Here is a 53920-nt window from a genome sequence, read left to right on the forward strand (position 1 = left end):
AAATGCGGTACGGCGGGGGAGAGGGGGACGGTGATGTCCGTGCGAGGTGGAGTTAGAGAAGACTGCGAATTTGAGACAGGATATCGTAAAGGCGTCTTTGATCTTTTTCAGAAAGGCTGGAGAAGAGCTCATAGGCCCGCAAGGGATAGTTTTCTGCAGAAGGCATGGGATTGGAAAGAACATCGTCAAAGACAGAGGAAATGGGGATACCCAGGGCGGTGGTGATTTTTGCCAGAGTTTCTACGGTGATGTTTTTCTCCCCACGCTCCACTTGGCCAATGTACGTGGGATGGAGCCCGGCGCGGTCTGCCAGGGTTTCCTGGCTGTAGCCTTTTTTCTGTCGGAACTGCCGCAATTTACGGCCGATGGTCTGCGTCATCATAGAAAGATCCCTCCGAGAAAAGACTATAAGTATTATCTCCCAGAGTGAACAGACTATTGATATTTTTATGGAGCTGATATATACTATAAGTATTGTTTGGACCAAAACCGATTTTTAGTATAAAGGATGACGTGATATGTTGCAAAAGCTTGGCGGAGGGACACCCAAGGGACGGGTGATGCTTCTGGCCTTTTACAATACCAAGGCGTTGGGGGTGCGGTATCTGGAAGGGGCGCTGGAGCGGGCTGGGTATCAGGTGCAGGTGGTTTTTTATAAGGAGTTTAACAGCCATTGCCCTGGGCAGACCAGCCGTCGAGAATTGGAGCTTCTCTGTGAGGAGGTGCGGCGGGCAGAGCCTGTCTTTATCGGTTTGTCTGTGATGAGCTCCATGTATTTGGATACAGTGGAGCAGGTGATGAAGACCTTGCGTGCGCGGTACGCCATTCCGCTGGTTTGCGGCGGCGCGTTTGCCAGTTTGTATCCAGATTACTTCTTGGACCGGGGAGCAGCGTATGTGATCCGGGGAGACGGGGAAATTCCTATGGTTAACTTGGCGGACCGTTTGATGTGTGGGGAGAGTGGAGAGGACCTCGCCTCTCTTTGCTGCCGGCGCCATGGGGAGACAGTGGTTCAGCCCATTGGCGGGGTATTGAAGGAGATTGATGGGTATGGGATTCCTGTGGTGAGCAGCCCACGGGCCTGTTTGATTGAGAGGGATCGACTGCGGCGGGGGGACCCGCAGCGGCATACGCTGCGGTATGAGGTCATTGCCTCCCGGGGGTGTCCGTTTACCTGTACCTATTGCTCTTGTGCACCCCTTCACCGCCTTATGCCGCGGGGGATCGCCACGGTACGAACCCGGTCGGTAGAGAGTGTCATGGAGGAGCTTCGGGAGGCCAAGCGGGCCTGTCCCCGCATGATGATGGTGCATTTTTATGATGAAATTTTTCCCAATCTTCCAGGATGGGTGGATGAATTTGTGGCGGCTTATCAGCGGGAGATTCACCTTCCCTTTACCATCTGGTCCCATCCCAAGGCGGCCAAACAAGAGGTGCTGGAAAAGCTGGTCCGTGTGGGATTGACGGAGGTCATTATGGGAATCCAGTCTGGATCGGACCGCGTCCGGCGGGAGGTATTTCACCGGTATGAGACCCGGGAGGAGATCCTCCGGGCGGCAGGGTTCTTTCAGGCGGCGGGGGTGCCGTGGGTCAGCTATGACTTTATGCTGCAGCATCCGTTTGAATCGTTAGAGGATTTGAAAGAGACCTATTTCCTGGTAAAAGAGCTTCCGGGGCGCTATGTCCTGCAGCTCCACGGGCTGAATTTTCTGCCGGGAACGGATATCGTTTCCATGGCGGTGGAGCAGGGGCTGTTTACCCAAGCGGAGTTGGACCGTATTATGTTCGCCCCTATGGAGGAACAGTTTGGTGCCTATTGGAAACAGGAGACCTCGCTGGAGAGCCAGCTGTGGTATGCGCTGATCTTCCTATGGCAGTGGGAGGCCATGCGAGAGAGATGTCTGGTCTATGAACAGGACCCTGTGGAGTATAAGCAGGAAATTTTTAAGGCATATCGTCAGGCGCAGGGGCTGTCCCGGCGCAGGGAATGGCGTAAAAAATTGGATATGGCGGCCCGACGATTTGGGCTGCGGTAAGAAAAAACCTCCGGCCGAAGCCGGAGGTTTTTCAAAAGCAAAGCAGAGGAGCCAATTAGTTGGCGCCCTTGGGATTCATGGGATCGGTACGATCCTCGATCCAATACTTGCCGATGGGATCCTGAGAAGCGTCCTTGTTGACGTTGTGGGCAATCATCAGGGTCTGGTTGCGGTTCTCAACCTGCAGGGCGTTGTCGAAGCCAGAAGCGTCGACGTTGGCACGCATAGCCTCCTTGGTCAGACGGACAGCCATGGGGTCCTTGGCGGCGATGACGCGGGCCAGCTCCAGGCCAGCGGGAACCAGGTCCTTGCGCTCGTCAACAACCTTGGACACCAGGCCCAGGTTCCAAGCTTCATCAGCGTTGATGAAGTTACCGGTCAGCATCATCTCATAAGCACGGCCGGTGCCGATCAGACGAGGCAGGAAGTAGGAGGAGGACATGTCGCAGCCGCCGATGCCCACGTTGGCATAGAAGCAGGAGAAACGAGCGGTCTTGGTGCAGACACGAATGTCAGAGCACATAGCCAGAGAGAAGCCACCGCCAGCGGAGACGTTGTCGATCAGGGTGATCCAGGGCTGAGGAGTCTTAGCAATGAACCACTCCAGCTCGCCCAGCTTAATCTGATAGTGATAGAAGCCGGGAACGGTCTGCTCGTAGTCGGTCAGGCCCTGCTTGACATCCAGGCCGGCGCAGAAGCCCTTGCCCTCGTCGCCGCCATACAGCAGGACAACGCGGATGTTGTAGTACTCGTCAACCAGCCACTGGGAGAGCTCGGTCAGCTCACGCACCAGGTCGTGGGACAGGGCGTTGTAAGCCTTGGGTCTGTTCAGGGTGACCTTCAGGATGTTGGGCTCGACCATCTCGAGCAGCAGGTTCTCATAAGTGGGCAACGCTCTGGCTGCGGGATAAACAGGTTTCATGATAAAATCCTCCATCATCAATATTTGGCCTTTAAGAGGGGCCATGGGACCTACTTACCTACGCCAACCGGCCCACAAGGGGCCGGCTGACGGAAGTTACGAACAATCAGCGGAAAACCAAGGATTAGTTGGTGTTTCCGTTGGCAGCGACATACATGCCGTGGATCAGGTACTGGATGTCGCCGGAGCCCTCGATGTTGGGGGCGACAGCGGCGTCTCTCAGGAAGCGCTCTGCCTGATACTCGTCGCAGACACCGTAAGCGCCCATGGCGTTGACGGCCATGGTGGCAACCTTGGTGGCAGTCTCAGCGGCATAGCCCTTGGCCTGTGCGGTACGGGCCTGAACAGCACGCATGGTGGGGATATCATCGCCAGCGAAGTGGTTGTGGTCGCAGTAGTCAGCGGCCTCCAGCAGCAGCAGCTCGGCGGTGTGTGCGTAGGTCAGCATGGTGGACAGACGCAGCTGGGTGGTGGGGAACTTGGTGATGGACTTGCCGCGGTGCAGCTTCTCCTGGCAGTACTTCAGCGCGATGTCAGCAGCGCCCAGAGCGGTGCCCACGAACACGGCGGTGAAGCCCAGCTTACCATAAGCGGTGGTGCCCAGCAGCTGGGTGAAGCCGTCGCCGGGCTTGCCCAGGATCTGGTCCTCGGTGACCTTCACGTCATCCAGGAAGATGTCATAGACCTCGGAGCCGCGATAGCCGATCTTCTCCCAGGGGGAGGAGATGGAGTAGCCCTCGCAGAACTTGTCGATCACCAGGCCGGTGACCAGGTCCTTGCCGGACTCTTCGTCCTTCTGCAGGGCGAACAGCACGCAGGGGCCGTCATAACCAGCGTTGGAGATGAAGCGCTTCACGCCGTTGAGCTTGTAGGTGCCGTCGGCCTGCTTCTCCAGGCGGGTCTTCAGCATCTTGGGGTCGGAACCGGTCTCGGGCTCAGTGAAAGCGAAGGAGACGGTCTGCTCACCGGAGCAGCAGGGAGCCAGATACTTCATCTTCTGCTCATGGTTGGCATACAGGTCCAGAGCCTCCAGACCCAGGATGTACACGTCCAGGCACTTGCCCACAGAGGGGGAAACGCGGCTGAGCTCCTTGATGACAATGGCCTGCTCCACGTGGCCCATGCCCATGCCGTTGTACTCCTCGGGGAAGCTGATGCCGATGAAGCCGCACTCAGCCAGCTGCTGATGAATGTCGTGGGGCAGCTGAGGATGCTTCTGGCCGTTGCTGACCTCGGTCATCTCGCCGGCCTCGATCTCGTCGATCCGGGGCTGCAGGACAGATTCCGCAAAGTCCTTGGCCAGGTCGTGGATCATCTGCTGGTCTTCGTTCAGTTTGAATTCCATGATAAAATTCCTCCTGTATAATGATTTCTTACGTAACAGGCATTAAAACAATTGCCTGGGCATGAGAAGAATGCCCACGGCAACGTCTTCCAATACGGGGCAACTTCTACGGTGCTATTATATCATAAGAATTGGGGAGGCGCATGCCATATATTAATTATTTTTAGCGGGTGCAATACTTAATTAGCACTAAGAGAGAAAAGAAAAGTGGAAAGAGATGTGGTTATAACAACCAAAAAACGGGAGAGAAAACTGAACAAAATATACAAAACGTAGGAAAAGGAGGAAAAAGATGTTTGCACAATAAAGCGTATGAGAGAGGAGAAATCTGCCTTCCTTCCGTGGAAAACGCCATGGAACTGGGAAGGGGAGAAAGAAAAAATTGTGAAAATGTCAACAGCAGACCTTGACGAAGCCGGGTTCTTCCTGTAAGATAGGACAAACACAAGCTGAAAATGGCGGGGTTTTTCCCTTCGGTCTGGAGGGGAAGGAAAAAGGCCCCGGTTTCTTTATGATTAAAAAGGCATTTCCGGGCAATCCGGCAAGGCTGATTATTAGATACCCCATCGGGAAATTATCAATGTATTTAAGGAGTTGCAGAAACATGGAAGTTAAGACTGTTGGCGTGTATGGCGCAGGCCTTATGGGCAGAGGCATCGCCCAGGTCGCTCTGGAGGGCGGCTATGACGTGGTCCTGTACAACCACAGAACCCCCACCCTGGAGAAGGGCGTGGCCGGGATCAAAAAGGGCTTTGAGAAAAAGGTGGCCAAGGGCAAGATCACCCAGGAGCAGGCCGACGGCTGGCTGGGCCACCTGAAGGCCACCATCGAGCTGGAGGACCTGAAGGACGTGGACATCGTCTTTGAGGCCATGGTGGAGAACATGGCGCTGAAGAAGGAAGCCTTCGCCAAAATGGCCCCCATCATCAAGCCCGAGGCGATTTTTGTCTCCAACACCTCCTCTCTGAGCATCACCGAGCTGGCCGCAGCGTCGCAGCGTCCGGAGAAGTTCCTGGGAATGCACTTCTTCAGCCCCGTGCCCGCCATGAAGCTGGTGGAGATCATCAACGCCTATGATACCTCCGAGGACACCATTGAGACCGGCAAGGCCGTGGCCAAGGGCTTTGGCAAGGAGTTTGTCACCGTCACCGATGTGCCCATGTTCATTGCCAACCGGGTGATGTGCCCCATGATGAATGAGGCCGCCATCCTGGCCGGGGAGAATGTCTGCTCCTACGAGGACATCGACAAGGCCTGCGAGCTGGGCTACAACCTGCCCATGGGCCCCCTGAAGCTGGCCGACGCCATCGGCATCGATGTGATGATCGAGGTGATGGAGTCCCTGTACCAGGAGACCGCTGACTCCAAGTACCGTCCCGCGCACCTGTACAAGGTTCTCTACCGCGCTGGCCGTCTGGGCCGGAAGAGCGGCAAGGGCTTCTATGATTACACCAAGTGAGTTTGTTCCCATAGCAGGATAAGAGCATACCGCAGGCCACCGCCGGAACCAAGGCGGTGGCCTGCTTTTTTGGGGGAAAGAGCAGGATGGCCCGCACGGGGATTTCCTGCCCTCTTTCCCATTGTCCCGGGGAGAAAAGTGTGGTATCATACAGGGGATCTTTGCATAGAATGGGAGGACCTTGTTATGCGAATTGCCAACACGGTCAACGACTCCATTGTGGACGGACATGGGTTGCGCTTTACCATTTTCACCCAGGGCTGTCCCCACCACTGCCCAGGCTGTCACAATCCGGACACCCACGATCCCGCCGGCGGCCGGGAGGTTTCCCTGGAGGAACTGATGGCGGAGATGGGGCGCAATCCCCTCATTGAGGGCGTGACCCTCTCCGGGGGGGAACCCTTTGCCCAGGCGGCGGACTGCGCGGCGCTGGCCCAAGCGGCCCATGCCCGGGGGCTGAATGTCTGGACCTATTCCGGCTACCTTTTTGAGCACCTGCGGGACAGTGGGAACCCGGACTGGACTGCCCTGCTGGCCCAGACCGACGTGCTGGTGGACGGTCCCTTTTTGGCCAAGGAGAAGTCCTATGAGCTCCATTTTCGGGGGAGCCGAAACCAGCGCCTGATTGATGTGCCCCGGAGTCTGGCCCAGGGCCGGGTGGTCCTCTGGCAGGAGGAGGACCCTTTGGCCAAGTTCACTGTGCCGGAGTCCTGAGAGGAGGAAAGGATACCATGACCATTGCGGAAATGAAGCACCACTTTACCCACCGGGAGCTGGGCATCCAGGGCGCGGTGGGAGAGTATGCCATTTTGGTCCCCTTGGCCCAGTGGGAGGGAAAACTCTGCCTCCTCTTCGAGACCCGGGCGGAGACCCTGGTGGGCCACCAGCCCGGGGAGGTCTGCTTCCCCGGGGGCCGGCGGGAGAGGGGAGAGCGTCCGGTGGAAACCGCCCTCCGGGAGACCTGGGAGGAGATCGGGATTCCCCCGGAGGAGATTGAGATTCTGGCCCCCCTGGATGTCATCCAGGATATCAGCGACCGGGTGGTGTACCCCTTTCTGGGCACCATCAGCCCCCAGGGGGTGGACCGGCTTGCGGCCAGCGCGGCAGAGGTGAAGAATGTTTTCTTTGTCCCTCTGGACTACCTGATGCACTACCCTGAGGAGGTCTATCGCTACACGGTCTCGGCCCAGGTGGACGATCAGTTCCCCTATGAGCGGATGGGCTTTCCCAAAAACTATCCCTGGCGGACGGGATTTATGGATGTGCCCATCTATGAGTATGAGGGCCATTTTATCTGGGGAATGACCGCCCGGACCGTCCGCTGGCTGCTCCGGGAGCTGCGGGCGATGGAAGGGGAAGGGTGAGCCGTGGAGTCGGTGGAATTTTTGGGCCGGTACCGGCTTACCCAATCGGACGCCTGTTTTAAGCTGGGCCGGGACAGCGTGCTGCTGGCCCGGTTTTGCACCCTGCGCCCCCGGTGGTCGGTGTGTGACCTGGGCTGTGGGGTGGGCTCCCTCCTGCTTCTGCTGTCCCAGCGGGAGGAGGCCCTGGACCGGGTGGGGGTGGAGCTGGACCCTGTCGCGGCCGGCCTGGCCCGGCGGAACCTGTCGGACAACGGCTTGGAGGGACAAGTTCTTACCGGAGACCTCCGGGACCGCGCCCTGCTGAAGGGCGACCGCTTCCAGCTGGTGATTGCCAATCCCCCCTATTTTCGGGCGGGGTCCGGCAAGTCGGGGGGACAGGCCCGGATGGACGACACCTGCCCGGTGGACGACCTGTGCCGGGCGGCAGGGCGTTTGGCCAAGACAGGGGGGCGTTTCGCGCTGGTCTACCGCCCCGAGCGGCTGGCGGAGCTTTTTGCCGCCCTTCGGGGGGCCCGGCTGGAACCCAAGCGGCTTCAGCTGCTGTCCTATGGGCCCTCCAGCCCCCCTTACGCGGTTTTGGTGGAGGCGGTGAAGGAAGGCGGGCCCGGCCTGGAGATTTTACCGGTCCACTATCAGACAGAGTCTGCACACTGAGGAGGATGCTGCCATGGCAGGAACATTATATCTGGTCGCCACCCCCATTGGCAACTTGGGGGATCTGTCTCTCCGGGCGGCGGAGACCCTGGAGCAGGTGGATTTCATCGCCGCCGAGGACACCCGGGTGACGGTGAAGCTCCTCAACCATCTGGGGCTGAAGAAGCCTATGGTGAGTTACTACCGCCACAATACCGGAACCCGGGGAGAGGAACTGATCGCCCGCCTGCTGGGGGGTGAGAGCTGCGCCCTGGTCACCGATGCCGGTACTCCCGCCATCAGTGACCCGGGAGAGGAACTGGTGGCCCAGTGCGCAGCGCAGGAGATTCCCGTGGTTCCCATCCCCGGCCCCTGTGCCTTTGTCAACGCGCTGGCGGTGTCCGGTCTGCCCACGGGACGGTTTACCTTTGAGGGCTTTTTGGCCATGAACAAGAAAAACCGCCGGGCCCATCTGGAGAGTCTCCGGGGGGAGACGCGCACCATGCTCTTCCATGAGGCCCCCCATAAGCTCCAGGCCACCTTGAGGGACCTGGCGGAGGCCTTCGGGCCGGACCGGCGAATTGCACTGTGCCGGGAGCTCACCAAGCTCCATGAGGAGGTCCGGCGGACCACGCTGGGACAGGCAGTGTCCTACTATGAGGCGCATCCCCCCAAGGGAGAATTTGTCCTGGTGGTGGAGGGGGCGCCCCCTGTGGCCGAGCAGGCGCCCACCCTGGAGGATGGGCTGGCGCTGGTGGATAAGCTCCAACTGGAGGGCTGGTCCACCAGGGACGCGGTCAAAGAGGCGGCAGCAGCCTGCCGGCTCTCCCGGAAAGTGCTCTATGACCGTGTGCTTGCCCGAAAGAAAGAATCTTAATCTGGACGACAGCGGCCGCAGCGCCTGCCGGAGGCTGCGGCCGTTTGGAAACTCCCACATAGCCCCTGGGGTTGGGGCGGCGGGAGGAACAAGGGAAAGGCCGTGTCCCCACATAGGGGACACGGCCTTGTTGGTTGGAAAGAGCGGGGTTATTTTTGTAACAGCTCCTTGAGACAGTGTGCGCAGATATTCTTGCCCTTAAAGACAGAGATATCCTTTGCACTATCGCAGAAAATGCAGGCGGGCTGATACTTCTTCAGCATGATGGAGGACCCGTCCACGTAGATTTCCAGGGAATCCTTTTCCGCGATGTTCAGCGTGCGGCGCAGTTCAATGGGGAGAACGATACGCCCTAACTCATCCACTCGGCGAACGATACCTGTTGACTTCATGGTGAAGCACATCCTTTCAGCGTCAGCTGTTTTCTCTCTCTTTTTTGCCGGTGCTACTGGGAATCCCCCAGCTGCCCTGACAAAAACAGCCAAAATAGACAAAAAACTCATGGATTTAATTTGATTATAACAAAATGTGGAAGGAAGTCAATCGAAACTTGTCGTTTCCAGGAAAAAAGAGGAAAATAAGGAAAGGAATGATTTTTCCGAAAAACACATAGGGTGGAACGAGAACAACCCGGGGCAGACGGCGGGCAGCGAGGAGGAGACACCATGGCAATGACGGTGATCTGGACAGGAATGACGGCGCTTTCCCTGCTTTGCGCCCTGGCGATGGGCAACCAAGGGGAGCTGGCGTCGGCGGCGCTGGACGGTGCGGCGTCGGCCATCGAGCTGGGGATTTCCATGGCAGGGGTCCTCTGTCTGTGGATGGGGGTGATGGAGGTCATGCAGCGGGCCGGGCTGGCGGAAAAGCTGGCCCGCCTGCTGCGGCCCATCCTCCGGCGGCTGTTTCCGGATTTTGCCGGGGATCGGGGGACCATGGACACCATCGCCGCCAATGTCTCGGCCAACCTGCTGGGACTGGGCAACGCCGCCACCCCCCTGGGGCTGGAGGCTGCCCGGCGGATGAGCCGCCGGACCCCGGGGGTGGCCAGCGACAGCTTGTGCATGCTGGTGGTGTGCAACACCGCGTCCATCCAACTGATTCCCACCACGGTGGCTGCGGTCCGCATGGCGGCGGGGAGCGCCACGCCCTTTGACATTCTGCCGGCGGTGTGGGTGACCTCCGCCTTGTCTGTGGCCACAGGGATTCTGGCGGCCAAGCTGCTGTCCAGGCTCTGGCGGTCGTAGGAAAGGAGGCGGAGCCGATGCAGTTGGTGCTGGACCTGCTGGTGCCGGGAATCATTGCGGGGGTCTCCTGCTATGGCATGGCAAAACGGGTGGATGTCTATGATGCCCTGCTCCAGGGGGCGGCCAAGGGGCTGGAGATTCTGCTGCGGATTCTGCCCGCTCTGGTCACACTGCTCACGGTGGTGGCCATGCTCCGGGCCTCGGGGGCGCTGGAACTGGCGGCGGAACTGTTGGCGCCCGCCCTGGAGTGGCTGGGTATCCCGCCAGAGACGGTGGGGCTGATGCTGGTCCGACCCATCAGCGGCAGCGCCGCCCTGGGGGTGGGGTCGGAGCTCATTACCACCTATGGCCCGGACTCCACCATTGGGCGCACGGCAGCGGTGATGCTGGGCTCCACAGAGACCACCTTTTATACCATTGCGGTGTATTTCGGCGCAGCGGGGATCAAGAAAACCCGGTATGCGGTGCCGGCGGCCCTCTGTGCCGATTTGGCGGGCTTTTTCTTTGCCTCCCTTACGGTGCGGCTGTTTTTGGGATAACAGTGGGATCGGAGATGGGCAGGGCGGGTTTGCAAGGGGTTGGTTGTGTGTTATAATGCAGGAAAGTCCGATGCGAGGAGCACGGGAGCGCGTAGGGAGAAAGCGGGGGGCTGTTGCCCTCAGGTTTACTGCTGTCCCTGGAAAGGAGGCTCCGTTATGGCGGAACGGACGCTGCACACCCCCCTGACAGACCTGCCCGGCGTGGGTCCCGCCCGGGCGCGGGCCCTGGATAAGCTGGGCCTGTCCACAGTGGCGGACCTGCTGGCCTATTTTCCCCGGGAGTATGAGGACCGCACGGTGCGGGAAGGCATTGCCTGGCTTCCGGCGGACACGCCGGTCTGCTTTGCCGCCGTAGTGGCGGAACCCTTTCGCACCAGCTATATCCGCAAGGGGATGGAGCTGACCAAGGGACGGATCGTGGATGGTACCGGCCAGGCGGCGGTTACATTTTTTAATCAGAACTATGTCCGTAAGGCCCTCCAGCCGGGACAGACTTATTTTTTTTACGGGACCCTTACGGGGGAAGGGTACCGCCGGTCTATGGTAAACCCCGCCTTTGAGCGGGAGGGGGCACATCAGCTCACAGGAGGCATTTTCCCGGTCTATCCTCTAACTGCGGGGATCACCAACCGGTTTCTCACGGGGCTGGTCCGGGCGGGGCTGGCCTGCCTGCCCCAGGTGCAGGAGACCCTGGGGGACGACCTGCGGGAGACCTATGATCTGGTCCCTGTGGAGCAGGCCTATGGGAGCATTCATTTTCCCGCTTCTTGGGAGGCCCTGACCAAGGCTCGGCGGCGGCTGATGTTTGAGGAGCTGTTCTGCCTGAACCTGGGTCTGACCCTCATTCGGGGACGGCGAGGAGAACAGCGGGCCTGTCCCTTTGTGCGGCAGGACCTGGAGGCATTTACCAGCCGGCTGCCTTTTTCCCTCACCCCGGCCCAGCTGCGGTCGGTGAAGGAAGCGGCGGCGGATTTGCGGCGGGCTGTTCCCATGAACCGCCTGCTGCAGGGGGACGTGGGCTCGGGCAAGACGGTGGTGGCCGCGGCCTGCGCCTATTTTGCCTGGCAGAACGGCTGTCAGGCGGCGCTGATGGCCCCCACGGAGCTGTTGGCCCAGCAGCATCAAAGGACCATGGAAACCCTTCTGGCGGGGACAGGCCTTCGGGTGGGGCTTCTGGTGGGCTCCATGACCGCCGCCCAGAAGCGAGACTGCCGGGCGGCCCTGGCCGCGGGGGCGCTGGACCTGATTGTGGGAACCCATGCGCTGCTCAGTGAAGGGGTATCCTTCCGGCGGCTGGGGCTGGTCATCACCGACGAGCAGCATCGGTTTGGCGTGGACCAGCGGGCGGCCCTGGCCGCCAAGAGCGGGGAGAAGGACCGGCCCCATGTGCTGGTGATGTCAGCCACCCCCATTCCCCGGACCCTGGCGCTGATGATCTATGGGGACCTGGATCTGTCTGTCATTGACCAGCTTCCCCCGGGGCGCACCCCGGTGGCTACCTATCTGATCCGGGAGGACAAGCGGGCGCGGCTGTATGCCTTTGTCCGGAAGCAGGTGGCCCAGGGCCGCCAGGTGTATATTGTCTGCCCGGCGGTGGACCAGGAGGACCCGGAGGGACTGAAGGCGGCGGAGCAGTATGGCCGCCAGCTTCAGGAAGAGGTCTTTCCCGATCTGCGGGTGGGAATTGTCCACGGAAAGCAGAAGGCACGGGACAAGCAGGGGGTCATGGCGGCCTTTGCCGCGGGGGAAGTGGATGTCCTGGTATCCACCACGGTCATTGAGGTGGGGGTGGACGTGCCCAACGCCAGCTTGATGGTTGTGGAGGACGCGGACCGGTTCGGCCTTAGCCAGCTCCACCAGCTCCGAGGCCGGGTGGGGCGGGGGGAGCACCCATCCTATTGCGTGCTTCTCTCGGACAACCGGAACGAGCTGACCCGAAAGCGGCTGAAAACCCTCGCCTCCACCACCGACGGGTTTGCCATTGCAGAGGAGGACTTGAAGCTCCGGGGCCCTGGGGATTTCTTCGGCGCCCGGCAGCATGGGCTGCCCCAGCTGAAACTGGCCAGCCTGGAAGGGGACATGCGCCTGCTTCACCAGGCCCAGGCGGCGGCTCAGGAAGTTCTGGCCCGGGACCCGAACTTGACCTGGGAGGAGCACGCCCCTCTTCGGCGGCGGGTAGAGCAGCTTTTCCGGGAGAACCGGGATATTTTCAACTGAGATTCTGATGGGTGGTTTCCTGTTCGGCCGATCCCTGGGGGGATTGCCATTTGGACGAAGGGAAAGAGAGGAGGCGCCCATAAATCAGCTTTTTATATTATTATAATGATAGGCGGCAACGGGGGATGGGGAGCGCGAACGGCAAGGCTGCTGCCATAAAAATCATTGACCGCCCTGGCCAATATGGCCAGGGCGGTGCTTTTGTTATGGAAACAAGTTGTGTGTCAGTTCCTGGGCGGCTTGCTCAGAGATGGCAACATCAAGGGAGAGACCCAGGGTGGTCAAGGTCAGGTAAGGGGCGTCCTGGTAGAGCTGGATCTGACAGAGCTCCCGGAGCTCGTCCCCGGCTTCCTTCTGCCATACTGTTTGGGTTGGCTGCTGAGTGAAGGAGAGGGTTCCGGCGGGACGCAGGCCCTGGGGAAGGTCCGCGGTGGACCAATGATCCAAATCCATGGCCAAGATCAACGCTTCGATCTGGCTCTTTTCGGTCAAGACCTGCGTGGGCGCGGTCTCCCCGGCGGGGATGACGCGGACCTCTTGCGCCTTGTCCAGGTCGGGAAGGCTGCCGGCGGCGGAATCGCCGCCCTGACAACCGCAGAGGAGGAGAAAAAGCATCAGGGGAAGGAGTCGAAACAGACGCATAGAAACCTCGCTTTTCAGAAATGAAGGGGGAAGAGAAGGACGGGAATAGACGTATAAATCAAATTGTGACAGAACCGGGATGAGAGGCCCGGCACCTATGTTGAAGAATTATACCCTGGGCAGGAAGAAAGGTCAAGCTGGCGCGGACAGAAATCCTGTGGTATGATGAGAAAAAACACGGTTGTAACCTTTTTTATGTGGAGGAGGAATCCCATGCACTATACCAGTCAGTATCCATCCCCTCTGGGAGAGCTCCTTTTGGCGGCGGACGATGACGGCCTGACAGGGGTGTGGTTTGTCGGACAAAAATACTTTGCCCGCTCCCTGGCACCGGACTCGGTGGCGCGGGAGATTCCGCTGTTTGCACAGGTGAAGCAGTGGCTTGCCCTCTACTTCGCGGGACAGGAGCCGGAACTGGAAATCCCCATCCACATGGTGGGAACCGCGTTTCAGAAGGCGGTGTGGCGCATCCTCCGCACCATTCCGTATGGGCAGACCATGACCTATGGCGCCATTGCCCGGCAGGTGGCGGAGGAGCTGGGTATCCGGCGGATGTCCCCCCAGGCGGTGGGGGGCGCAGTGGGACACAATCCAATTTCCATCCTTATCCCATGCCACCGGGTGGTGGGGACCAACGGCAGCCTGACGGGATACGCAGGCGGGCTGGACCGGAAAGTCAAATTGTTGACCTTGGAAAAAGCGGAGGTGGGTTCCCTCTTCCTGCCCAAAAGAGGAACCGCCCTGTAAAGTAAAAAGGGAAAAACTGGGAAATATGTCGTATTAAGTCGCCAAAGGCCGATACTACTTAATAACATAATATGATAAAGCCATCTGAATCAAAAGGTGGTTTTATCATGACAAAAACAGAGATGGATATTCGTTCCGTCCTTGGCCCTGCTGGCGGAAGTATTCGGCCTCTCGCGGCTGCCTCCGATCTGTTTGCCCGGCGGATGTTTGAGGAGCGAATGGATTCCGAGGACATTTTCCTGACCAAGGACATCTACCCCATTGTGGCGGTGTGGCTGCAGAAGAAACCCGGCGCCACTGGCAGAGCCATCGAGCGGCTGGCCGCCCGCTGCTGGGATTTGGGAGACCGGGGCCGGCTGAGCGAGATTGCGGGGAAAAATCTCCGGGAACCGCCGGCCCCCCGGGACATTATGATCTACTTTGCCTGGTATTCTCACAAGGGGATTCCCTATTTTGAGGCGATGAAGGGAAAACAGCCCCTTCTTTTTTGAGGGAGGCGTCTGTATTCGGGAAAAAGTGGGGGAATTTCCCCTGAAAAGCTGCCAGAAGAGGAGCGCGGAATGATATCCTGTGATATTTTAGAGTGAATGAAACAGAGCCGAGTAAACTTTGCATAAGGAGCATGGCTATGATTTATGATAATGGAATTTTTGTAAATGATCAAATTGGGATCAGTGCAACCTTCAGCTTAGTTGCTCTGGGTGTTTCTATTCTTGGCATGGTATTACAGATTTTGGCAGGTATCCTATTGTTTCGGGGGGCTGCACATATTGCGAAGCAGGAAGGACTGCGGGGATTGGCGGTTGCGTTCCGTATAGTGGGAGCCTGTTCCCTGGCCTTTGGAGGATATAGTGTGATTTCCCTGATTCCTGTGTTCCGCTATCTTTTTGTGATTTGATCTCGTTCTGGCAGGAGATACGACGAAACAAGGAGGAGAGGCGCGCAAAGAAGAGAAGAAGGACGATTTTATGGACTGCGGCTGGAGCTCCGGCTCTGCTGGTGTTTCCATGGTACGAAGGGTAGAAGAATAAAACGCTCGCCCCTGTCAAACTTTGACAGGGGCGAGATTTTTTTACGAAGATATGGATTGACTTGGCTATATTGAAAATTTTTGATTGAAATTCTAATGGAAATTTGTTAAACTAATACTAAAATAAGGGAGATGTCCCCCAAAGACGAATGAAAATACAGGAAAAGCAAGCCATAAAAAGGAAACCCTGTTGCTTGTACCCTTGTTCATGCAAAGGGAGGAGGATTGCAGTGAAAAAATTACTTTGTATATGCCTGTCTATGCTCCTGTTGTTCATTGTTGGCATTTCCGCCTATGCGTTTGGGCCAGAGCCGGAGAGCACGTGTTCTGTGGTGGAATACGATCAGACCATTTCTGGGGAAGCACAATTTAGAAGTACGGAATTCACTTGTGTGAAAGGAAACGGGGATTTTCTTTCCTATGGGTTCGACAATACGGCCGATGCCGATTGTATGGTTGAGCTCTATAAAAAAGGTCTTATCTGGGACACAAAGGTGAGTTCCATGACAGTGCGCCCGCATGATCCAGGAGGAAAAACAGAAGTTATTAGGAACCCTTCAGACAGCACATTTTACTTTGTCCTCTATGCTGCGGATGGGGGAACCATCTGTGGGCATCTGCAGGCATATCAGTGAAACCGTTAATATCCATTTGTCATCGTAAAACGCTGTCCCTACCCAAAAAAGTTGGGCAGGGACAGCGTTTTTTATGCGTTGGAAAGCAACACCCGGACGGTGCCGGCGAGGGAACCGTTGGAAGAGGAGAACGAGATCACATGAGCTCCGGGTTGGGAGTCGTCCACCAAAAAGGCGCGTGTGCTTTCAGGAGGAACGTCGAAGGTGTGCGGCGGCTGCCTCTGAGAATACCGTACTGTGATCTTGGTGCTGGTTTCATTTTCATTTTGGAGCAAAAGAAGATAGGAAGGATACTCCTTTGGTTGGTCCCATTCTACATCGCAGTCACAAAATGTACGATCCTGACAAAAAACATAGTCTTGGAGTAAGACTTTCTCTGAATAAGCGGAAGCGTCTGACAGTGTGAAATTTTGTTCGGGACGATCTCGGAAGGACAACGCACCGAAGCACCCGAAAATAAGAAGCAGAGGGATACTGACAGCAAGAACCCATTTTGACTTGCCGCCCCGGGGATGCGGGTGCGTGGTCATGGTTTGCAGTAAGGTCTGTGCCATGTGTTCAGGCGGACCAAATGCCCGTAAAAGGGCGTCGTAACTGGGACAGGGAGTTTCTTCCAACAAAGGAGACAGGGAGCGGCGGAATGCCGCCTGTACTTTAGAGCGCAGGCGAAAGCCGGAGACCGATTTTCGCAGGCGTTTTTCATAGAGAGAAAGATCAGTCCGGCGCATGGCGTTCCCCCCTTAATAAAATATCATTAACCCCTTGGAAAAATGCTTGATAGGTTTCTAACAATTTCTGGAGGTAGGCGCGGCCGGTCTCCGTAATGGCATAATACTGCCGCAGCCGTCCATCCGGGGCGGTTTTCTTTTTGGTCTCCGTCAGGTAGCCGGATTGGGTGATTCGATAGATGGCAGCGTAAGGAAAGACGATACTGAGAACGCCGTGACTGCGTTTCTCCAACAAGGGGGAGAGTTCGCCAATGTAGTGTTCTTCCTCTCCAAAGAGAAAAAGGATCAACAGTTCGGTCAAGGCTTTTTTCAGATTGTCTTCCAATCCTGAACTATAACGGTTTTTTTGCTCTGCGTCGTGGTGTTTCAAGGGTGTGCCCGCCTTTGCTATTTTCGTACTTATTTTATCATGTTTCATTGTTGACGTCTACCGGAACGGATAAGAAATATTTTTTTCAAGAAATAAAAATTTTCGTTGACAAATAAATAGAGGGGTGATAAGATTTGGATAGGTTAAAAGCAACAATAATTTCCGAAAAACAACGTAATAAATAGGGTATATTGCGAAGGAGGAAGAGTATGAAACAATGGAAACGGGTTCTTGGTATTGTCTTGGCATGGTGCGCGCTCTCTTCTGTGTGTGCGATGGGCGCGGAATCGACAGTGGAGAAGAGGGACCAGGAGAGTTGGAAAGGAACAGAAACCAAACTCATGGCAAGTCATATTGCGGTGGACACCACAGTGACAAAATATGGTGTCTCCTGGTATCAGCCGAAGGAGTATGTTTCCTACCGTATCTGGGTAGATAATACGACGAACAACAGCATGCGTGTAACCATTACGGACCCACAGGGGAGGCTCAGAACATTTTCTGTTCCAGCCCATGGAAACAAATCGTATGTTGGCAATGGTGTAGAAAGCGGGACCTATCGCTTGTCATTCAGTAGCAGCAATGGTGTATTGAGCGGAACGGTGCGGGTGCGAGTGTCTGATGTGGCGCTGTCATGAATAGCAGGTTAGCGAATGATATCAATAGGAAGGAGGGGAGTCCTATGTGGATTAAAAGTTTTTAGGCATAATTAAGAGGATTTTGTAAGAAGGTATATACTACCTTAAAGTTACTGCTAATGAAGGAGGATATCATGAAAAAAAGATTGGCGTCTTTAGTGATTGGGTTGAGTGTTGCGCTTTCGCTGGCAATCCCAGTGGGTGCAGCAGAGATGAAAACTCCTGTTACAGAATTTGAAAGTGTCACGAAAGAAGAAACGATTATCCATGATGTGGAGTTTTTGTCTGATGCGACAATCACGACGGAAGATTTAGGCAATGACACGTACGCAATTCAGTTGCGGAATCAAGAAGAACCATACATTAACTCTGAATCTGGGGAAAGTAGCAGCACAACAGCCACGATTGTTGCCTTTGGAGAGGAAGAGTTCCAGGAAATTGAACAAAGTGTTCAGGCAGCGGTTTCCAGCGCAAGCAAAAAGAAGGAGAGTGGCTGGATCTATATGGGGAACTCTGCTTATGCCGAAATAACCATCAACTATAATTACAAAAGTTCATCTCGTGGTACACTCTATAAGATGACGAGTGCAACGGTGAAAGCACTGGTAAGAGACGGAACATCACTAAAGAATCGTTCCGTGGAATTCGTGTCAATGATGGCAGATTATAATGGAGGAAGACATAAAGTGTCCGTCCCATCTGGATCATCTACATATACTGCACAGGCACCTTCTTCGTGGCCTTATGTTTCTTCTAATGGTTTGTTGTACGGAGTTTATTTCCACTTCACCGCTGTAAGACCAGGAGGAAGTAGTCAGGCGTATACTTTCTATAATGACCTTTTTGGATGAGAGCCGATCGATAGGGAAGTAAGCGTAGGTGATCTGTATGAGGGCCTTAAAACAAGATGCGAAAGAAAAGCGGTACGGAAGAATTTGTCTTCTGCTGGGTATTATATTGCTGGGAACCGTTGGTTGCTCCCATACAGTTTCAGATACTCCATCCATAGACGCTGAGATTGCCGAATTTCTACAGGTTTCGGAGTCTCAGGCGGAGTCTCTGTGGGAAGGAATCCAGACAATCGACCAGAACTCACGGGCAGAGAAGACCACGGTTCACGTCCGGCAGGCGTTCGGGAATGAACGGGAAATGTATGTCCTGTACGATGTTACGTTCTCCACGGAAATTGATTTGCAAAAAGAGAAGAACAACGGAATCCTACCTACAACGGTGACCCTGTCTGGTGTAGGGGAAGTGTCGAAAGCAGGGAAGGGAGGAAGCGTATATACCATCGGGATAAATGGTCAGACGATCACGTATCTCTCCTATTTTGAGAGCAATTTAGACCAATACCCTGAGGGAGACCTCCTCCTGACTTTGGGGCAGTTTAAGGCAGGTGGAAAAACCGAGGCGACTTCCATCGCCGACGAGGTCCACGAGTTTTCCTGGACGCCAACAACTCATGGAACCATTCTGCGAGGGGATATTGTCACGAAGGAAGGAAAGACCATTGGCAGCGTATCCGTGTCTCCCTTTTCTCTGAGGTTTGCAGCAGATTCCTCGTCCCAGACAGAGTATGTGGACTTTTTACGGTCGATTATGATTATTGATCGGAACGGTACGGCAGTACGTCCGAAAGGAGGCAGTGGGGGTGGTGCGGCAGAAGACCCTCTTGGAAAGGAGCCCTTAACCAACATTGCAGGAAGCATTGATTTTCGTGTGCTTTTGGAACTATCGGATGTAGCAGCAGTTCAAATTGACGGATATACCGTTCCACTCTCAAAGTCATAATGATCCATGACCGCCCGAATCAATATGGTTCGGGCGGTCAATTTTTTAGAGTATCAAATACAGGATTCTTTCCACAGAAACCATCTGCTCTGTTGAAAGAAGGTTAAGGGGATGATATACTGTACACAAACCCAGCATAGCATGGGGGAACCGAAAGAAGGATTGCATACAAAATATGTGAAGACTGGACCAAGAAAGGAGAAATTCACATGAAGAAGACAATCATTGCCGTGATTCTGTGCTTAGGGCTCCTTGTTGTCTTTGGAGCGGCGGCTGTGGGAGGAGAACCGGCAGAGACCGGAAAGAAAGGCGCGGCTGTGTCGTATGCGGAACAGGACAGAATCCAGGCGGGAGGCGTCACGTTGGGCCTTGACAAAGGGCAGACAATGGCCGCTTTGATTGAGACAGTGTTTGGGTATGATCTGCGCTCGTATGCGTATGTCTCCTTCGCGGAACTGTGGAATGGGGAACCGTCCACAGAGGCGCTGCGGGCCATTCGCGGGATTTTGACAGACACATGCGCGGGAATGGAGGCCGGAGAACGAATGCCGGTGGGGTATCTCTACCAGGGACAGGCTGTCTATACCATTGTTGAACAGCCGGACGGCAGTTTGAAGCTGACCAACTATGAGCTCCAGCCGGTGGACAGCGCCGGAGGGCTTGGGGAAACCATCATTCCAGACTATCAGGTGGTCAGCACGGAGCAGCGCCCGGCAGAGCCCCATGAGGTCGCTTTACTCTATCCATAATAGATCAGAAAAAACGCATTCCCCTGACCATGACGGCCAGGGGAATGCGTTTGAAAACGCGCATAGAGGAACCGGTATGGTTTCACATAGGATTGGTTCTGGATTTTGGGAGGGGAGCGCCATGAGGAAACGACCTGTTTCGATCGCTATTCTATTACTTGTCCTTGGTTTTGTGTTGCTTTACTATACCATGCAGAAACAGTACATGGAATTTCAAAATACGTGCAATCAGAAAATGGAGGAGCTGCGAAACACTGCTCTGTTATGGGAAAGCAATGGCCTGCTGGAGGACAGCTTCGTCTCAGGGACATTTTGCGCAGAAAGCGGAACTGCCCAGCTGTACATCGAAGTTTCTCCCGTGGAGAAGTCAGAAGAGCTTCAAGTGGTCCTGACGTGTCAGGGGAAGGCGTTCCCCTTGACCCGGACGGGGTCCCGGTTTATGGGTGAGTTGGAGGTCCCCGCTGACACAGTGTGCAGAATTTCTCAGGTTACGGTGACCTCTGGACAGGCGGTCCAGACCGCGTCCCTGGGCTGGGTGATCAACACGAAGGATATGATCTTTCCGCAGGTGGAGAGCACGTATTACGGCAAGGGGAAATCCGTTCCGGCAGGGGAGCCGGCCACCTTTTCCGGCACCATAGAATGTACCGTTTCCTGGCCGGGGATTCTGCGGGAAGAGATTGTTGACGCGGAACTCATCAAGAGGGTCAACGGTCAGGCGTGTGATTCCCATAGCCTTCGTGTCCGTGATATGGAGGAAGGGAGCGTGCTCAAGGGAAGGTTTACGGCGACGCCCACGGAAGAGGAACCTGTCACCTACCTTGTCCATATCACGCTGGCCAGCGGGCTGGAGCTCTATCACACGGCGCTGGACCTTCCCCAACCTGGCGTGGAGCACTTCATGTGCAACCTGAAAACAGAGGTATACAGCAGAACAGGCGTTCTGTTGGCCACGATGTAAGACATGGGGCGACCCCTTCTCACCCTGCCTTGGCCGATTTGGCCAAGGCAGGGTTTTTGTCAGGGTGTTATGATAGAGAGGAGGATACGCATTCCGTTGCAAAAGGGAGCAAGATATGGTATGATACAAAAGCCAACAAAAAAACAGAAAGGGGAAAGGGAAAATTAGAAGAATTTAACAAGCAAGTGGAACAGTAGATGGACCACCCTAAGGAGAAAGGAGAACATCTATGAAAAAACAGAGACAAAAATGGGTTTGCTTCCTGGCGGTACTGACCTTGGTCCTGGCGGTGCTGTGTGCTTGCGGCACGCAGCCGGAACAAGAAGAAGAACCGGCCCCGGTGCAGGAAACGGAACCCAAGGGGACGGAGGCATCCGCCGGGAACACGGTGGATATGGGGGACTACGTCTTGACCCTGCCCAAGGACTGCACCCAGCAGGCCCGGGAGGACGGGGGACTCTCCTTCCTCTGTGACGGCGCCCCTGTGGGCGGCGTCCAGACCCTGGACTGCCCGGGGGCGGATCAAGTGGACTGGGACGACCTGACCGGTTATAAGGAGGTTCTGCCCACCCTCTGGTCTCAGTTTTTGGAGGAGGGGGAGGGAACCCCTGACTACATCGCCTCTCCCGCCGCGGGCAGCGGAGCGGACTTGGAGGTCAGCCTGGTCACCGACCAGCGCAGCGAAAGCCACTACCTTTTTGCCGCAGGGGACCAGGTTTACGATCTCTGGTTCAGCGATCCCAACCCCTTGCCCTCCTATGATGTGAGCGGCACCGTGAGAAGCTTTGCCCTGCAATCGAAGTGAGGAGGGGCTAAAGTGACAAAAACCCGGAGAAATTTAGCAGCAAAGCCGTAAAAGTGATAAAATTTGAAAAACCGCTTGCATTTCTTTTCCGGCGGTAGCATAATAGGGTTAGCACTTAAAGGGTTAGAGTGCTAACCCTATTTGATACAGGAGGCGTTTCGATACCATGGAAAAGAAACAATTTAAGGCCGAGTCCCAGCGGCTGATGGATTTGATGATCAATTCCATTTATACCCATAAGGAAATTTTTCTGCGGGAGATCATCTCCAACGCCAGCGACGCCATTGACAAACTGGCGTATCGGGCTCTGACCGATGAGAAGGTGGGGCTGAACCGGGAGGATTTCAAGATTGTTGTGGTCCCCGACAAGGAAGCCCGGACCCTCACCGTGGCGGACAACGGCATCGGCATGACCCAGGAAGAGATGGAGAACAACCTGGGCACCATTGCCAAGAGCGGCTCGCTGCAGTTTAAGAAGGAGACCGAGAACGCCGACGACGCGGAGCTGGACATCATCGGCCAGTTCGGCGTGGGCTTCTATTCCGCCTTTATGGTGGCGGACAAGGTGACTGTGATCTCCAAGGCCTATGGCGGGGAGACCGCCTGGAAGTGGGAGTCCGAGGGGGTGGACGGCTACACCATCGAGCCCTGCCAGAAGGACACCGTGGGCACCGACGTGATCATGTCCATCAAGGCCAACACCGAGGAAGAAAATTACGACGAGTATCTGGCGCCCTATTCGCTTTCGAACCTGATTAAAAAGTATTCTGACTACATCCGGTATCCTATCCGTATGGAGATGGAGCACAGCCGTCAAAAGCCCAAGCCGGAGGACGCCGGGGAAGATTACAAGCCGGAGTATGAGCAGGTGAAGGAGTGGGAGACCATCAACTCCATGGTCCCCATCTGGCAGCGGCCCAAGAGCCAGGTGACCAAGGAGGAGTACAACGACTTCTACAAGTCCAAGTTCGGGGACTGGCAGGACCCCATTCTGTCCATCCATGTGGCCGCCGAGGGCAACTTTGAGTACAAGGCCCTGCTGTATGTGCCCGGACAGGTCCCCATGAACTACTTCTCCACGGACTTTAAGAAGGGGCTCCAGCTCTATTCCTCCGGGGTCATGATTATGGACAAGTGCCCTGACCTGCTGCCCGATCACTTCAGCTTTGTCCAGGGCATTGTGGACACCCCGGATGTCTCCCTGAACATCTCCCGGGAGATGCTCCAGCATGACCGGCAGCTGAAGGTGATTGCCAACAACATTGAAAAGAAGATTAAAAGCGAACTGGTCAAGCTCATGAAGGACGACCGGGAGAAGTATCAGCAGTTCTGGACGGCCTTCGGCATGCAGTTCAAGTACGCCCTGATGAACGCCTATGGACAGAACCGGGACACCATCCGGGACCTGCTGCTGTTCTGGTCCTCCAAGGAGAACAAGCTGACCTCCCTGAAGGAATACGTGGACCGGATGCCCGAATCCCAGGAGAAGATTTACTACGTCTGTGCCGACTCGGTGGAGCACGCCTCCAAGATGCCTCAGGCCGAGCGGGTGCTGAAAGCGGGCTATGAGGTGCTCTATCTCACCGTGGACGAGGATGAGATCGTGCTGCAAATGCTGGAGAACGCCTATGACAAGCCCTTTGTCTCCGTGGCCAGTGAGGACGCCCTGCCGGTCACCGACGCGGAGAAGGCCTCGGTGGAGCAGGCGGAAAAGGACCATAAGGCCCTGCTGGACTTCGCCCAGGAGACCTTGAAGGGAGAGGTATCCAAGGTGCGCATTTCCAAGATTCTCCAGAGCGGGGCGGTCTGCCTGACCGCCGAAGGGCCGGTTTCCCTGGAGATGGAGAAATACTTCCGTAAGATGCGCCGGGACTTCCCCATGAGTGCCCAGCGGGTGTTGGAGCTCAACCCGGACGCCCCCGCCTTCCAGGCTCTGTGCAAGGCCTATGAGGAAGACAAGGAGAAGGCGGCGGCCTATGTGGAGGTGCTCTATAACCAGGCCCTCATCATCGCGGACCTCCCCCTGCCCGACCCGGCCCGGTATGCCGAGCTGGTGTGCGGTTTGATGAAGTAATCACGCCCAATGATAAAATAACAGGTCCCGGCCGCAAAGGGAGGCCGGGACCTGTTATTCTGTGCCGAGCGCGTCAGGACGTTAATTTTTCGCGGATGTAGGTTCCCACCTGGCTGTCCTCTACCTGGAGAACAAAAGAGACTTGGTTTGCAATGAGACCCTCTGCCCGCTGAAGGAGGGTCTCATCCGAGGCGCCCAGCTTCTTGCCGGTGGCCAAGAGGGACCGCTTTCTGCGGGAGATACAGACCACCAGGCAGATCAGCTCCCGCAGATCACAGGCTTTCACAATGGTTTGAAAGCTGGCCAGGCGGGCCTTGCGGTCTTCGATCCACGGGAGGGGGTGATCTTTGACGGACAGGATCAGTTGGTCTAATTCCTCCCGGTTGGGTAACCGGGCCATTTTCTCCACCAGCGCGGGACTGCCGGTGGGAACAAAAATGGTGGAGGCCGGGTTGCTGACAGGTTTCAGGATGTAGAATTCCTTGGGTGTGCCTTTGCCGGCGGGGACGTCCAGGCGGATGTCATCCACCAGGCAGACGCCGTTGCAGGCGTAGCGGACGTATTCCCCTTTGCGGTATGGTTCTGCCATGTTGAGGTCCTCCTTCCAAATTGAGATGAGCCGCCCGGCGGCGGGCGGAAGAATAAAAAGCGACCCAACAAGCGGAGGTGCGTTGTCAGGCCACTTATTAAGTACAGTATAGCAAAAAATAGAGGGAATTTCAAAGAAAGATTTGAGGAAAAAAGCAAAAAAGTTTGCAATGAATCAAGTTGCCGCGGAAGCGGTTGTACACTATGCTGTTTTTTAGGAAAAAACTGGGCATGCCGCCTGTGAGCAGGCGGCATGCCCAGTCATGTGGAGGGGACCCTTTGTCCCATTGGAAACCATCTGCGGCCAAAGGGCCGCATGCAGGTTTACAGCGCCTGCGCCCAGGCCACCACGGCGGCTTCGTTGTCGTCCGGTTCACCGTCCACCTTCAGGGGCGGGCAGACCAGATTGGCCCCGCACTCGGTGACCTTCTTGCTGAGGATGTCCGCAGCCCAGCAGAAGTAATCCTCATAGTTTTCCTTGTCCCCCAGACCAAACACGGCCACGTTCTTTCCCTTGAGCAGGGCGGGGGTCATTCTGTTTTCATAGTAAGGGATGAAGTCGTCCTGCAGTTCGCCCAGACCCATCGTCGAGCAGCCGTACAGGACCAGGTCGGCCTCTTTCACCGCCGTGTCGTCCTTTGCATCGGTTACATAGATCACCTGTACATCATACCCGGTCATGGTCTCAGCGATTTTGTCGGCCACAATCTCGGTGTTGCCGGTGGTGCTGCCAAAAATAATCGTTGCTTTCTTCATGATGGAACACTCCTTTTTTGCTTCGAGATTAGCTTGTGCTAACCTTCTGACTTCTAAAGGTTATCATATACTAACTGCGTTGTCAAGAGAGAGTTTGAAAAAAGTGGAGGGGAGTGTGTGGGGGAACCGTCAAGCAGGGTCTGTTCCGGCGGGGCCGATGGGGGTGGAGGAAGAGAGAAAGATCACGCGATGCAGTTGACAAACTTTTTCTTGCCCCATATAATAAGGAATGGATTCCCCTGAGGGAGTCTCATTTTCGTAGATCAAGTGAGGTGAAACACAATGGACGCAGGCGGTAGTAACGGCACTTTGGCAGGCCGATGTCGAGGACGGAGGGCGGTGGCGCCGGGCAAGGCGTCCATGTGTCCTCGTTAACAAAGCTCGGCCGACCGGTGTGTCTTACTTCCTGCTAAGAAACTGGACGCCAACAGCGTCTTGAAACGAAAAAAGCTGGGAGGAGATGCCAATGGCAGAAAGAACGGTCGTAACGCTGGGAGAGACCCTGGCTGCCCTGGTGGAGGGCAAAAAATACGCCACCCTTCGGGATATTCTTGTCACCATGAACGCGGTGGATGTGGCGGGGATCTTTGAGGAGATGCCTGAGGAGAAGCTGCCCCTGCTCTTTCGGCTGCTGCCCAAGGAGCTGGCGGCGGAGACCTTCGTGGAGATGGAGCCCGAGGCTCAGGAATTGCTCATTCGGGGCTTTTCCGACCATGAATTGAAAGAGGTCGTTGACGAACTCTACGTGGACGACGCGGTGGACATCGTGGAAGAGATGCCCGCCAATGTGGTCAAGCGCATTTTAAGACAGGCCGACCCGGAAATGCGCAAGATGATCAATGAAATTTTGAAGTATCCCGACGACTGTGCCGGGAGCATCATGACCACGGAATATGTGAGCCTCCGGCCCAATATGACCGCGGGGGAGGCCATTCAGCGCATCCGCTGCACCGGGGTGGACAAGGAGACCATTTACACCTGCTATGTGACGGAGAACAACCGAAAGCTTGTGGGTATGGTGTCCCTGCGGACCCTCCTGTTCAGCGAGGACGAGGATGTGCTGGAGAACATCATGGAGAGCAATGTGATCTCGGTCAACACCCTGGAGGACCAGGAGAGCGTGGCCCAGATGTTCACCAAGTATGACTTTGCCGCCCTGCCGGTGGTGGACCAGGAAAACCGCCTGGTGGGCATCATCACCGTGGACGATGCCATCGACGTCCTCCAGGAGGAGACCACGGAGGACTTTGAAAAGATGGCCGGTATGGCTCCGTCGGATAAGCCCTACCTGCGTACGGGCGTGTTTGAGACCTGGAAGTCCCGGGTCCCCTGGCTGCTCATCCTGATGCTCTCAGCCACCTTGACCAGCATGGTGCTCACCGGGTATGAGACCTCTCTGGCCGCCTGCTCAGCCCTGATCGCCTTTATTCCCATGCTGACGGGCACCGGGGGCAACAGCGGTACCCAGGCTTCGGTGGCGGTGATCCGCGGCCTGTCTCTGGGGGAAGTGGAATTTTCCGACACCTTCCGGGTGGTCTGGAAGGAGATCCGGGTGGCGGTTCTCTGCGGCGTGACCTTGGCGGCCTGTAATTTTGTCAAGCTCATGGTGGTGGACCGATTTCTATTACACAACGAAGGCGTCACCGTGCTGGTGGCAGCGGTCATCTGTGTGACCATGGTGTTTACCGTCCTGTGTGCCAAGGCGGTGGGCTGTCTGCTCCCCCTGCTGGCCGAGCGGATTCACCTGGACCCGGCGGTGATGGCCAGCCCCTTTATCTCCACGGTGGTGGACGTGGTCACCCTGGTGCTCTACTTTCAGGTGGCCCGGGCGATTCTGCATATTTAGGGAACAAAGCCACCTGCGGCGCTGTGTGCGCCGCAGGTGGCTTTTCTTGCCAGCGGGGGGTCAGCCCCGGTAGGCTTTGCCGGTGAGGGCGACGGGGTCCAGGCGGAGCACCGCGGTTTTGTCAATCTGCTTTGCAATCATCTGGAAGCCGATCTCCTCATAGCCGGGGTGCTTCTGGGTGACAAAGGCCTCCAATGCAGCCTGCTTCTCCGCCCGGTCCTCCACGAAGACGGCCTGCCCGGTGAGAATGACGCTCTCATACGCGGCGGTGATTTTTTCGGGGATGATCCGGGTGCTGACAATGGCGGAAAAACAGCACTTGGGATTGCGCTCCAGGCACTGGATTTTATAGCCGTAGGGAGCGGAGTGAAGATAGACCTTGTCATGGACAACGATGTAGTTGACGGGGGTGGCGTAGGGGTATCCGTCGTCGCCCTGGACAGACAGGATTCCGTGGTCCCCTCTTTTCAGGAGCTCCAGGGTCTCATCCTCTGGGAGCTGGCGGCTGGCCTTGTGCATTTTGTGTTCCATGCTTGCGTCCTCCTTGCTGATTTGATAAGATGATCATAGCAAAGACAGCCGGATTTCCCTGTTGCGGCTGCATCGTTTGGACATTATTTTTTACGCCTGAGGGGGAGGTGAGGAAAGATGACTGTGGAGGAGCTCCGTGGGTGCCCTCTCTTCCGCGACATTGCGCCTGAGGATTTGCAGGCCATGCTGGGGTGCCTCAGCGCCCGGGAGGCCGCGCCCCGCCGGGGGGACTTCATCCTGCGGACCCCTGACGCGCATCCCCTGCTGGGTGTGGTCTTGGAGGGGGAGGTGGAGATGATCAGCGAGGATTCTTTCGGAAAGAAGTCCCTTCTGTCCGTGCTCCCGGTGGGGAGCATCTTTGGGGAGAGCTACACCTGTGCCAAGGCCAGGAATCGGACCATCGCCTACCAGGCCAGAACCCACAGCCGGGTGCTCCTGCTGGACTATGGGCGGATTCTCCACGCCTGCAAGCTGGTCTGCCGGTTTCACCACCGGATGATTGAAAACATGGTGGAGCTCATTGCGGAGAAGAACTTGACCCTGGTGGAAAAGCTGGAGGTGGTTTCCCGCACCACCATTCGGGAGAAGCTGCTGACCTACCTGGCCCGGCAGGCGGAGGCTGCCGGGGCGCGGACCTTTACCATTCCCATGGGACGCACCGCCTTGGCCGAGTATCTCTGCACAGACCGCTCCGCCATGACCCGGGAGCTGGCCCGGATGAGGGACGAGGGACTGATTGACTACACCAAACGGACGTTTACCCTCAGGCAATAGCGCAGCCGGCTGGCACGGAACACAAACCGCCCCGGCCTGCTTTGGGGCAGGCCGGGGCGGTAAATGGGTGTATGGGGCTGGGCTGCTTAAAAGTGGAAGTATCCCTGACCATGCCCGCCGGTGCAGTGCCGCACCAGCAGGGCGGTGGCGGCGATCAGAGCGCCCAGGAGCATCATCAAAAGGGCGGTTTCCCCGCCCTGGCTTGTGGGGCCGGTGGCCAGAAAATAAAGTGCGGAGGCGATGATCTGCCAGCGGATCACGCATTCCCGGGCATCCGCCTGAGACCGGTCCCAGGTGAGCATCACCAGCCCGACCGGCAGCGCGAAGAGGATCACCGTCAAAATCCAGAAGTACAACATGATTTGGCCTCCTTTCCAGGGTCAAAAGAAGGATACACTGCATCACGTCCGTCCAGCGGTTCCCCTGCGGGGGGCGTCTGGAGACGATGGAATCCGGACGCACGCTTTCTGTCTCTATTATATCGGAAAGAAGCGGAAATGTCCACTTAAATTTGTGCGAATTGGAATATTTTTGCCTGGAATTTCACGGCGCTTTGTGGATGAGGCCCAGAAAGCAGAGCGGAGGGTCCGCCTTTACAAATTCCTTTGGCCGTGGTAGGATAAAAGACAGATTCGCGCAAGAGAAAGGAAGATGTCCATGAAGCACGGGTTGGTCATGGAAGGGGGCGCTATGCGGGGGCTCTTCACCGCCGGCGTCATTGATGTGATGATGGAGGAGGGCATTGGCTTCGACGGGGCCATTGGGGTGTCCGCCGGGGCTGTGTTCGGCAGCAACTATAAGTCCAACCAGCCGGGGCGGGTCATCCGCTATAACCTGCGGTTTTGTCAGGACCCCAGGTACAGCAGTTTCCGCTCCCTGGCCAAGACGGGGGATCTGTTTGGGGCGGATTTCTGCTACCGGGAGATCCCCGATCACCTGGACCCCTTTGATCGGGAAGCCTACGAGAGCTCTCCTATGGATTTTTACGTGGTGGCAACAGATGTCCACACGGGAAAACCGGTTTACCACAACTGTCGGAAGGGGGACCGGGAGGACCTGGACTGGTTCCGGGCATCGGCCTCCATGCCCTTGGCGGCCCGGATTGTAGAGGTGGGGGGATACCAGCTGCTGGATGGAGGGATTTCCGACTCCATTCCCCTCAAGTATTTGGAATCCGTGGGCTATGACCGGAATGTGGTCATTTTGACCCAGCCCATGGGCTATGAGAAAAAGAAAAACAAGGCCCTTCCCCTGATGAAAGCGGCCTATTCACAGTATCCCGACCTGCTCAAGACCATGGCCCGCCGCCAGGATGTCTACAACGAGACCACGGCGTATATTCGGGAGAAAGAGCGCCGGGGGGAGGTCTTTGTGATCCGGCCGGAGGCGGCGCTGAAGATTAAGCGGGTGGAGCATGACCGGGCCAAAATCCAAGCGGTCTATGACCAGGGGCGGGCGGTGGCCCGCAAGCGCCTGCCTGCCCTGCGGGAATTTTTGCAGAAGGAGGGGAAAGCAACATGACGGAATCTGCACGGGAGGCCTGTTTGCAGGGCCTTGCCACAGAGTGGCGGACCATGACCTATACCTGGCGGGACTGCGCGCTGTATGCCCTGGCGGTGGGGGCTGGGGGAGCAGAGCCCCAGTATACCTATGAAAGGGACATGCAGGCCATCCCCACCTTTGGGGCAACGCCCTATTGGGGGACCGTGAATGTCACCCCCAAACTGCCCCGGCCCCGGTCCATCCCGGTGCTGGTGGAGGAGATTTTGAAACCAGAGCAGTCCTATGTCAACCTGGCGTATGAATTTTTGTATCACCGCCCCATCCCCCCGGTGAAGGGGAGCTTCGTATACCGGGATGTCCTCACGGACTTGTTTGACCGGGGGGAGGGCCGGGGCATGGCGGTCCGGTCCCAGGTGGAGGTGTTTGATGAGGGGGGAACCCTTCTGTGCACCAACCGGTGTACCACCTTGTTCCCTACCCTGGGGGGATATGGGGGCCGGCCGATGCCCCGGGGGGACAGCCCCATTCCGGACCGCCCGGCGGACCTGGTGGAGCGGGACCACATTGGAGCGGCGCAGAATCTGCTCTATCGCCTGACAGGGGATACCAACCTGGTCCATGTGGACCGGGCGGTGGCGGTCAGCCGCGGCCTGGACGGGCCCTTTGTCCATGATCTGTGTGCCTATGGATATGCCTGCCGCCTGGCCATTGCCGGGCTCTTCCCCGGGCAGCCGGAGCGGCTGCGCCGGATGTACGCGGCTATGAAGACGGTGCTCTATCCAGACACCCCGGTGGAGCTCCACCTGTGGAAGCTTGCCCCCGGCAGGGCGGCCTTCCGGCTGTGCCATGGAACCACCGGGAAGGCAATCCTGGACCGGGGAGAGCTGGAGTGGGACGAAGTAGTTTGAGGCAACAAAGAAAGGGATCTCCCATGGGAGATCCCTTTCTTTGTTGGAGGGGGTCAGGCATGTTCGTGGACCTTTCCGGGGTAGAGAATGAACTTCCGACCCAGGAAATTCCAAAAGAACACCAAAATACTGCTGATGAGCTTGGAGACCATAAAATAGAGCTGAAGCCGGCTGGTAAACAGATACATCAGCACCATGGTGAGCACCAAACCGCCGCCGGAGATGGCGGCGAAGACAAAGACTTCCGCGGTGGGGCCCACAGTGGGGTCCACAGACTTGAAGGCAAAGAACTTCGTGAGCAGAAAATTGCAGGAGATTCCCACCAGGAAGGAGACGGCGGACGCCGGAAGATAATACAGCCCTGCCAGCTCCAGCAGAAACAGGAGGAGAAAATCCACCAAAAAAGAGGAGGCACCGGTAATCACGTAGCGAAACAGCTGGATGATGGTGTTTTCCGTGGGCTCGGCCAAGAGCGGACGGAACCTTCCCCGCCGCAGCAGCTGCCAGAAAGCCAAGGCGTCCTGGATGGTATGATCTTGGAGCATGCGTTTTTTCATGGGTTTCATGGGAGGTCGGCGGTGTGGGCGGCTTCCTTGCGGCTCTGTTCCAGGGCCAATGCCCGGGGCGGGACATCTTCCAGGTGGAACAGGCCCATATCGTAAAAAATCTCCAGGCGGATTTCTCCCCAGGCCGGGCTGGGGTAGTTTCCCCGCATCCAAGTGTTTTTCTGGTGCACATCCCGGTTGAGAAAGTTTTCCACCAGGTCCAAGGAGGACAGATGGCCGTATTCGTGGTTGACAAATTGGCGCAGGCACTGCTGGAGAAAGGGGAGGACAGCGGGGTCCTCCCGGGTCAGCTGGGCAACCTTGTCGTCCAGATAGAGGTCGGGAAAGGGGAAGGCGCTGGCCTTGGCATAACCGTGCTCCCGGGTCCAGTCCCGGCTGTCGGGATCGGTCCGGCAGATTCCGGCAGGGCGAAAGAGTTCCATCGAGATACCTCCCTGGAGAAGATTGATTGCGGAAGCAAGTATACTCTCTTTTTTTCCAAAAGTAAAGAGAAGATAAAGAGAATGGAAAAAAAAGGAAAAGTTCCATGGGGACTCCATGGAACTTTTTTCCCAATCAGACGCCGACGCGCTCTTTTCGCGAGAGGCAGCCCGCCAGAACCAGCAGGATCGCAGAGCCCGCCAGAATGGCCAGGGGGACCCAGGCCGCAGTCTCCTCCTGGAAGGTGACCTGTGTGGCCTCTGCGGGAGCGGCGGCCTCTGCTTTCGGGACCTCCGCCAGGGTTTCCACGGCGCCGCCGCCCAGCAGGCCCATGGCCTGGGGTCCCCAGGAGAACAGCGTGTCATCGGAGAGCAGGCAGACGGTCTGGTAGGTTCCTGTGCCGACTGCGGCGGCCTGGGTCACCGCCGGGACTTGGGCGGGCAGAGAGACGGTGGGGGCCGTCTGGTCCAGACCCAGCTGCTGGGTGTCGTTCCGCCCCCAAGTCCAGAGGGAGCCGTCAGCCAGGATCACGGCGGTGTGGCTGGTGCCCGCGCTGACCGCAGTGACGGGGCCGGTGGTGGAGAGGGAAAGGGGCAGGGTCTGCAGCTGGGCGCCGGTCTGGTCGGTGGTGTTTCCCTGGCCGCCGTTGCCCAGCTGGCCGTCGATGTTGCTCCCCCACAGCCAGAGGGTACCGTCCGCCCGGAGGGCGGCGGCGTGGTAGCCGCCCATGCTGACAGCAGTCACCTGGTCCAATACTTTTGCCGGTGTGGACCGGCTCGCCCGGGTGCCGTCCCCCAGCTGACCGAAGAGGTTGTCTCCCCAGGTCCACAGGGTCTGATCGCCCAGCAGAGCGGCGGTGGACCCGGCCCCGGCGCTGACGGCGGCCGCCTGGTCCAAAACCTTTGCCGGGGCAGACCGGCTTTCCAAGGTGCCGTCTCCCAGCTGACCATAGAGGTTATCCCCCCAGGTCCACAGGGAACCGTCTGCACGGAGGGCGGCCACATGGTAGTCGCCGGCACTGACTGCGGTGACCTGGTCCAGAACACAGATGGGGAGGTCAGAGGGGGTGGTACTGCCGTTGCCCAACTGGCCGTAGTCGTTGCCGCCCCAGGCCCACAGGGTGCCGTCGGTTTTCAGAGCCACGGTGAAGTCCGCGCCGGCGCTCACCGAGGCCACGTCTTCCATGACCTGGAGCGGCCTGCTGGACAGAGGAATGACGGTTCCCTCCAAATCGGTTCCGGTCTCTTGGGTTTCGGCCCCCAGCTGCCCGGACTGGTTGCTGCCCCAAGTCCACAGGACCCCCTCCTGGTCCACAAACGCGGTGTGGGACAGGCCGGCGCTCAGACGAACGGGGGTATCTGGGGCGCCCATGTCATAGGCGCTGGCGGGGGAGGAGAGAAGAACTGGGAGTAAGAGGGCTGCGGCGATGGAAGCAAGAGTACGGAGTCTCATCCAATCGCCTCCTTTCCATAAAAACTGTGTACCATCAAAAAATGAATATTTTAATCAATATACAGGGAAAAAACCAGTTTGGCAAGGTTTTTTTGTCAAATCCCGTGTGCAATGACTGGAAACGGGCCAGGTGTCAGCCTGCCTTATCCATGGGGGGTGGGGAAGCTTCCAACGGTGTGGTGGAAGAACCATCCCCCGATGAGGGCGGGGAGCAGGGGAGAGATGGCCTGCCCGATCCACAGACCGGGATAGCCCAAGGCGAGGGGGAAGGCCAGACACCAACAGACAGGCAGGCGCAGCAGGAAGCTGTCCAAAAGGGCGTTGACCAAGGCCACCTTGGCATGGCCTAAACCAATGGCAAAGGAGTCAAGGAGGTACATGGCAGTGTAGAACAGGCTGTTGACGCCGCAGCAGATCTGAAAGTAGAGAACCCCGGCGGAGAGGACCTCCGGGCTGTCTGATCCAAACAGCTGGAGAATGGGAAGAGAAAAACGGTGTACCAGCAGCAGGAGAATCAGGGTGCTGGCCAGACCGCACCAAAGGCCCGTGCGGGTGATTTTCCGCACACGGTCCATGGCGCCCGCCCCAGTGTTCTGCCCCACCATGGCGGTTACCGCCTGGCCCAGGGACCAGCACGGCATGGCGACCAAGGTATTTACCTTCAGCCCGATGCCGGCCGCGGCGGCGACAGACACGCCGAATGTGTTGCACATGCCCGCTAAGATGCAGTAGGAGAGGTTTACCACCATCATTTGAAGGGCCGTGGGCAGGCCAATTTTGACAATGGCGGCCAGGGGCTGGCGGCGGAGCGTGAAGCGGGGGCGGCGGGAAACCGCCCCATCCTGCCCTCTGCCCAGGGAGAGGGACAGCAGAAGGGAGGCTCCCTGAGAGGCCACTGTGGCGTAGGCCGCGCCCACGGTTCCCAGGGCCAGGATGCCCACCAGGAGAAGGTCCAGCAGGAGGTTGATGGCGGCGGCCGCCGCGATGCAGAGAAGGGGGACTTTGGCGTCCCCTGTTCCCTTGCGGAAGGCAGAGTGGGCCAGGTAACCGAAGGAGAGAGGCGTGCCCAGGCAGAGCACACGCAGGTAGGCGCTGGCATCTGTCATGGCCTCGGAGGGGACCGACAGCAGTTGGAGCAGGCAGGGGGCAGTCAGGGCCCCTGCCACAGCCACCAGAAGGGAGACGACCAGGGAAGCGGAGAAAAGGGTCCCCGCGGTTTCCTCCAGGCCGGTGGTGTCCTTGGCGCCGGCCTGCTGGGCGACGCGGACCATGCCCCCTGTGGTCAGGCCCGTGCCCAGGGATGTGATAAGAAAGCATACCGTGGAGGCGCTGCTGATAGCGGCCAATCCGGTCTCTCCGACGATTCTGCCCACCACCAAAAGGTCCACAAGCTGATAAAAGGACTGCAGCACATTGGCCAGCAGCAGGGGGAGGGTGTAGAGAAGCAGCGGTCTGCCGATGGGCCCCGCCGTGAAGTCGTAGCTTTGTTTCATGGAAATCCTGTCCTTTCAAATACAAAAACGCGGAGAGCGTCACGCTCTCCGCGTTTCAACCAGAAACGGCTGACCCAAGGAAAAACGGCGCAGAGCATCGTCCGGCGCCGTGGTAAAAGAAGACAGCAGAAAAACATCCCCTCCCAAGCAGACAGCTTAGATGGGACCAGTTTTCACTGTGGAATTGTGAACTGGGTCAGGCTCCGTACAATGTGTTTCATTCCCTTGTCCGGAGCCCAGGTCCAGGCCGAGCTTGTTTCCCCCCATGGGGCTCACAACCTTTCTGTGCGACAGCACGTTTATCATACCGTTCTTCCCATGGCCTGTCAAGAGGCGGCACTGTCCTGTGGCGACAAGAAAACCTCCCTTGCCTGGGGCAAGGGAGGTTCAGAAAAGCAGAGCGTTGGGGGATTTAGATTGCCTCCGCAATCCGGCGGCCCATTTCCGCGGTGCCCACCAGGGTGCCCTCCCCGGCAAAGAGGTCGGGGGTCCGGTAACCTTGGTCCAAGACGGACTTGACAGCGTTTTCTATGGCGTCGGCCTCTTGGCCCAGACCGAAGGTATAGCGGAGCATCATGGCGGCAGAGAGAATGGTGGCCATGGGATTGGCCTTGTCCTGGCCGGCGATGTCGGGGGCAGACCCGTGGACGGGCTCATACATGCCGAAATTGCCCTGGGCCAGGGAGGCCGAGGGGAGCATGCCAATGGAGCCGGTGATCTGGCTGGCTTCATCAGAGAGGATGTCCCCGAAGATGTTGCTGGTGACGATGACGTCAAACTGGCGGGGATTGCGGACCAGCTGCATGGCGGCGTTGTCCACATAGAGATGGTCCAGGGTGACCTCTGGGTAGTCCTTGGCCACCTCGGTCACCACCCGCCGCCACAGGCGGGAGGACTCCAGCACATTGGCCTTGTCCACACTGGTCACGTGCTTGCTGCGCTTCATGGCCATGTCAAAGGCCACCTTGGCAATCCGGCGGACCTCCTCCTCGGCATACTGCTCGATGTCGTAGGCGGCGGGGCCCAGGTCTGTGTCCTTCACGCCCTTTTCCCCGAAGTAGATGCCGCCGGTGAGCTCCCGAACCACCACGATGTCCAGGCCGCCGGCCAGAATTTCCGGCTTCAGGGGGGAGGCGTCCGCCAACTGTTCAAAGAGCAGGGCGGGGCGGAGGTTGGCAAACAGGCCCAGGGCCTTGCGCAGACCCAGCAGAGCCCGCTCCGGCCGCTGGTCCCCGGGGAGGGTGTCCCACTTCCAACCGCCCACAGCCCCCAGCAGGACCGCGTCGGAGGCTTTGCACACATCGATGGTTTCCTGGGGCAGGCAGCCGCCGGTGGCGTCGATGGCACAGCCTCCCGCCAGGACCTTGTGGTACTGGAAGGTGTGGCCAAATTTTTCCCCTACCTTGTCCAGCACCAGCAGGGTCTGCTCCACCACGTCGGGGCCGATGCCGTCCCCGGGAATGACCGCGAGTTTATAGTTCATGGCTCTCAGCCCTCCTGTCTCTTCTTGATATCGGCCATGAGGCCGCCGGCCTGAATGATCTCTTTGATGAAGTCGGGGAAGGGGTTGGCCTGATAGGTTTCCCCCTTGGTGGCGTTGGTGATAAGGCCGGTGTCAAAGTCAATGGACACCTCGTCCCCCGCCTCGATCTTTTCGCTGGCCTCCGGGCACTCCAGGATGGCCAGGCCGATGTTGATGGCGTTGCGGTAGAAGATACGGGCGAAGGTCTTGGCGATGACGCAGGAGATGCCGGACTCCTTGATGACCATGGGGGCGTGCTCCCGGGAAGAGCCGCAGCCGAAATTGAAGCCCCCCACCATCACGTCCCCGGCCTTCACCGCGTGGACAAAGTTTTTGTCGATGTCCTCCATGCAGTGGGTGGCCAGCTCTTTTTTGTCGGCAATGTTCAGATAACGGGCGGGGATAATCACGTCGGTGTCCACGTTATCCCCGTATTTGTGTACAAATCCCTTTGCATTCAGCATGAAATGATTCCTCCCTGGTCTTAGTTCCGCGGGTCCGCGATGAAGCCGGCCACGGCGGAGGCGGCGGCAACGGCGGGGCTTGCCAGATAAATTTCCGAGGTGATGCCGCCCATGCGGCCCACAAAGTTCCGGTTGGTGGTGGCGACGCACTTTTCTCCGTTGGCCATGACTCCCATGTGGCCGCCCAGGCAGGGGCCGCAGGTGGGGGTGGAGACAGCGCAGCCAGCCGAGATGAAGGTGGACAGATAGCCCAGGTCAATGCACTGCTGGAAAATGTGCTGGGTGGCAGGCATGACGATGCAGCGGACATGGTCGGCCACCTTCTTGCCCTCCAGGAGCTTGGCCGCCACGGCCATGTCCTCCAGCCGGCCGTTGGTGCAGGAGCCGATGACCACCTGGTCGATTTTGATCTGTCCCACCTGGGAGATGGGGTGGGCGTTTTCCGGCAGATGGGGGAAGGCCACGGTGGGCTCAATCTGGCTCAGGTCAATCTCCACGGTCCGCACGTATTCGGCGTCGGGATCGGCCTCATAGGCGGTGTAGGGACGGTTGACCCGACCGTCCAGGTAGGCCCGGGTGATGGCGTCCACGGGGAAGATGCCGTTTTTGGCGCCGGCCTCAATGGACATGTTGGCGATGCACAGCCGGTCATCCATGGACAGGGCGGCCACACCGTCCCCGCAGTATTCCAGACTCTGGTACAGGGCGCCGTCCACGCCGATCAGGCCGATCAGGTGGAGGATGACATCCTTACCGCTGACCCAGGGCTGGAGCTTGCCGGTCAGGTGGACCCGGATGGCCTCAGGGACCTTGAACCAGGTCTCCCCCGTGGCCATGCCGGCGGCCATGTCGGTGGAGCCCACCCCGGTGGAAAAGGCCCCCAGGGCCCCATAGGTGCAGGTGTGGGAGTCCGCGCCGATGATACATTCCCCGGCGGCCACCAGGCCCTTTTCCGGCAGAAGGGCGTGCTCCACGCCCATCTGGCCTACATCATAGAAGTTGTCCAGATCAAACTGCCGGGCGAAGGTGCGGCACTGGAGGCACTGCTCGGCGGCCTTGATGTCCTTGTTGGGGGTGAAATGGTCCATGACCATGGAGATTTTGCTCTTGTCAAACACCCCGGTAAAGCCCTCCTTCTCAAATTCCCGGATGGCCACGGGGGAGGTGATGTCGTTGCCCAGGACCATGTCCAGCTTGGCCCGGATCAGCTGACCGGCCTTGACCTCCGGCAGGCCGGCGTGGGCAGCGAGGATTTTTTGTGTCATTGTCATTCCCATGGGAAAAGCCTCCTCTTTCTTGTGGGTGTGTCAAACTGAAACCGGAGCGGTCTCAGTCGGTTTCATGGGTGGGGATGAATTGCTTCACCTTGTTTTCCCGGTTCACGGCGGTGATGAGGGCGTAGACCGAGGCCATGGTGATGTCGCTGTCGACACCCACCCCCCAGTAGTGGTTGCCCTCCTCATCGGCGATGACCACGTAGGCCGAGGCCAGGGAGTCGGAGTCGGTCTCCAGGGCGTGCTCCTCATAGTCCACAAACTGGTACTGGATGTTGGGGTTGGCGATCTTCAGCACATTGCTCACCGCGTCCAAGGGGCCGTTGCCCCGGGCGCTGAGGTAGTACAGCTCGTTGTGGATGGCCAGGGTGGCATCGGCGACGGTGGAGCCCTTCTCCCGAATCCAGGAGATGTCCTGGAGGGCGATGGGCACGTCCTTGTTTTGGTACTCATGCTGGAAGGCCACCAGAATCTCGTGGGGGGTGAGCTCCTTGTGGGCGTGGTCGGAGATGCCCTTGATGAAGTAGCCCACCTCGGCGGCCATCTCCTTGGGCAGGTCGTAGCCGAAGTTGTGCTCCAGGATATAGGAGATGCCCCCTTTGCCTGACTGGCTGTTGATGCGGATGACATCGGTCTCGTATTCCCGGTTGACGTCGTGGGGGTCCAGGGGGAGATAGGGGACGGTCCAGAAGGGCTCCTGACGCTCCTGGCGGAACTTCATGCCCTTGGAGATGGCGTCCTGGTGGGAGCCCGAGAAGGCCGCGAAGACCAAGTGACCGGAGTAGGGCTGGCGGTAGCCCACGGACATACCGGTGAGCTCCTCATAGAATTTCACCGTCTTGGGCATGTCCGAGAAGTCCAGCTTCGGGTCCACCCCGTGGGTGAACAGGTTCATGGCCATGGTGACGATGTCCACGTTGCCGGTGCGCTCCCCATTGCCGAAGAGGGTGCCCTCGATGCGCTGTCCCCCTGCCAGCAGGGCCAGCTCCCCGGCGGCCACGGCGGTGCCCCGGTCGTTGTGGGGGTGGATGGAGACAATGACGTTCTCCCGGCTGTGGAGATGCTTGCTCATGTACTCAATCTGCTGGGCATAGACGTGGGGCATGGACATCTCCACGGTGGAGGGGAGGTTGATGATGACCTTCCGTTCCGGCCGGGGCTGCCAGACGTCGATGACCGCGTTGCAGATCCGCAGGGCAAACTCCACCTCCGTGCCAGTGAAGCTCTCCGGGGAGTATTCAAAGCGGAAGTTGGTCTCGGGCATTTTGTCGGCGTACTCGTTGAACAGCTTGGCCCCGGAGACAGCGATGTCCACGATCTCGTCCTCCGCCATCCGGAAGACCTGCTGCCGCTGGGCAAAGGAGGTGGAGTTGTAGAGATGGACCACCACGTTCTTGGCGCCTTTGATGGCCTCAAAGGTTTTTTGAATGATGTGGGGGCGGGACTGGGTGAGCACCTGGATGTACACATCGTCGGGGATCAGATGGTCCTCGATGATGGTCCGCAGAAATTCATACTCGGTCTCGGAGGCGGCGGGGAAGCCTACCTCAATCTCTTTGAACCCCACGTCCAGCAGGAAGCGGTAAAAGGCCAGCTTTTCCTCCAGATTCATGGGGGTGATCAGGGCCTGGTTGCCGTCCCGCAGGTCCACGCTGCACCAGGCGGGGGCCTCAGTGAGCCGGTCCTTCTTGACCCAGTCCATACAGGGTTCCGGGGGCATGTAATACCCAGGGCGGTACTTTTCAAAGTTTTTCATGGGAAACACGATCCTTTCCGAGATAGGCGGAGAGGATAAAAAAAGCTCCGCCTCTTTTTCGATCAAAGAGACGAAGACAAAGATTCTCCGCGGTACCACTCTTATTGGCGTCCAGCAACGCCCACTCAAATAGTTCACACTCCGGGGTGAGACGCCAGCTCGCTCCATACGGCTTTGCACCAGACAGCCGCTCTCTGGGATGGAGGCAGAAAAGGCATATTCCCTTCATTGTGTGTCGGTATTCAATTTCACTGCTTACAGGATAGCCGATGCACCGGCGTTTGTCAATGGGGAAGCGTCGAAAAAATAAATAAAAGCCGGTGAGATTTTCAGAGGATGCAGGGCGACGTGTCCCCCTCTCCGTAGGAAAAAGCTGCCGACCTGCTGCAATCTGCACAAAGGGACAGGAACGGGGAAAAAGAAATTTTATGAAGAGAAAAATAGGAAATGCAAACTTTCCCTTTACTTTATCGAAGTAGAGTGATAGTATACTAAACAACGGAAGAAAGGGGAGCATACCATGCAACTGGATTGGACGATCCTGCGCAGCGGGGAACAGATCATGTACCGGCTGCGGGGGCTGTATGAGCGGTACGGCTACCGCCGGTTTAAGATGAGCAAGTTTGAGGAGTATGATTTATACGTACGCAATAAGGATTTTCTGGTCAGCGATCGGATGATTACCTTTACCGACGCCCGGGGGATTCTCATGGCTCTGAAGCCCGATGTGACCTTGTCCATCATCAAGAACACCCGGGCGGAGGAGGCGGGCCCCCGAAAGGTCTACTACAATGAGAGCGTCTACCGGTCCGGCCAGGGGGAGGAGACCTTCCAGGAGATCATGCAGACCGGCCTGGAGTGCATCGGGGAACTGGACCTCTATCACATTTATGAGGTGATCGCCCTGGCGGTGGAGAGCCTGAGGGCCATCCATCCGGACTATGTGCTGGATGTGTCCCACATGGGGCTGGTCTCCGGTTTTATGGAGGCGGCTGGCGTGACGGAAGCGGAGTATCCCGAGGTGATGACCGCCGTCCGGGCCAAAAACCTGGCGGGGCTGGAGGACTTCTGCCGGCGCCGGGGCCTCAGCGGCACGGTGCAGGCCCTGCTGGAGCGCCTGGTGACCACCTACGGGACCATGGAGGCGGTGCTGGAGGAACTGGCCCCCCTGTGCGTGGGAGGCAAAAAGACCCGGGAGGCCTGGGAGGAGCTCAACAGTCTCTGCGGCCTGCTGAAGGCCAACGGCTTGGCCGAGCGGGTCTATCTGGACTTTTCTGTGGAGGGAGACATGGGGTATTACAGCGGCATCGTCTTCCGGGGCTTTTTGAAAAATCTGTCTGCGGGGGTGCTCTCCGGGGGACAGTATGATAAAATGGTGGAGAAGATGGGCAAGCCCTGTGGGGCCATGGGATTTGCCATTTACCTCAATGAACTGGAGCGGCTGGGTCCCGCCCAGCCCCCCTTTGACGCGGAGGTTCTGGTTTTGTACGACGAGGCGACCGATTTGAAGGACCTCACCGCCCGGTTGGCGGCGCTGGCCGGACAGGGAAAGCGGGTCCTGGCCTGGCGGCAGGCCGGCGGGGCGCTGCGGGCGCGGGAGACGATGGATTTGAGAGGAGGCCGGACGACATGAAGGAATTTCTCAACGTGGCTCTCCCCAAGGGACGGTTGGGGGAGCGAGTCTATGCCATGTTTGCCCAGGCGGGCTTTCCCTGTGAGGAACTGCTGGACCCCAAGCGGAAGCTGATTTTTGAAAATCCTGAGGCCGGTGTGCGCTACTTCTGGGTCAAGCCGTCGGATGTCCCTGTCTATGTGGAGCGGGGCGCGGCCGATGTGGGGGTGGCGGGAAAGGACATTCTGCTGGAGTACGGCCCAGAGGTTTATGAGCTGCTGGACCTGAACATCGGCAGGTGCCGGATGTGCGTGGCGGCAAAGAACGGCTTTCGGGACGACCCGGAGCGGACCCTGCGGGTGGCCACGGAGTTTCCCCACATCACCCGGACCTATTACACCGCCCGAAGCCGGGACATCGACATCATTCGGCTCCACGGCTCCATTGAAATCGCGCCCATTTTGGACTTGACGGACGTGATTGTGGATATTGTGGAGACGGGGACCACCCTGCGGGAGAATGACCTGACCCCCATTGAGACCATTGTCCCCATCAGTGCCCGGCTCATTGCCAACAAGGTGAGTTTCCAATTCAAGCACAAGGCCATCCAGACCCTGTATGAGGGGCTGAAGGAACAGGTGGCAGCCCAAGAGAAGGAGGCAGAGGAGACATGATACGCATTCTAAAGGAAGCGGAGACCAACCGGGGAGAGATCTTTGCCCGGGAGGACCCGGTGGACTCGGTGGAGGAACCGGTCCGGGCCATTCTGGCCCAGGTGAAAGCCCGGGGGGACGAGGCGCTGAAGGAGTATACCAAGGCGTTTGACGGGGTGGAACTCACCTCCTTGGAGGTGGGCCCCGGGGCGGTGGACGAGGGCTTCCGCAGCGCGGACCCCCTTTTGGTGGAGATTCTCTATCGGGCCGCCGAGCGAATCGCCGCCTTCCACCAGCACCAGGTCCGCAACAGCTTTTTGGTCAATGAGGAGGACGGCATCCTCATGGGGCAGAAGGTCCTCCCCCTGGCGCGGGTGGGGCTCTACGTCCCCGGCGGCACCGCCGCCTATCCCTCCAGCGTGCTGATGAACTGCATCCCCGCCAAGCTGGCCGGGGTAAAGGAGATCTGCATGGTGACCCCGCCGGGGAAAAATGGGAAGATTCCCCCCAACATCCTGGCGGCGGCCCGGATCTGCGGGGTGGACCGGGTGTTTCGGGTGGGGGGCGCCCAAGCGGTGGCCGCTCTGGCCTACGGCACGGAGAGCATCCCCAAGGTAGATAAAATTGTGGGTCCCGGCAACCAGTTTGTGGCGGAGGCAAAGAAGCAGGTGTTTGGCCAGGTGGGCATTGACATGGTGGCCGGCCCCAGTGAGATTCTGGTGATTGCCGATGGCAAATGCCGCCCGGAGATCGTGGCCGCCGACCTGCTCAGCCAGGCCGAACACGATCCCAATGCCTCCGCGGTTCTGGTGACCGACAGCGCGGCGCTGGCCGAGGCCGTCCAGGCCGCTGTGGAGGAACAGCTGCCCAAGCTGCTGCGGAAGGACATCGCCCGGGCCTCCATTGACCGCAACGGCAAGATTATTGTGGCCCAGTCTCTGGACACCGCTGTGGAGATCGCCAATGAGATCGCCCCGGAGCATCTGGAACTCTGCGTGGAGCAGCCCTTTGACTACCTGGACAAGATTCAGAACGCGGGGTCTGTCTTTTTGGGGCGCAACTGCCCGGAGGCCCTGGGGGATTACTTCGCCGGGCCCAACCACACCCTGCCCACCAGCGGCACCGCCCGGTTCTCCAGCCCGCTGTCTGTGGACGATTTTGTAAAGAAGATGCAGTATACCTACTATACCAAGAGGGCCCTGGAGAAGGCCCAGATGTCCGTGTCCAACTTTGCCAAGAAGGAGGGCCTCACCGGCCACGCCCGCAGCGTGGACATCCGGTTTGACCCCGCCTTTGCCGAGGAGACCCCATGAGCCGATTTTTGCACACCAGGTACGCGGGCCTGGAGACGTACACCCCCGGAGAGCAGCCCCGGGACAAGCAGTACATCAAACTCAACACCAACGAGTCCCCCTATCCCCCCTCCCCGGAGGTTCTGGCGGCCCTGGGCCCGGGGGAGGTGGCGGACCTGCGGCTCTACTCCGACCCAGAGGGGGCCGGGTTGCGGGAGAAGCTGGCGGGGCTGTACGGCGTGACGCCGGGCCAGGTCTTTCTGTCCAATGGGTCGGACGACATTTTGAACTTCGCGTTCATGGCCTTTGGGGAGAAAGGCGCGGTATTTCCTTCCCTGACGTACAGTTTTTACCCTGTGTTTGCCAACCTCCATCAGGTGCCCTATGAGACGGTCCCCCTCCGGGAGGACTTTTCCGTGGATGTGGCGGGGCTGTCGGGAAAGGGAAAGCTCACGGTGCTGGCCAACCCCAACGCCCCCACGGGTCTGGCGCTGCCCCTGGATCAGGTGGAGGCCCTTGTGGCCTCCAATCCCGGCCATGTGGTGGTGGTGGATGAGGCCTATGTGGACTTCGGCGCCGCGTCCGCCGCAGCGCTGCTGGGTCGGTATGAGAACCTTTTGGTGGTGATGACCTATTCCAAATCCCGTTCCATGGCAGGGGCCCGCCTGGGCTTTGCCCTGGGCAGCCGGGAACTGATTGCGGATTTGGAGCGGCTGAAGTATGCCACCAATCCCTATAATGTGAACCGGCTGACCTTGCGGCTGGGAGAGGCCGCGGTGGATTCCGATCCTTACTTCCGAGCCAACGCCCGGCGGATCATGGCCACGCGGGACAAGACCGCCCGGGCCCTGCGGGAGATGGGCTTTCGCCTCCCGGATTCCCAGGCCAATTTTCTGTTTGTAACCCACCCCCGGATAGACGGGGCCCGGCTGTATCAGAAGTGCAGGGAGCGGGGCATTCTGATCCGCCATTTTTCCGACCCGGCCATTGCACAGTATAACCGGGTGACCATCGGCGCGGAGGAGGAAATGGAGACCTTCCTGACGATGGTGAGAGATATTCTGCGAGAGGAGGGCCTTTGATGCGGAAGAGCGAGATTGCCCGGAAGACCGGGGAGACAGAGATTACCCTTCAGCTGAACCTGGACGGCACGGGGCAGTATCAGATTCAAACCGGCGTGGGCTTTTTGGACCACATGCTGACCGGGTTTGCCCGCCATGGTTCCTTTGACCTCGCCGTGCAGTGCCAGGGGGATACCTGGGTGGACGACCACCACACCGTGGAGGATGTGGGGATCTGCCTGGGACAGGCCTTTGCCCAGGCCCTGGGGGACCTGCGGGGGGTGGAGCGGTTTGGACACAGTGTTCTGCCCATGGACGAGGCACTGATCCTGGCGGCAGTGGACCTGTCCGGCCGGGGGATGCTCTGCTGGGATGTGCCCATGCCCACGGAAAAGGTGGGGACTTTTGACACGGAACTGGTCAAGGAGTTCTGGCTGGCCTTTACCCGCAAGGCCGGCTGCACCCTCCACCTGCGCAAGCTGGCGGGGGAGAACAGCCACCACCTCATTGAAGGGGTGTTCAAAGCCGCCGGACGGAGCCTGAAGCAGGCGGTGGCCCGGACCGGACGGGATGAAATCCCGTCCACGAAAGGAAGTCTTGTATGATTGCAGTCATTGATTATGGCGTGGGGAACCTCTTCTCCCTCTGCCGTTCCCTGGAGGCCGTTGGGCAGACGCCGGTGGTCACCGGGGACCCGGCGGTGCTCCGCCGGGCCGATAAACTCTTTCTCCCCGGGGTGGGGGCCTTTGCCGACGCGGCGGAGAAGCTCCGCCGGACCGGGCTGGACCGGGTGATCCGGGAGGAAGCGGCCCAGGGCAAGCCCATTCTGGGCATCTGCCTGGGCATGCAGCTTTTGTTTGAGGAGAGCCGGGAGTTTGGCACTTGGCAGGGGCTTGGCCTTCTCCCCGGCAAGGTGGTGCCTATGGAGGGGGTTGTTCCCCAGGCGTATAAAATTCCCCACATCGGCTGGAACGGCCTTCATTTTCCCGCCGGCCGGCGGCATCCCCTGCTGGCCGGGGTGGAGGAGGGGGACTGTGTGTATTTTGTCCACTCCTTTTATGCGGCTGAATGTGACGACGTGGTCATCGCCACGGCGGAATACGGAGCCCAGCTCACCGCCGCGGTGGCCCGGGGCAATGTCATGGGCTGTCAGTTTCACCCGGAGAAGAGTGGCACGGTTGGGCTGACGATCCTGAAAACCTTCTGTGAGGGGGAATGGTGATATGATACTCTTGCCTGCCATTGACCTTTTCGGCGGCCAGGCGGTCCGCCTGTACCAGGGGGATTACAACCAGATGACGGTATACGACCCGGACCCCCTGCACACCGTCCGCCAGTTTGAGCGGGCGGGGGCCACCCACCTCCACCTGGTGGACCTGGAAGGGGCCAAAACCGGCCGGACCACCAACCTGCCTGTCATCCAGCGCATCGCCGCCCAAACCAATTTGTTGATTGAGGTGGGGGGCGGCATTCGCACCATGGACACCGTCCGGCGCTACCTGGAAGCCGGGGCCAGCCGGGTGATTTTGGGCACCGCTGCGGTCACCGACCCGGCGTTCACCGCCCAGGCAGTGGCCCAATATGGGGAGAAAATCGCTGTGGGCGCCGACCTGAAGGACGGCAAAGTGGCCATCAAGGGCTGGCTGGAGACCAGCCAGGACAGCTGGGAGACGTTTTTTGACCGTATGCAGGCCCTGGGGGTGCGGACGGTGATCTGCACGGACATCTCCCGGGACGGGGCGATGAGGGGGGCCAATCTGGCGCTCTATCGCACCCTGGCCAGCCGCTATTCCATGGACATCATTGCCTCTGGGGGGGTGTCCAGTCTGGAGGATATCCGGGCGCTGAAGGAGGCGGGGGCCGCCGGGGCCATCATCGGCAAGGCCTACTATACCGGCGCCATCGACCTGGCCCAGGCCATTGCCCTGGGGGAAGGAGGAGAACCATGATTACCAAGCGCATCATCCCCTGCCTGGACGTGAAGGACGGCCGGGTGGTCAAGGGGGTCAACTTTGCGGGGCTCCAGGATGTGAGCTCGCCGGTGGAGCTGGCGGAATACTACACCCGGAGCGGGGCGGATGAGTTGGTTTTTTACGACATCACCGCCTCCGCCGAGGGGCGGGGCCTGTTTCCCGACATTCTGCGCCGGACGGCCAGCCGGGTGTTCATTCCCCTCACCGTGGGGGGCGGCATCAATACCCTGGAGGATTTTGACCGGGTGCTCAAGTGCGGGGCGGACAAGGTCAGCGTCAACTCCGGGGCCATCCGCAACCCGGACCTGATCCGTCAGGCGGCCCTGCGGTACGGCAGTCAGTGCGTGGTCCTCTCCGCCGATGTGAAGCGGGTGGATGGCCAGTTCCGGGTCTTTGGCCGGGGGGGGCGGGATGACACGGGGATGGAGGCCATCGGCTGGATCAAACACTGTGTGGACCTGGGGGCCGGGGAGGTGGTGGTCAACTCCATTGACACCGACGGAGTCAAGGGAGGGTTTGACCTGGAGATGCTGGCCGCGGTGTGCCAGGCGGTGAAGGTACCCGTCATTGCCTCCGGCGGCGCGGGGCGGGCGGAGGACTTTGTCCGGCTCTTCCAGACCCTGCCCGGGGTGGACGCGGGCCTGGCGGCCTCGGTGTTCCATTTTGGAGAGATTGCCATTCCCCACCTGAAGGCCCAGCTGCGGCAGGCGGGGATTTCGGTGCGATAAGATTGGGAGGAACCACCATGATTGACATGGAGAAACTGAAGTTTGACGAGAAGGGCCTCATCCCCGCCATTGTGGTGGATGGGACCAGCGGCCAGGTGCTCACCCTGGCCTATATGAACCGGGAGAGCCTGGCCATTTCCATCCGGGAGGAGCGGACCTGCTTCTGGAGCCGCTCCCGCCAGGAACTGTGGCGGAAGGGGGAGACCTCCGGGGCGGTGCAGCACATCATCGACATCACCGCCGACTGTGACTGTGACGCCCTGGTGATCCGGGTGAACAAGGAGGGGCCCGCCTGCCATACCGGGGCGGAGTCCTGCTTCCACAACCTTCTGTTTGAGAGCCGGGAGAACGCAGCCTTTTCCCTCCAGGGTTTGATGGAACTGCTCCAGGGCCGAAAGGACCAGCCCCAAGAGGGGTCCTACACCTCCTACCTTTTTGACAAGGGACTGGACAAAATCCTGAAAAAGGTGGGGGAGGAGGCCACCGAGGTCATCATCGCCGGCAAGGCGGAGGACAGGAAGGAGACCGTCTATGAGATTGCCGACCTGGCCTACCACGTGATGGTCCTCATGCTCCAGCTGGGCATCTCCCTGGAGGATGTGGGGCGGGAGCTGGCCTCCCGGCACGTCATTGACAAGAAGGTCAAGCAGGAAAAGATGACCTAAGGCAAGGCAGAGCAAAAAAACAGCGTTTCGCGGAGAAAGCGAAACGCTGTTTTTCTGTACGGTGATCCGGCGCGTCATTGGTTGGAAAGTATACGGCGTAAGTCCGACAGGATGGTCTCAGGACTGGGAGAGGCGATGGAATACCAAGTGGAGTCATAACCGCGGCTGCAACGATTGATGTCTGATGTACCAAGGGTACAGTATAGAGATTCATTTTGGGAGTCTCCAATACTGAAATAAATTGCAACTCTTGATAAGGAAAAATGGCGCTTATCAGAGAATGGCTTCCGGCGCATCGTGCACTGATGCAGGTACTCTAATATCTCCTGTTCAACGTCGTCGCTGATGGAGATATCAAGGGGAATGCTGTCGGGATTGCCAAAATCGGGGTTTACCATGATCCATTCAATTTTTGAAGAATCTGGATGGGATACGATGGGGACTGGAATAGAGAAGAAAAGGATCACGGCAATGACGAGGGCGAGGCAGACAAAAAGAAAAATTTTTTTCATGTCAAACACCTCCTACAAGGGACGACACAGGTCGCGGTTTGGCAGGATTTCATCTGTCACTTCATTATACCTTGGCCACACAGGGGGCGCAAGGGTGACATGGACCATGAGAAGTGGATTTTGGGGGATTCTGTGATCTGCCCTGTTTTGCGCTTGTAATCGCTTAAAATACAAGGCTTTTCCTATTGTCCACAGGTACACGTATTTTCTTGGACTTTATAACATCGCTATGCTACAATGAAGTCAATGGCAAATCGGAATTTGGAGGAAAGGAAATGACTTTAAATAGAATAGATCATTTTGTAATTACCACAAAAAATTTGTGCCAATGTTTGCACTTTTATGTTGACATTCTCGGAATGGAACATAAAATTCAAAGGGAAGAGAACGATCAGCATACGCTTCATTTTGGGAATCAAAAGATTAACATTCATACGTATGTAGGCGAATTTCAGCCGACGGCAAAACATGCTGAAAGAGGTTGTGCTGATTTTTGTCTGATTACAAATGATGACATCAATCAAGTGAAAAAAGAAATGGAAAGGAACGGGGTAGAGGTGATTGCAGGTATTATAAAAACTGAAGGAGCACAAGGTGAAATGAAGAGTATCTATGTGTATGACCCAGACGGAAATCTTGTTGAAATTGCTTCTTACCTCTAAAAGGCAACTTCTGATTTGTCGGGGAGATGGCAAAGGCAGCTGAGCCAATCATCGGCAAGATGAACAGGCGCATAAATGCACTGTCGGTGGCAGCTCTCCCCGCTTTTCTGGTGGGCAATCAGGGTGAGAAAGCTCTAAAATGGATTTCCCAACCGTTTCAATTTTGAGAAAAGATCATAAGCAATGTCAAAATTAATAAAAATTCAGTATGGTAGAAACAATATCTTTCCTGAAAAAATCAGACGGGAAAAGACGACCAGATCATCAAACACCAAGAGGAAACGAGCCGTGGAAGATCAACCGTCAGTTCCTCTGGCGGCGGGCCCCTGGCAACGGTCCCGGTTCAATTCCCTCTTGACGGGTGGGGAAAAGCGTGGTAAAATAACGCCAGCATGAAGGAAGGAATGGTTTGCTATGAAACACCAGACCATCAGCATGAACAGCGCATTCGCCTTTACCTACTATTACTTTATGACCTCCAAGGGAATAGGGTAATGGCAATTTGTGCTGGAGAAAATTGATGGGTCCTTCTGTTTGAGAAGATCACGACACGCCACACAGATTCCGTTCTGTGTGGCGTTTTTGTTGTTCAGAGCCGCTGCCGGGAGCGGAGCCCAGTGGCGGGGATAGGAAAGGAGTAACAGAACCATGATTGCAGTCTTAAAGCCCGGCGCGTCACCGGAACGCACCCAGCATCTCATCCACTGGCTGGAGGAGCAGAATTTAGGGGTCCATGTCTCCCAAGGGGAGTACCAGACAGTTTTGGGGCTCATCGGCAACACCGCCAAGGTGGATATGGAGATGATCCAGAGCCTGGACATTGTGGAGTCGGTGACCCGGGTCTCCGACCCCTTCAAGGCGGTCAACCGGAAGTTCCACCCGGAGGACTCTGTCATTCAGGCGGGGCCCGCGGCCATCGGCGGGGGCCATTTTGCCCTCATCGCCGGCCCCTGCTCGGTGGAGACGGAGGAGCAGATCACCTATGTGGCCCAGCAGGTCAAAAAGGCCGGGGCCGCCTTCCTGCGGGGGGGCGCGTTCAAGCCCCGGACCTCGCCCTATGACTTCCAGGGGCTGGGAGAGGAGGGCATCCGCCTGCTGCTGGAGGCCAAAAAGGCCACGGGGCTGCCCATTGTCACAGAGCTCATGGATATCCGAAACCTGCCCCTGTTTGAGCAGGTGGATGTGATCCAGGTGGGCGCCCGGAACACCCAGAACTTTGACATGCTCAAGGAACTGGGCAAAACGGACAAGCCCATCCTTCTCAAGCGGGGCCTGGCGGGCACCATTAAGGAGCTGCTGATGAGCGCGGAGTACATCATGGCCAGCGGCAACGAAAAGGTCATTCTCTGCGAGCGGGGCATTCGGACCTATGAGTCCACCTACACCCGCAACACCCTGGACCTGTCGGTGGTGCCGGTGCTCAAGGGGCTGACCCACCTGCCAGTGGTGGTGGACCCCAGCCACGCCACCGGCCATGCCCACCTGGTGGAACCCATGGCCATGGCCGCCGCCGCCGCCGGCGCCGACGGCATTATGATTGAGGTCCACAACGATCCCCCCCATGCCCTGTGCGACGGCGCCCAGTCCCTGACCCCGGAGCAGTTCGCCCACACCGCCGGAAAGATCTTCCGGATTCGGGAGGCGATGGAGGGATGACCGTCGGCATCATCGGCCTGGGGCTCATTGGAGGCTCCCTGGCCAAGGCCTTCTGCCGGGAGGAGGGAAACACCGTCCTGGGCTGGGACACGGACAGTACCATCGTGGAGTTTGCCCAGATCGCCCAGGCCATCCACGGACCCTTGACCGATGAGCGTCTGGGAGAACTGGACTTGCTGCTGCTGGCCACCTACCCTGAGGCGGTGGTGGAACACATGACCCGTCTGGCGCCGCTGCTGTCGAAGCACACCATGGTGATTGACTGCGCGGGGACCAAGGAGAAGGTGTGTGCCGGCGTGTTTCCCCTGGCGGAGCGGTATGGGTTCCGCTTCCTGGGGGGACACCCCATGGCGGGCACCCATTTCTCCGGCTTTAAGTACAGCCGGGCGGACCTCTTTGACGGGGCCCCGATGGTCATCGTGCCCCCCCGATTTGATGACATCCGGCTGCTGGACGAGGCGAAAAAGCTGCTGGCTCCTGTGGGCTTTGGGCGGGTTTCCATTACCACGGCCCAGGAGCATGACAAGCGGATCGCCTTCACCTCCCAGATGGCCCACGTGATCTCCAACGCCTATATCAAGAGCCCCACAGCCCGCAACCACGACGGATTCTCCGCCGGCAGCTACAAGGACCTCACCCGGGTGGCCTGGCTGAACCCGGCGATGTGGGCCGAGCTCTTTCTGGAGAACCGGGAGAATCTGCTTTTCGAGCTGGATACGCTGATCCGGTCTCTGGAACAGTATCGGGAGGCCATCCAGGAGGATGACTTTGCCGCCCTCTGCCAGCTGTTGGAGGAGGGCCGGAGAATCAAGGAGGAGGTGGACGGGACATGACCACCGTCACGGTAAGGGCTTCCCGGCCCTACGAGGTTACCATCGGGCGGGGGCTGCTGGACACTGTGGGCCGGCAGGCCGCCGGACAGTGGAAGGGTCGGTCCGCCGCTGTCGTCTCTGATTCTACGGTGGCGCCCCTCTACCTGAATCGGGTGAAGGACAGCCTGGAGCGGGCGGGTTTTCGGGTCCATTCCTTTGTCTTTCCCGCGGGGGAGGACCAAAAAAACGGAGGAACCTATCTCAAACTGCTGGAGTTTTTGGCGGCACGGCGCCTCACCCGGGCCGACGGCCTGATTGCCCTGGGGGGCGGCGTGGTGGGGGACCTGGCCGGGTTTGCCGCCGCCACCTTTCTGCGGGGGATTGGATTTCTTCAGCTGCCCACCACCCTCTTGGCGGCGGTGGACTCCTCTGTGGGGGGAAAGACCGCCATTGATCTGACCAACGGCAAGAACTTAGCGGGGGCGTTTTACCAGCCCCAGGCAGTGCTGTGTGACTTGGACACCTTGGACACTCTCCCGGCAGAAGTTTTCGCGGATGGGTGCGCCGAGGTGATTAAATACGGCATGATTGGAGACCCGGCCCTGCTGGCGCGGCTGGAGACAGTCGATTTCCGGGCCGACCCGGAGGAACTGGTGGCCCGGTGCGTGGCCCAGAAACGGGACCTGGTGGAGCAGGACGAGTTTGACACCGGCGCCCGGCAGCTGCTCAACCTGGGCCACACCCTGGGCCATGGGGTGGAGGCTTGCAGCGGATACACGGTTTCCCATGGCCGGGCGGTGGCCATTGGCATGACCCTGGTCACCCGGGCGGCAGTCGCCTTTGGCAGGTGCCCCGCCGAGGTGCTGCCCCGCCTGCGGCGGCTGCTGGAGCGGTATGGCCTGCCGGACGCCACCGCCTATTCGGCCCAGGCGCTGTATGAGAAAACCCTGTCGGACAAAAAGCGGTCCGGAGACACCATTTCTCTGGTGGTACCCATTGCCTGGGGCGCCAGCCAGCTGGTGCGGATTCCCGTGTCAGAACTGCCGGCGTGGATAGAAAGGGGGCTGGGCCTGTGAACGTCACCATACAGCCGGGAGCGGTTGCGGGGACCGTAGCCGCCATTCCCTCCAAGTCGGCGGCCCACCGCCTGCTGATCTGCGCGGCCCTGGCAGACCGGCCCACCCGGGTGATCTGCCCCCAGCTCTCCCAGGATATTGCGGCCACGGTCCGGTGTTTGGAAGGGCTGGGGGCACAGCTCCGGCGCCAGGGGGAGGGCTATGAGGTGATCCCTCTGGACCGGACAAAACCGGTGGGAACCTGCCTGCTGGACTGTGGAGAGAGCGGGTCCACCCTGCGCTTTCTCCTGCCGGTGGCAGGGGCCCTGGGGGCCGAGGCCACGGTGCGAATGGCGGGCCGCTTGGCCCAGCGCCCCCTGGGGCCCCTGGTGGAGCAGCTGCGGAAGGGCGGCTGTGCCGTGACCCTGTGGGAGGAGGAGAAGCGTCTGACCATCTCCGGCCAGCTTCGCCCAGGGGAGTACCATCTGCCGGGAGATGTCTCCTCCCAGTTTATCTCCGGGATGCTCTTTGCCCTGCCCCTGCTGCCGGATGGCAGCCGGTTGGTGGTGGAGGGCGCGCGGGAGTCGGCCAGCTATCTCCAGCTGACTCTCCGGGCCCTGGCGACCTTTGGCCTGACGCCCAGAGAGCAGGAGGAGGGCTGGACGATTGCTTCCCAGGGGTACGCCAGCCCCGGCGTGGTACAGGTGGAGGGGGACTGGTCCAACGCGGCCCCCTGGCTCTGCCTGGGCATGCTGGGGGGAGAGGGCGTCACCGTCACCGGAATGGACCTGGATTCCCTCCAGGGGGACAGGGCGGTCTGCCGGGTGCTGGCGGCAATGGGGGGACAGGTCCGTACCGCCGCCGACCGGGTGACTGTACTGCCAGGACCCCGGGTTCCCACGAGAATGGATGCCCGCGATATTCCGGACCTGGTTCCCGTTTTGGCTGCGGTGGCAGCTGCCACCCCCGGCGTCACGGAGATCACCGGGGCCGCCCGGCTGCGGCTGAAGGAGTCGGACCGGCTGGAGACCACAGCGCGGATGCTGAACGGCTTGGGCGGGCAGGTGGAGGAGACGGCGGATGGACTTCTCATTCGGGGAAGGTCCCACCTGTCCGGGGGACAGGTGGACGCCGCAGGCGACCACCGCATCGCCATGGCGGCGGCGGTGGCGTCAGGGGCCTGTACCGGTCCTGTCACCATCACCGGTGCCCAGGCGGTGGAGAAATCCTACCCGACGTTTTGGGCGGAGCTCCGGTCCCTGGGAAAGCAGGTGGAGGAAACGCCCGTTGGGCCTTGACGGACCGCCTGGGATATTTCATAATGAGGATAGCGCGATGAGCAGTATTTATCACGGTCAGCTGACCGTTTCCATCTTTGGTCAGTCCCACGCCCCGGCCATCGGGGTGACGGTGGACGGCCTGCCGGCGGGTGAGCCGGTGGACCTGGAGGAGCTCCAGGTCTTTCTGAACCGCCGGGCCCCTGGGACGGGGAACTGGTCCACCCCTCGGAAGGAGGGGGACCAGCCGGAGTTTCTGTCGGGGCTCAGCCAGGGGAGAACCTGCGGTGCCCCGCTGACGGC

The 53920-nt window shown here is 58.6% G+C and carries 59 protein-coding genes (1 of these 59 cut by a window edge); 39 read left to right on the forward strand and 20 right to left on the reverse strand.

Going from position 1 to position 53920, the window contains the following annotated elements; all coding sequences use genetic code 11:
- Nucleotides 1-52: 52 nt before the first annotated feature.
- The gene (locus DV520_RS04930) at nucleotides 53-382 is read right to left on the reverse strand and encodes a helix-turn-helix domain-containing protein (RefSeq protein WP_021919120.1); all 330 of its coding nucleotides are present in this window, start codon (nucleotides 380-382) and stop codon (nucleotides 53-55) included.
- Nucleotides 383-518: 136 nt separating this feature from the next.
- Here DV520_RS04930 and DV520_RS04935 point away from each other — a divergent pair, with 136 nt between their 5' ends.
- A complete protein-coding gene (locus tag DV520_RS04935) occupies nucleotides 519-2036 on the forward strand; it encodes a B12-binding domain-containing radical SAM protein (RefSeq protein ID WP_117141984.1) in 1518 nt (505 codons plus the stop codon).
- A gap of 55 nt (nucleotides 2037-2091) precedes the next feature.
- Here the strand turns inward: DV520_RS04935 and DV520_RS04940 are convergent, their stop codons facing one another.
- Nucleotides 2092-2958: an enoyl-CoA hydratase/isomerase family protein gene (locus tag DV520_RS04940; protein ID WP_165850043.1), complete on the reverse strand. Its 867-nt coding sequence runs from the start codon at nucleotides 2956-2958 to the stop codon at nucleotides 2092-2094.
- A gap of 124 nt (nucleotides 2959-3082) precedes the next feature.
- A complete protein-coding gene (locus DV520_RS04945) occupies nucleotides 3083-4303 on the reverse strand; it encodes an acyl-CoA dehydrogenase family protein (protein ID WP_021919123.1) in 1221 nt (406 codons plus the stop codon).
- 604 nt (nucleotides 4304-4907) lie between these two features.
- Between DV520_RS04945 and DV520_RS04950 the strand changes: the two genes are divergently transcribed.
- The 5 genes from DV520_RS04950 (at nucleotide 4908) to rsmI (ending at nucleotide 8636) form a co-directional block, all read left to right on the forward strand.
- On the forward strand, nucleotides 4908-5762 hold the full coding sequence (locus DV520_RS04950) for a 3-hydroxyacyl-CoA dehydrogenase family protein (RefSeq protein WP_117141986.1): 855 nt from the start codon (nucleotides 4908-4910) through the stop codon (nucleotides 5760-5762).
- Between the two features lie 186 nt (nucleotides 5763-5948).
- Nucleotides 5949-6476, forward strand: coding sequence for an anaerobic ribonucleoside-triphosphate reductase activating protein (gene nrdG / locus DV520_RS04955; protein WP_021918696.1), 528 nt, complete (start codon nucleotides 5949-5951; stop codon nucleotides 6474-6476).
- 17 nt (nucleotides 6477-6493) lie between these two features.
- Complete coding sequence (locus DV520_RS04960; protein ID WP_021918695.1) at nucleotides 6494-7126, forward strand: NUDIX hydrolase; 633 nt, start codon at nucleotides 6494-6496, stop codon at nucleotides 7124-7126.
- A gap of 3 nt (nucleotides 7127-7129) precedes the next feature.
- Nucleotides 7130-7780 (forward strand): tRNA1(Val) (adenine(37)-N6)-methyltransferase, encoded by a 651-nt coding sequence (locus DV520_RS04965; protein ID WP_021918694.1) that lies wholly within the window; start codon nucleotides 7130-7132, stop codon nucleotides 7778-7780.
- 13 nt (nucleotides 7781-7793) lie between these two features.
- On the forward strand, nucleotides 7794-8636 hold the full coding sequence (gene rsmI, locus DV520_RS04970) for a 16S rRNA (cytidine(1402)-2'-O)-methyltransferase (protein ID WP_021918693.1): 843 nt from the start codon (nucleotides 7794-7796) through the stop codon (nucleotides 8634-8636).
- Between the two features lie 149 nt (nucleotides 8637-8785).
- Here the strand turns inward: rsmI and DV520_RS04975 are convergent, their stop codons facing one another.
- The gene (locus tag DV520_RS04975; protein ID WP_021918692.1) at nucleotides 8786-9028 is read right to left on the reverse strand and encodes an AbrB/MazE/SpoVT family DNA-binding domain-containing protein; all 243 of its coding nucleotides are present in this window, start codon (nucleotides 9026-9028) and stop codon (nucleotides 8786-8788) included.
- A gap of 273 nt (nucleotides 9029-9301) precedes the next feature.
- Here DV520_RS04975 and DV520_RS04980 point away from each other — a divergent pair, with 273 nt between their 5' ends.
- The 3 genes from DV520_RS04980 (at nucleotide 9302) to recG (ending at nucleotide 12636) form a co-directional block, all read left to right on the forward strand.
- Nucleotides 9302-9880 carry a nucleoside recognition domain-containing protein gene (locus tag DV520_RS04980; protein WP_117141987.1) on the forward strand — a complete coding sequence of 193 codons (579 nt, stop codon included), beginning with the start codon at nucleotides 9302-9304 and terminating at the stop codon, nucleotides 9878-9880.
- A 17-nt stretch (nucleotides 9881-9897) separates the two neighbouring features.
- A complete protein-coding gene (locus DV520_RS04985; RefSeq protein WP_117141988.1) occupies nucleotides 9898-10419 on the forward strand; it encodes a spore maturation protein in 522 nt (173 codons plus the stop codon).
- Between the two features lie 156 nt (nucleotides 10420-10575).
- Complete coding sequence (gene recG, locus DV520_RS04990; protein WP_021918786.1) at nucleotides 10576-12636, forward strand: ATP-dependent DNA helicase RecG; 2061 nt, start codon at nucleotides 10576-10578, stop codon at nucleotides 12634-12636.
- Between the two features lie 204 nt (nucleotides 12637-12840).
- On the opposite strand, the gene DV520_RS04995 is transcribed toward recG, so the two are convergent.
- The gene (locus tag DV520_RS04995) at nucleotides 12841-13278 is read right to left on the reverse strand and encodes a hypothetical protein (protein ID WP_117141989.1); all 438 of its coding nucleotides are present in this window, start codon (nucleotides 13276-13278) and stop codon (nucleotides 12841-12843) included.
- A gap of 213 nt (nucleotides 13279-13491) precedes the next feature.
- Between DV520_RS04995 and DV520_RS05000 the strand changes: the two genes are divergently transcribed.
- From DV520_RS05000 to DV520_RS05015, 4 genes are all read left to right on the forward strand, one after another.
- Nucleotides 13492-14025: a methylated-DNA--[protein]-cysteine S-methyltransferase gene (locus DV520_RS05000; protein ID WP_117141990.1), complete on the forward strand. Its 534-nt coding sequence runs from the start codon at nucleotides 13492-13494 to the stop codon at nucleotides 14023-14025.
- A 107-nt stretch (nucleotides 14026-14132) separates the two neighbouring features.
- Nucleotides 14133-14516, forward strand: coding sequence for a sporulation initiation factor Spo0A C-terminal domain-containing protein (locus DV520_RS05005; RefSeq protein WP_021918783.1), 384 nt, complete (start codon nucleotides 14133-14135; stop codon nucleotides 14514-14516).
- A 137-nt stretch (nucleotides 14517-14653) separates the two neighbouring features.
- The gene (locus tag DV520_RS05010; RefSeq protein WP_117141991.1) at nucleotides 14654-14923 is read left to right on the forward strand and encodes a hypothetical protein; all 270 of its coding nucleotides are present in this window, start codon (nucleotides 14654-14656) and stop codon (nucleotides 14921-14923) included.
- 362 nt (nucleotides 14924-15285) lie between these two features.
- Nucleotides 15286-15690, forward strand: a complete 405-nt coding sequence (locus DV520_RS05015) for a hypothetical protein (protein ID WP_117141992.1) — start codon at nucleotides 15286-15288, stop codon at nucleotides 15688-15690.
- 71 nt (nucleotides 15691-15761) lie between these two features.
- Here DV520_RS05015 and DV520_RS12125 read toward each other — a convergent pair whose 3' ends face one another.
- Both DV520_RS12125 and DV520_RS05025 read right to left on the reverse strand, forming a co-directional pair.
- Entirely contained in the window at nucleotides 15762-16418 is a 657-nt protein-coding gene (locus DV520_RS12125) for a hypothetical protein (protein ID WP_133308833.1), read from the reverse strand.
- A complete protein-coding gene (locus DV520_RS05025; RefSeq protein WP_117141994.1) occupies nucleotides 16405-16836 on the reverse strand; it encodes a PadR family transcriptional regulator in 432 nt (143 codons plus the stop codon). Before DV520_RS05025 ends, DV520_RS12125 begins: the two co-directional genes overlap by 14 nt.
- Nucleotides 16837-16997: 161 nt before the next feature.
- On the opposite strand from DV520_RS05025, the gene DV520_RS05030 reads away from it, so the two are divergent.
- The 7 genes from DV520_RS05030 (at nucleotide 16998) to htpG (ending at nucleotide 23806) form a co-directional block, all read left to right on the forward strand.
- Nucleotides 16998-17426, forward strand: coding sequence for a hypothetical protein (locus DV520_RS05030; RefSeq protein WP_117141995.1), 429 nt, complete (start codon nucleotides 16998-17000; stop codon nucleotides 17424-17426).
- 134 nt (nucleotides 17427-17560) lie between these two features.
- Nucleotides 17561-18277 (forward strand): hypothetical protein, encoded by a 717-nt coding sequence (locus DV520_RS05035; protein WP_117141996.1) that lies wholly within the window; start codon nucleotides 17561-17563, stop codon nucleotides 18275-18277.
- 37 nt (nucleotides 18278-18314) lie between these two features.
- Entirely contained in the window at nucleotides 18315-19217 is a 903-nt protein-coding gene (locus DV520_RS05040) for a hypothetical protein (protein ID WP_117141997.1), read from the forward strand.
- 209 nt (nucleotides 19218-19426) lie between these two features.
- The gene (locus DV520_RS05045) at nucleotides 19427-19966 is read left to right on the forward strand and encodes a hypothetical protein (RefSeq protein ID WP_117141998.1); all 540 of its coding nucleotides are present in this window, start codon (nucleotides 19427-19429) and stop codon (nucleotides 19964-19966) included.
- A gap of 121 nt (nucleotides 19967-20087) precedes the next feature.
- The gene (locus DV520_RS05050) at nucleotides 20088-20927 is read left to right on the forward strand and encodes a hypothetical protein (RefSeq protein ID WP_117141999.1); all 840 of its coding nucleotides are present in this window, start codon (nucleotides 20088-20090) and stop codon (nucleotides 20925-20927) included.
- Between the two features lie 229 nt (nucleotides 20928-21156).
- Nucleotides 21157-21732: a hypothetical protein gene (locus DV520_RS05055; RefSeq protein WP_021918773.1), complete on the forward strand. Its 576-nt coding sequence runs from the start codon at nucleotides 21157-21159 to the stop codon at nucleotides 21730-21732.
- 166 nt (nucleotides 21733-21898) lie between these two features.
- Nucleotides 21899-23806, forward strand: coding sequence for a molecular chaperone HtpG (gene htpG / locus DV520_RS05060; protein ID WP_117142000.1), 1908 nt, complete (start codon nucleotides 21899-21901; stop codon nucleotides 23804-23806).
- Between the two features lie 73 nt (nucleotides 23807-23879).
- On the opposite strand, the gene DV520_RS05065 is transcribed toward htpG, so the two are convergent.
- Entirely contained in the window at nucleotides 23880-24395 is a 516-nt protein-coding gene (locus tag DV520_RS05065; protein ID WP_021918771.1) for a CarD family transcriptional regulator, read from the reverse strand.
- Between the two features lie 323 nt (nucleotides 24396-24718).
- Nucleotides 24719-25150 (reverse strand): flavodoxin domain-containing protein, encoded by a 432-nt coding sequence (locus tag DV520_RS05070; RefSeq protein WP_021918770.1) that lies wholly within the window; start codon nucleotides 25148-25150, stop codon nucleotides 24719-24721.
- A gap of 466 nt (nucleotides 25151-25616) precedes the next feature.
- Here DV520_RS05070 and mgtE point away from each other — a divergent pair, with 466 nt between their 5' ends.
- Nucleotides 25617-26996 carry a magnesium transporter gene (gene mgtE / locus DV520_RS05075; RefSeq protein WP_117142001.1) on the forward strand — a complete coding sequence of 460 codons (1380 nt, stop codon included), beginning with the start codon at nucleotides 25617-25619 and terminating at the stop codon, nucleotides 26994-26996.
- 60 nt (nucleotides 26997-27056) lie between these two features.
- On the opposite strand, the gene DV520_RS05080 is transcribed toward mgtE, so the two are convergent.
- Nucleotides 27057-27527 carry a pyridoxamine 5'-phosphate oxidase family protein gene (locus DV520_RS05080; RefSeq protein ID WP_117142002.1) on the reverse strand — a complete coding sequence of 157 codons (471 nt, stop codon included), beginning with the start codon at nucleotides 27525-27527 and terminating at the stop codon, nucleotides 27057-27059.
- A 117-nt stretch (nucleotides 27528-27644) separates the two neighbouring features.
- On the opposite strand from DV520_RS05080, the gene DV520_RS05085 reads away from it, so the two are divergent.
- Nucleotides 27645-28301 (forward strand): Crp/Fnr family transcriptional regulator, encoded by a 657-nt coding sequence (locus DV520_RS05085; protein ID WP_021918767.1) that lies wholly within the window; start codon nucleotides 27645-27647, stop codon nucleotides 28299-28301.
- Nucleotides 28302-28387: 86 nt separating this feature from the next.
- On the opposite strand, the gene DV520_RS05090 is transcribed toward DV520_RS05085, so the two are convergent.
- Entirely contained in the window at nucleotides 28388-28660 is a 273-nt protein-coding gene (locus DV520_RS05090) for a hypothetical protein (protein WP_021918766.1), read from the reverse strand.
- Nucleotides 28661-28958: 298 nt separating this feature from the next.
- Here DV520_RS05090 and DV520_RS05095 point away from each other — a divergent pair, with 298 nt between their 5' ends.
- Both DV520_RS05095 and DV520_RS05100 read left to right on the forward strand, forming a co-directional pair.
- On the forward strand, nucleotides 28959-29822 hold the full coding sequence (locus DV520_RS05095; RefSeq protein ID WP_117142003.1) for a patatin-like phospholipase family protein: 864 nt from the start codon (nucleotides 28959-28961) through the stop codon (nucleotides 29820-29822).
- Nucleotides 29819-30712, forward strand: coding sequence for a MaoC/PaaZ C-terminal domain-containing protein (locus tag DV520_RS05100; protein ID WP_117142004.1), 894 nt, complete (start codon nucleotides 29819-29821; stop codon nucleotides 30710-30712). Before DV520_RS05095 ends, DV520_RS05100 begins: the two co-directional genes overlap by 4 nt.
- Before the next feature lie 53 nt (nucleotides 30713-30765).
- Here the strand turns inward: DV520_RS05100 and DV520_RS12285 are convergent, their stop codons facing one another.
- From DV520_RS12285 to DV520_RS05135, 8 genes are all read right to left on the reverse strand, one after another.
- Nucleotides 30766-31257, reverse strand: coding sequence for a GtrA family protein (locus DV520_RS12285; protein WP_165850044.1), 492 nt, complete (start codon nucleotides 31255-31257; stop codon nucleotides 30766-30768).
- A 17-nt stretch (nucleotides 31258-31274) separates the two neighbouring features.
- Nucleotides 31275-31700, reverse strand: coding sequence for a hypothetical protein (locus DV520_RS12290; protein ID WP_165850045.1), 426 nt, complete (start codon nucleotides 31698-31700; stop codon nucleotides 31275-31277).
- A 133-nt stretch (nucleotides 31701-31833) separates the two neighbouring features.
- Nucleotides 31834-33150, reverse strand: a complete 1317-nt coding sequence (locus DV520_RS05110; RefSeq protein ID WP_117142006.1) for an RCC1 domain-containing protein — start codon at nucleotides 33148-33150, stop codon at nucleotides 31834-31836.
- A gap of 143 nt (nucleotides 33151-33293) precedes the next feature.
- Nucleotides 33294-34643, reverse strand: a complete 1350-nt coding sequence (locus DV520_RS05115) for an MATE family efflux transporter (RefSeq protein ID WP_117142007.1) — start codon at nucleotides 34641-34643, stop codon at nucleotides 33294-33296.
- A 412-nt stretch (nucleotides 34644-35055) separates the two neighbouring features.
- The gene (gene leuB / locus DV520_RS05120) at nucleotides 35056-36126 is read right to left on the reverse strand and encodes a 3-isopropylmalate dehydrogenase (protein WP_021918759.1); all 1071 of its coding nucleotides are present in this window, start codon (nucleotides 36124-36126) and stop codon (nucleotides 35056-35058) included.
- Between the two features lie 5 nt (nucleotides 36127-36131).
- A complete protein-coding gene (leuD, locus tag DV520_RS05125; RefSeq protein ID WP_117142065.1) occupies nucleotides 36132-36626 on the reverse strand; it encodes a 3-isopropylmalate dehydratase small subunit in 495 nt (164 codons plus the stop codon).
- 23 nt (nucleotides 36627-36649) lie between these two features.
- Nucleotides 36650-37906: a 3-isopropylmalate dehydratase large subunit gene (leuC, locus tag DV520_RS05130; RefSeq protein WP_021918757.1), complete on the reverse strand. Its 1257-nt coding sequence runs from the start codon at nucleotides 37904-37906 to the stop codon at nucleotides 36650-36652.
- Nucleotides 37907-37958: 52 nt separating this feature from the next.
- The gene (locus DV520_RS05135) at nucleotides 37959-39659 is read right to left on the reverse strand and encodes a 2-isopropylmalate synthase (RefSeq protein WP_021918756.1); all 1701 of its coding nucleotides are present in this window, start codon (nucleotides 39657-39659) and stop codon (nucleotides 37959-37961) included.
- A 520-nt stretch (nucleotides 39660-40179) separates the two neighbouring features.
- Between DV520_RS05135 and DV520_RS05140 the strand changes: the two genes are divergently transcribed.
- Genes DV520_RS05140 through hisIE form a run of 9 tightly spaced genes read left to right on the forward strand, consistent with a single transcriptional unit; the run spans nucleotide 40180 to nucleotide 47643 of the window.
- Complete coding sequence (locus DV520_RS05140; protein WP_117142008.1) at nucleotides 40180-41292, forward strand: ATP phosphoribosyltransferase regulatory subunit; 1113 nt, start codon at nucleotides 40180-40182, stop codon at nucleotides 41290-41292.
- Entirely contained in the window at nucleotides 41289-41945 is a 657-nt protein-coding gene (hisG, locus tag DV520_RS05145) for an ATP phosphoribosyltransferase (RefSeq protein WP_117142009.1), read from the forward strand. The genes DV520_RS05140 and hisG overlap by 4 nt, the downstream gene beginning before the upstream one ends.
- Entirely contained in the window at nucleotides 41942-43237 is a 1296-nt protein-coding gene (gene hisD, locus DV520_RS05150) for a histidinol dehydrogenase (protein WP_021918753.1), read from the forward strand. The genes hisG and hisD overlap by 4 nt, the downstream gene beginning before the upstream one ends.
- Complete coding sequence (locus DV520_RS05155; protein WP_117142010.1) at nucleotides 43234-44298, forward strand: pyridoxal phosphate-dependent aminotransferase; 1065 nt, start codon at nucleotides 43234-43236, stop codon at nucleotides 44296-44298. The genes hisD and DV520_RS05155 overlap by 4 nt, the downstream gene beginning before the upstream one ends.
- Nucleotides 44298-44882 carry an imidazoleglycerol-phosphate dehydratase HisB gene (gene hisB, locus DV520_RS05160; RefSeq protein WP_021918751.1) on the forward strand — a complete coding sequence of 195 codons (585 nt, stop codon included), beginning with the start codon at nucleotides 44298-44300 and terminating at the stop codon, nucleotides 44880-44882. Before DV520_RS05155 ends, hisB begins: the two co-directional genes overlap by 1 nt.
- Nucleotides 44879-45499: an imidazole glycerol phosphate synthase subunit HisH gene (gene hisH, locus DV520_RS05165; RefSeq protein ID WP_117142011.1), complete on the forward strand. Its 621-nt coding sequence runs from the start codon at nucleotides 44879-44881 to the stop codon at nucleotides 45497-45499. Before hisB ends, hisH begins: the two co-directional genes overlap by 4 nt.
- A gap of 1 nt (nucleotide 45500) precedes the next feature.
- Nucleotides 45501-46226 (forward strand): 1-(5-phosphoribosyl)-5-[(5-phosphoribosylamino)methylideneamino]imidazole-4-carboxamide isomerase, encoded by a 726-nt coding sequence (gene hisA, locus DV520_RS05170; RefSeq protein WP_021918749.1) that lies wholly within the window; start codon nucleotides 45501-45503, stop codon nucleotides 46224-46226.
- Complete coding sequence (gene hisF, locus DV520_RS05175) at nucleotides 46223-46978, forward strand: imidazole glycerol phosphate synthase subunit HisF (protein WP_117142012.1); 756 nt, start codon at nucleotides 46223-46225, stop codon at nucleotides 46976-46978. The genes hisA and hisF overlap by 4 nt, the downstream gene beginning before the upstream one ends.
- Nucleotides 46979-46995: 17 nt before the next feature.
- The gene (gene hisIE, locus DV520_RS05180; protein ID WP_117142013.1) at nucleotides 46996-47643 is read left to right on the forward strand and encodes a bifunctional phosphoribosyl-AMP cyclohydrolase/phosphoribosyl-ATP diphosphatase HisIE; all 648 of its coding nucleotides are present in this window, start codon (nucleotides 46996-46998) and stop codon (nucleotides 47641-47643) included.
- 74 nt (nucleotides 47644-47717) lie between these two features.
- On the opposite strand, the gene DV520_RS12130 is transcribed toward hisIE, so the two are convergent.
- Nucleotides 47718-48155, reverse strand: coding sequence for a hypothetical protein (locus DV520_RS12130; RefSeq protein ID WP_133308834.1), 438 nt, complete (start codon nucleotides 48153-48155; stop codon nucleotides 47718-47720).
- Between the two features lie 275 nt (nucleotides 48156-48430).
- Here DV520_RS12130 and DV520_RS05190 point away from each other — a divergent pair, with 275 nt between their 5' ends.
- The 6 genes from DV520_RS05190 to aroC form a co-directional block, all read left to right on the forward strand.
- Nucleotides 48431-48817 (forward strand): VOC family protein, encoded by a 387-nt coding sequence (locus DV520_RS05190; protein ID WP_117142015.1) that lies wholly within the window; start codon nucleotides 48431-48433, stop codon nucleotides 48815-48817.
- 648 nt (nucleotides 48818-49465) lie between these two features.
- Nucleotides 49466-50473, forward strand: coding sequence for a 3-deoxy-7-phosphoheptulonate synthase (gene aroF, locus DV520_RS05195; RefSeq protein WP_021918745.1), 1008 nt, complete (start codon nucleotides 49466-49468; stop codon nucleotides 50471-50473).
- Nucleotides 50470-51306: a prephenate dehydrogenase gene (locus DV520_RS05200; RefSeq protein WP_117142016.1), complete on the forward strand. Its 837-nt coding sequence runs from the start codon at nucleotides 50470-50472 to the stop codon at nucleotides 51304-51306. The genes aroF and DV520_RS05200 overlap by 4 nt, the downstream gene beginning before the upstream one ends.
- Nucleotides 51303-52361: a 3-dehydroquinate synthase gene (aroB, locus tag DV520_RS05205; protein WP_117142017.1), complete on the forward strand. Its 1059-nt coding sequence runs from the start codon at nucleotides 51303-51305 to the stop codon at nucleotides 52359-52361. Before DV520_RS05200 ends, aroB begins: the two co-directional genes overlap by 4 nt.
- Nucleotides 52358-53638: a 3-phosphoshikimate 1-carboxyvinyltransferase gene (aroA, locus tag DV520_RS05210; protein ID WP_117142018.1), complete on the forward strand. Its 1281-nt coding sequence runs from the start codon at nucleotides 52358-52360 to the stop codon at nucleotides 53636-53638. Before aroB ends, aroA begins: the two co-directional genes overlap by 4 nt.
- A 37-nt stretch (nucleotides 53639-53675) precedes the next feature.
- On the forward strand, nucleotides 53676-53920 hold the 5' portion of the coding sequence (aroC, locus tag DV520_RS05215) for a chorismate synthase (protein ID WP_117142019.1). Its footprint extends 856 nt past the window's final position; the window shows 245 of its 1101 coding nt (coding positions 1-245); its start codon is at nucleotides 53676-53678; its stop codon lies beyond the right edge, outside the window.

The organism is Evtepia gabavorous (assembly GCF_003425665.1).
GTDB classification, from domain to species: domain Bacteria; phylum Bacillota; class Clostridia; order Oscillospirales; family Oscillospiraceae; genus Evtepia; species Evtepia gabavorous.

What these genes read in the sequence shown, in the direction of transcription:
- DV520_RS04930 (WP_021919120.1), bottom strand. Translation starts at nt 382, where the DNA reads ATGATGACGCAGACCATCGGCCGTAAATTGCGGCAGTTCCGACAGAAA.
- DV520_RS04935 (WP_117141984.1), top strand. Translation starts at nt 519, where the DNA reads ATGTTGCAAAAGCTTGGCGGAGGGACACCCAAGGGACGGGTGATGCTT.
- DV520_RS04940 (WP_165850043.1), bottom strand. Translation starts at nt 2,958, where the DNA reads ATGAAACCTGTTTATCCCGCAGCCAGAGCGTTGCCCACTTATGAGAAC.
- DV520_RS04945 (WP_021919123.1), bottom strand. Translation starts at nt 4,303, where the DNA reads ATGGAATTCAAACTGAACGAAGACCAGCAGATGATCCACGACCTGGCC.
- DV520_RS04950 (WP_117141986.1), top strand. Translation starts at nt 4,908, where the DNA reads ATGGAAGTTAAGACTGTTGGCGTGTATGGCGCAGGCCTTATGGGCAGA.
- nrdG (WP_021918696.1), top strand. Translation starts at nt 5,949, where the DNA reads ATGCGAATTGCCAACACGGTCAACGACTCCATTGTGGACGGACATGGG.
- DV520_RS04960 (WP_021918695.1), top strand. Translation starts at nt 6,494, where the DNA reads ATGACCATTGCGGAAATGAAGCACCACTTTACCCACCGGGAGCTGGGC.
- rsmI (WP_021918693.1), top strand. Translation starts at nt 7,794, where the DNA reads ATGGCAGGAACATTATATCTGGTCGCCACCCCCATTGGCAACTTGGGG.
- DV520_RS04975 (WP_021918692.1), bottom strand. Translation starts at nt 9,028, where the DNA reads ATGAAGTCAACAGGTATCGTTCGCCGAGTGGATGAGTTAGGGCGTATC.
- DV520_RS04980 (WP_117141987.1), top strand. Translation starts at nt 9,302, where the DNA reads ATGGCAATGACGGTGATCTGGACAGGAATGACGGCGCTTTCCCTGCTT.
- DV520_RS04985 (WP_117141988.1), top strand. Translation starts at nt 9,898, where the DNA reads ATGCAGTTGGTGCTGGACCTGCTGGTGCCGGGAATCATTGCGGGGGTC.
- recG (WP_021918786.1), top strand. Translation starts at nt 10,576, where the DNA reads ATGGCGGAACGGACGCTGCACACCCCCCTGACAGACCTGCCCGGCGTG.
- DV520_RS04995 (WP_117141989.1), bottom strand. Translation starts at nt 13,278, where the DNA reads ATGCGTCTGTTTCGACTCCTTCCCCTGATGCTTTTTCTCCTCCTCTGC.
- DV520_RS05000 (WP_117141990.1), top strand. Translation starts at nt 13,492, where the DNA reads ATGCACTATACCAGTCAGTATCCATCCCCTCTGGGAGAGCTCCTTTTG.
- DV520_RS05005 (WP_021918783.1), top strand. Translation starts at nt 14,133, where the DNA reads ATGACAAAAACAGAGATGGATATTCGTTCCGTCCTTGGCCCTGCTGGC.
- DV520_RS05010 (WP_117141991.1), top strand. Translation starts at nt 14,654, where the DNA reads ATGATTTATGATAATGGAATTTTTGTAAATGATCAAATTGGGATCAGT.
- DV520_RS12125 (WP_133308833.1), bottom strand. Translation starts at nt 16,418, where the DNA reads ATGCGCCGGACTGATCTTTCTCTCTATGAAAAACGCCTGCGAAAATCG.
- DV520_RS05025 (WP_117141994.1), bottom strand. Translation starts at nt 16,836, where the DNA reads ATGAAACATGATAAAATAAGTACGAAAATAGCAAAGGCGGGCACACCC.
- DV520_RS05030 (WP_117141995.1), top strand. Translation starts at nt 16,998, where the DNA reads ATGAAACAATGGAAACGGGTTCTTGGTATTGTCTTGGCATGGTGCGCG.
- DV520_RS05035 (WP_117141996.1), top strand. Translation starts at nt 17,561, where the DNA reads ATGAAAAAAAGATTGGCGTCTTTAGTGATTGGGTTGAGTGTTGCGCTT.
- DV520_RS05040 (WP_117141997.1), top strand. Translation starts at nt 18,315, where the DNA reads ATGAGGGCCTTAAAACAAGATGCGAAAGAAAAGCGGTACGGAAGAATT.
- DV520_RS05045 (WP_117141998.1), top strand. Translation starts at nt 19,427, where the DNA reads ATGAAGAAGACAATCATTGCCGTGATTCTGTGCTTAGGGCTCCTTGTT.
- DV520_RS05050 (WP_117141999.1), top strand. Translation starts at nt 20,088, where the DNA reads ATGAGGAAACGACCTGTTTCGATCGCTATTCTATTACTTGTCCTTGGT.
- DV520_RS05055 (WP_021918773.1), top strand. Translation starts at nt 21,157, where the DNA reads ATGAAAAAACAGAGACAAAAATGGGTTTGCTTCCTGGCGGTACTGACC.
- htpG (WP_117142000.1), top strand. Translation starts at nt 21,899, where the DNA reads ATGGAAAAGAAACAATTTAAGGCCGAGTCCCAGCGGCTGATGGATTTG.
- DV520_RS05065 (WP_021918771.1), bottom strand. Translation starts at nt 24,395, where the DNA reads ATGGCAGAACCATACCGCAAAGGGGAATACGTCCGCTACGCCTGCAAC.
- DV520_RS05070 (WP_021918770.1), bottom strand. Translation starts at nt 25,150, where the DNA reads ATGAAGAAAGCAACGATTATTTTTGGCAGCACCACCGGCAACACCGAG.
- mgtE (WP_117142001.1), top strand. Translation starts at nt 25,617, where the DNA reads ATGGCAGAAAGAACGGTCGTAACGCTGGGAGAGACCCTGGCTGCCCTG.
- DV520_RS05080 (WP_117142002.1), bottom strand. Translation starts at nt 27,527, where the DNA reads ATGGAACACAAAATGCACAAGGCCAGCCGCCAGCTCCCAGAGGATGAG.
- DV520_RS05085 (WP_021918767.1), top strand. Translation starts at nt 27,645, where the DNA reads ATGACTGTGGAGGAGCTCCGTGGGTGCCCTCTCTTCCGCGACATTGCG.
- DV520_RS05090 (WP_021918766.1), bottom strand. Translation starts at nt 28,660, where the DNA reads ATGTTGTACTTCTGGATTTTGACGGTGATCCTCTTCGCGCTGCCGGTC.
- DV520_RS05095 (WP_117142003.1), top strand. Translation starts at nt 28,959, where the DNA reads ATGAAGCACGGGTTGGTCATGGAAGGGGGCGCTATGCGGGGGCTCTTC.
- DV520_RS05100 (WP_117142004.1), top strand. Translation starts at nt 29,819, where the DNA reads ATGACGGAATCTGCACGGGAGGCCTGTTTGCAGGGCCTTGCCACAGAG.
- DV520_RS12285 (WP_165850044.1), bottom strand. Translation starts at nt 31,257, where the DNA reads ATGCTCCAAGATCATACCATCCAGGACGCCTTGGCTTTCTGGCAGCTG.
- DV520_RS12290 (WP_165850045.1), bottom strand. Translation starts at nt 31,700, where the DNA reads ATGGAACTCTTTCGCCCTGCCGGAATCTGCCGGACCGATCCCGACAGC.
- DV520_RS05110 (WP_117142006.1), bottom strand. Translation starts at nt 33,150, where the DNA reads ATGAGACTCCGTACTCTTGCTTCCATCGCCGCAGCCCTCTTACTCCCA.
- DV520_RS05115 (WP_117142007.1), bottom strand. Translation starts at nt 34,643, where the DNA reads ATGAAACAAAGCTACGACTTCACGGCGGGGCCCATCGGCAGACCGCTG.
- leuB (WP_021918759.1), bottom strand. Translation starts at nt 36,126, where the DNA reads ATGAACTATAAACTCGCGGTCATTCCCGGGGACGGCATCGGCCCCGAC.
- leuC (WP_021918757.1), bottom strand. Translation starts at nt 37,906, where the DNA reads ATGGGAATGACAATGACACAAAAAATCCTCGCTGCCCACGCCGGCCTG.
- DV520_RS05135 (WP_021918756.1), bottom strand. Translation starts at nt 39,659, where the DNA reads ATGAAAAACTTTGAAAAGTACCGCCCTGGGTATTACATGCCCCCGGAA.
- DV520_RS05140 (WP_117142008.1), top strand. Translation starts at nt 40,180, where the DNA reads ATGCAACTGGATTGGACGATCCTGCGCAGCGGGGAACAGATCATGTAC.
- hisG (WP_117142009.1), top strand. Translation starts at nt 41,289, where the DNA reads ATGAAGGAATTTCTCAACGTGGCTCTCCCCAAGGGACGGTTGGGGGAG.
- hisD (WP_021918753.1), top strand. Translation starts at nt 41,942, where the DNA reads ATGATACGCATTCTAAAGGAAGCGGAGACCAACCGGGGAGAGATCTTT.
- DV520_RS05155 (WP_117142010.1), top strand. Translation starts at nt 43,234, where the DNA reads ATGAGCCGATTTTTGCACACCAGGTACGCGGGCCTGGAGACGTACACC.
- hisB (WP_021918751.1), top strand. Translation starts at nt 44,298, where the DNA reads ATGCGGAAGAGCGAGATTGCCCGGAAGACCGGGGAGACAGAGATTACC.
- hisH (WP_117142011.1), top strand. Translation starts at nt 44,879, where the DNA reads ATGATTGCAGTCATTGATTATGGCGTGGGGAACCTCTTCTCCCTCTGC.
- hisA (WP_021918749.1), top strand. Translation starts at nt 45,501, where the DNA reads ATGATACTCTTGCCTGCCATTGACCTTTTCGGCGGCCAGGCGGTCCGC.
- hisF (WP_117142012.1), top strand. Translation starts at nt 46,223, where the DNA reads ATGATTACCAAGCGCATCATCCCCTGCCTGGACGTGAAGGACGGCCGG.
- hisIE (WP_117142013.1), top strand. Translation starts at nt 46,996, where the DNA reads ATGATTGACATGGAGAAACTGAAGTTTGACGAGAAGGGCCTCATCCCC.
- DV520_RS12130 (WP_133308834.1), bottom strand. Translation starts at nt 48,155, where the DNA reads ATGAAAAAAATTTTTCTTTTTGTCTGCCTCGCCCTCGTCATTGCCGTG.
- DV520_RS05190 (WP_117142015.1), top strand. Translation starts at nt 48,431, where the DNA reads ATGACTTTAAATAGAATAGATCATTTTGTAATTACCACAAAAAATTTG.
- aroF (WP_021918745.1), top strand. Translation starts at nt 49,466, where the DNA reads ATGATTGCAGTCTTAAAGCCCGGCGCGTCACCGGAACGCACCCAGCAT.
- DV520_RS05200 (WP_117142016.1), top strand. Translation starts at nt 50,470, where the DNA reads ATGACCGTCGGCATCATCGGCCTGGGGCTCATTGGAGGCTCCCTGGCC.
- aroB (WP_117142017.1), top strand. Translation starts at nt 51,303, where the DNA reads ATGACCACCGTCACGGTAAGGGCTTCCCGGCCCTACGAGGTTACCATC.